46 protein-coding genes (1 of these 46 only partly in view) are annotated in these 57671 nt (G+C 49.4%); 7 read left to right on the forward strand and 39 right to left on the reverse strand.

The window, feature by feature from the left end; all coding sequences use genetic code 11:
• From HFP08_RS29065 to HFP08_RS25550, 17 genes are all read right to left on the reverse strand, one after another.
• Positions 1–991: InlB B-repeat-containing protein (locus HFP08_RS29065; RefSeq protein ID WP_206109319.1), on the reverse strand; the 991-nt coding region annotated here is incomplete at its 3' end.
• 1266 nt (positions 992–2257) lie between these two features.
• On the reverse strand, positions 2258–2785 hold the full coding sequence (locus HFP08_RS25475) for a hypothetical protein (RefSeq protein ID WP_168123454.1): 528 nt from the start codon (positions 2783–2785) through the stop codon (positions 2258–2260).
• 42 nt (positions 2786–2827) lie between these two features.
• Entirely contained in the window at positions 2828–4126 is a 1299-nt protein-coding gene (locus HFP08_RS25480) for an RNA-binding domain-containing protein (RefSeq protein WP_168123455.1), read from the reverse strand.
• Positions 4101–4682: a serine O-acetyltransferase gene (locus tag HFP08_RS25485; RefSeq protein ID WP_168123456.1), complete on the reverse strand. Its 582-nt coding sequence runs from the start codon at positions 4680–4682 to the stop codon at positions 4101–4103. Before HFP08_RS25485 ends, HFP08_RS25480 begins: the two co-directional genes overlap by 26 nt.
• 22 nt (positions 4683–4704) lie before the next feature.
• On the reverse strand, positions 4705–5964 hold the full coding sequence (locus HFP08_RS25490; RefSeq protein WP_168123457.1) for an oligosaccharide flippase family protein: 1260 nt from the start codon (positions 5962–5964) through the stop codon (positions 4705–4707).
• A 1-nt stretch (position 5965) separates the two neighbouring features.
• A complete protein-coding gene (locus tag HFP08_RS25495) occupies positions 5966–7054 on the reverse strand; it encodes an O-antigen ligase family protein (protein WP_168123458.1) in 1089 nt (362 codons plus the stop codon).
• Positions 7055–7196: 142 nt separating this feature from the next.
• Positions 7197–7895: a hypothetical protein gene (locus tag HFP08_RS25500; RefSeq protein WP_168123459.1), complete on the reverse strand. Its 699-nt coding sequence runs from the start codon at positions 7893–7895 to the stop codon at positions 7197–7199.
• Positions 7895–9412 carry a nucleoside/nucleotide kinase family protein gene (locus tag HFP08_RS25505; protein WP_168123460.1) on the reverse strand — a complete coding sequence of 506 codons (1518 nt, stop codon included), beginning with the start codon at positions 9410–9412 and terminating at the stop codon, positions 7895–7897. The genes HFP08_RS25500 and HFP08_RS25505 overlap by 1 nt, the downstream gene beginning before the upstream one ends.
• A 3-nt stretch (positions 9413–9415) precedes the next feature.
• Positions 9416–10516, reverse strand: a complete 1101-nt coding sequence (locus HFP08_RS25510) for a glycosyltransferase family 4 protein (protein WP_168123461.1) — start codon at positions 10514–10516, stop codon at positions 9416–9418.
• Positions 10517–10566: 50 nt separating this feature from the next.
• Positions 10567–11328, reverse strand: a complete 762-nt coding sequence (locus HFP08_RS25515; protein WP_168123462.1) for a glycosyltransferase family 2 protein — start codon at positions 11326–11328, stop codon at positions 10567–10569.
• Positions 11329–11337: 9 nt separating this feature from the next.
• Complete coding sequence (locus tag HFP08_RS25520) at positions 11338–11964, reverse strand: sugar transferase (protein WP_168123463.1); 627 nt, start codon at positions 11962–11964, stop codon at positions 11338–11340.
• 48 nt (positions 11965–12012) lie between these two features.
• Positions 12013–12894, reverse strand: a complete 882-nt coding sequence (galU, locus tag HFP08_RS25525; RefSeq protein WP_168123464.1) for a UTP--glucose-1-phosphate uridylyltransferase GalU — start codon at positions 12892–12894, stop codon at positions 12013–12015.
• 53 nt (positions 12895–12947) lie between these two features.
• Positions 12948–13550 carry a hypothetical protein gene (locus tag HFP08_RS25530; protein WP_168123465.1) on the reverse strand — a complete coding sequence of 201 codons (603 nt, stop codon included), beginning with the start codon at positions 13548–13550 and terminating at the stop codon, positions 12948–12950.
• A 21-nt stretch (positions 13551–13571) separates the two neighbouring features.
• Positions 13572–15395 (reverse strand): polysaccharide biosynthesis protein, encoded by a 1824-nt coding sequence (locus HFP08_RS25535; protein ID WP_168123466.1) that lies wholly within the window; start codon positions 15393–15395, stop codon positions 13572–13574.
• 42 nt (positions 15396–15437) lie between these two features.
• Positions 15438–16127 (reverse strand): CpsD/CapB family tyrosine-protein kinase, encoded by a 690-nt coding sequence (locus HFP08_RS25540; protein WP_168123467.1) that lies wholly within the window; start codon positions 16125–16127, stop codon positions 15438–15440.
• Positions 16108–16875, reverse strand: coding sequence for a YveK family protein (locus tag HFP08_RS25545; protein ID WP_206109320.1), 768 nt, complete (start codon positions 16873–16875; stop codon positions 16108–16110). Before HFP08_RS25545 ends, HFP08_RS25540 begins: the two co-directional genes overlap by 20 nt.
• 159 nt (positions 16876–17034) lie before the next feature.
• On the reverse strand, positions 17035–19215 hold the full coding sequence (locus HFP08_RS25550) for an S-layer homology domain-containing protein (protein WP_168123468.1): 2181 nt from the start codon (positions 19213–19215) through the stop codon (positions 17035–17037).
• A 563-nt stretch (positions 19216–19778) separates the two neighbouring features.
• On the opposite strand from HFP08_RS25550, the gene HFP08_RS25555 reads away from it, so the two are divergent.
• The 6 genes from HFP08_RS25555 (at position 19779) to HFP08_RS25580 (ending at position 31632) form a co-directional block, all read left to right on the forward strand.
• The gene (locus tag HFP08_RS25555) at positions 19779–21632 is read left to right on the forward strand and encodes a sensor histidine kinase (RefSeq protein ID WP_168123469.1); all 1854 of its coding nucleotides are present in this window, start codon (positions 19779–19781) and stop codon (positions 21630–21632) included.
• Positions 21610–23229 (forward strand): response regulator, encoded by a 1620-nt coding sequence (locus HFP08_RS25560; RefSeq protein ID WP_168123470.1) that lies wholly within the window; start codon positions 21610–21612, stop codon positions 23227–23229. Before HFP08_RS25555 ends, HFP08_RS25560 begins: the two co-directional genes overlap by 23 nt.
• Positions 23230–23355: 126 nt before the next feature.
• Positions 23356–24795: an extracellular solute-binding protein gene (locus HFP08_RS25565; RefSeq protein WP_168123471.1), complete on the forward strand. Its 1440-nt coding sequence runs from the start codon at positions 23356–23358 to the stop codon at positions 24793–24795.
• Positions 24796–24868: 73 nt separating this feature from the next.
• A complete protein-coding gene (locus HFP08_RS25570) occupies positions 24869–25795 on the forward strand; it encodes a carbohydrate ABC transporter permease (RefSeq protein ID WP_240941883.1) in 927 nt (308 codons plus the stop codon).
• 3 nt (positions 25796–25798) lie between these two features.
• A complete protein-coding gene (locus tag HFP08_RS25575; protein WP_168123472.1) occupies positions 25799–27127 on the forward strand; it encodes a carbohydrate ABC transporter permease in 1329 nt (442 codons plus the stop codon).
• Between the two features lie 188 nt (positions 27128–27315).
• Positions 27316–31632 carry a sugar-binding protein gene (locus HFP08_RS25580; RefSeq protein WP_168123473.1) on the forward strand — a complete coding sequence of 1439 codons (4317 nt, stop codon included), beginning with the start codon at positions 27316–27318 and terminating at the stop codon, positions 31630–31632.
• A gap of 167 nt (positions 31633–31799) precedes the next feature.
• Here the strand turns inward: HFP08_RS25580 and lysS are convergent, their stop codons facing one another.
• The 22 genes from lysS to HFP08_RS25690 form a co-directional block, all read right to left on the reverse strand.
• Positions 31800–33317, reverse strand: a complete 1518-nt coding sequence (gene lysS / locus HFP08_RS25585) for a lysine--tRNA ligase (RefSeq protein ID WP_481856615.1) — start codon at positions 33315–33317, stop codon at positions 31800–31802.
• A 195-nt stretch (positions 33318–33512) separates the two neighbouring features.
• A complete protein-coding gene (gene greA, locus HFP08_RS25590) occupies positions 33513–33989 on the reverse strand; it encodes a transcription elongation factor GreA (RefSeq protein ID WP_168123475.1) in 477 nt (158 codons plus the stop codon).
• Between the two features lie 258 nt (positions 33990–34247).
• Positions 34248–35285 (reverse strand): tRNA dihydrouridine synthase DusB, encoded by a 1038-nt coding sequence (gene dusB / locus HFP08_RS25595; protein ID WP_168123476.1) that lies wholly within the window; start codon positions 35283–35285, stop codon positions 34248–34250.
• Between the two features lie 8 nt (positions 35286–35293).
• Positions 35294–35506 (reverse strand): helix-turn-helix domain-containing protein, encoded by a 213-nt coding sequence (locus tag HFP08_RS25600; protein WP_168123477.1) that lies wholly within the window; start codon positions 35504–35506, stop codon positions 35294–35296.
• Positions 35458–36105 (reverse strand): 2-amino-4-hydroxy-6-hydroxymethyldihydropteridine diphosphokinase, encoded by a 648-nt coding sequence (gene folK, locus HFP08_RS25605; protein WP_168123478.1) that lies wholly within the window; start codon positions 36103–36105, stop codon positions 35458–35460. Before folK ends, HFP08_RS25600 begins: the two co-directional genes overlap by 49 nt.
• A gap of 73 nt (positions 36106–36178) precedes the next feature.
• Positions 36179–36565 carry a dihydroneopterin aldolase gene (folB, locus tag HFP08_RS25610; protein ID WP_168123479.1) on the reverse strand — a complete coding sequence of 129 codons (387 nt, stop codon included), beginning with the start codon at positions 36563–36565 and terminating at the stop codon, positions 36179–36181.
• A gap of 23 nt (positions 36566–36588) precedes the next feature.
• On the reverse strand, positions 36589–37458 hold the full coding sequence (folP, locus tag HFP08_RS25615; RefSeq protein ID WP_168123480.1) for a dihydropteroate synthase: 870 nt from the start codon (positions 37456–37458) through the stop codon (positions 36589–36591).
• Between the two features lie 259 nt (positions 37459–37717).
• Positions 37718–38836: an aminotransferase class IV gene (locus tag HFP08_RS29630; RefSeq protein WP_346768767.1), complete on the reverse strand. Its 1119-nt coding sequence runs from the start codon at positions 38834–38836 to the stop codon at positions 37718–37720.
• Positions 38836–39417, reverse strand: coding sequence for an aminodeoxychorismate/anthranilate synthase component II (gene pabA / locus HFP08_RS25625; protein ID WP_168123481.1), 582 nt, complete (start codon positions 39415–39417; stop codon positions 38836–38838). The genes HFP08_RS29630 and pabA overlap by 1 nt, the downstream gene beginning before the upstream one ends.
• A 493-nt stretch (positions 39418–39910) precedes the next feature.
• Positions 39911–41491, reverse strand: a complete 1581-nt coding sequence (locus tag HFP08_RS25630; protein WP_168123482.1) for an anthranilate synthase component I family protein — start codon at positions 41489–41491, stop codon at positions 39911–39913.
• A gap of 197 nt (positions 41492–41688) precedes the next feature.
• Complete coding sequence (gene cysK, locus HFP08_RS25635; protein WP_168123483.1) at positions 41689–42627, reverse strand: cysteine synthase A; 939 nt, start codon at positions 42625–42627, stop codon at positions 41689–41691.
• A gap of 135 nt (positions 42628–42762) precedes the next feature.
• Entirely contained in the window at positions 42763–43749 is a 987-nt protein-coding gene (locus tag HFP08_RS25640) for a peptidylprolyl isomerase (RefSeq protein ID WP_168123484.1), read from the reverse strand.
• 16 nt (positions 43750–43765) lie between these two features.
• Positions 43766–44677, reverse strand: a complete 912-nt coding sequence (gene hslO, locus HFP08_RS25645) for an Hsp33 family molecular chaperone HslO (protein ID WP_168123485.1) — start codon at positions 44675–44677, stop codon at positions 43766–43768.
• 5 nt (positions 44678–44682) lie between these two features.
• Positions 44683–45453 (reverse strand): type III pantothenate kinase, encoded by a 771-nt coding sequence (locus HFP08_RS25650; RefSeq protein WP_168123486.1) that lies wholly within the window; start codon positions 45451–45453, stop codon positions 44683–44685.
• On the reverse strand, positions 45450–46337 hold the full coding sequence (nadC, locus tag HFP08_RS25655; RefSeq protein WP_168123487.1) for a carboxylating nicotinate-nucleotide diphosphorylase: 888 nt from the start codon (positions 46335–46337) through the stop codon (positions 45450–45452). The genes HFP08_RS25650 and nadC overlap by 4 nt, the downstream gene beginning before the upstream one ends.
• Entirely contained in the window at positions 46327–47943 is a 1617-nt protein-coding gene (gene nadB, locus HFP08_RS25660; protein WP_168123488.1) for an L-aspartate oxidase, read from the reverse strand. Before nadB ends, nadC begins: the two co-directional genes overlap by 11 nt.
• Before the next feature lie 157 nt (positions 47944–48100).
• On the reverse strand, positions 48101–49039 hold the full coding sequence (nadA, locus tag HFP08_RS25665; protein WP_168123489.1) for a quinolinate synthase NadA: 939 nt from the start codon (positions 49037–49039) through the stop codon (positions 48101–48103).
• A 1061-nt stretch (positions 49040–50100) separates the two neighbouring features.
• The gene (gene ftsH / locus HFP08_RS25670; RefSeq protein ID WP_168123490.1) at positions 50101–52113 is read right to left on the reverse strand and encodes an ATP-dependent zinc metalloprotease FtsH; all 2013 of its coding nucleotides are present in this window, start codon (positions 52111–52113) and stop codon (positions 50101–50103) included.
• Between the two features lie 101 nt (positions 52114–52214).
• The gene (hpt, locus tag HFP08_RS25675; RefSeq protein WP_168123491.1) at positions 52215–52751 is read right to left on the reverse strand and encodes a hypoxanthine phosphoribosyltransferase; all 537 of its coding nucleotides are present in this window, start codon (positions 52749–52751) and stop codon (positions 52215–52217) included.
• A gap of 51 nt (positions 52752–52802) precedes the next feature.
• Positions 52803–54227, reverse strand: coding sequence for a tRNA lysidine(34) synthetase TilS (gene tilS / locus HFP08_RS25680; RefSeq protein WP_168123492.1), 1425 nt, complete (start codon positions 54225–54227; stop codon positions 52803–52805).
• Positions 54228–54283: 56 nt separating this feature from the next.
• Positions 54284–55213: a serine/threonine protein kinase gene (locus tag HFP08_RS25685; RefSeq protein WP_168123493.1), complete on the reverse strand. Its 930-nt coding sequence runs from the start codon at positions 55211–55213 to the stop codon at positions 54284–54286.
• On the reverse strand, positions 55197–55931 hold the full coding sequence (locus HFP08_RS25690) for a vWA domain-containing protein (RefSeq protein WP_168123498.1): 735 nt from the start codon (positions 55929–55931) through the stop codon (positions 55197–55199). The genes HFP08_RS25685 and HFP08_RS25690 overlap by 17 nt, the downstream gene beginning before the upstream one ends.
• Positions 55932–56344: 413 nt before the next feature.
• Between HFP08_RS25690 and HFP08_RS25695 the strand changes: the two genes are divergently transcribed.
• Positions 56345–57671 carry the 5' portion of a polysaccharide deacetylase family protein gene (locus HFP08_RS25695; protein ID WP_240941885.1) on the forward strand. Its footprint extends 143 nt past the window's final position, so only the first 1327 of its 1470 coding nucleotides appear in the window; its start codon is at positions 56345–56347; the stop codon falls past the right edge of the window.

Genomic DNA, 57671 nt, shown 5'->3' on the forward strand with positions numbered 1-57671 from the left:
GCCACTTCGCATACAAGGTTGCGCCGTCTACAGGCACTGTATCCGCTGTGAAGTCCCATGCATTCGTCAATCCAGCTTCCTTGTACCAGCCCTGGAAGGCGTAGCCTTCGCGAGTTGGCGCAGTCGGCTCGCTTATCTTCGTGCCATAATCCGCCTGAACAGCTTCTACCGTGCTGCCTCCGTTGCTGTCAAAGCTCATGGTGTATGCATTCACATCATAGTGCGCTGTGACAACTACATCCCCTGTGACATTGGCATAATCGCCATCCCAGCCCGTGAAGGTATAGCCGGTTCGCGTTGGATCAGCAGGCGCGGTCGCATCGCTGCCATGCTCCACAGTCTCTGCCTTCAACTCCGCTCCATCCCAGTCCTTGAAGGTGACGGTGTATTCGTTTATCGCCCACTTCGCATACAAGGTTGCGCCGTCTACAGGCACTGTATCCGCTGTGAAGTCCCATGCATTCGTCAATCCAGCTTCCTTGTACCAGCCCTGGAAGGCGTAGCCTTCGCGAGTTGGCGCAGTCGGCTCGCTTATCTTCGTGCCATAATCCGCCTGAACAGCTTCTACCGTGCTGCCCCCGTTGCTGTCAAAGCTCATGGTGTATGCATTCACATCATAGTGCGCTGTGACAACTACATCCCCTGTGACATTGGCATAATCGCCATCCCAGCCCGTGAAGGTATAGCCGGTTCGCGTTGGATCAGCAGGCGCGGTCGCATCGCTGCCATGCTCCACAGTCTCTGCCTTCAACTCCGCTCCATCCCAATCCTTGAAGGTGACGGTGTACTCCTCTGCAGCAGAAGGCACTAGCCCAAAGTCAGCGCTTGATCCGAACAAACTGCTAATTTTCTTCAGTTCATCGTGCTCCAGCACAACCAAAAAGTTATCAGATGAATCAACTGTGAAGGTAATCTCATTCGTTCCTCCGACTTGCAGCTCGGAAACCACATTTGCGGTGCCCTTGACCCATCCATCGCCATAGTTGGCCATTGCGAAGAAATATTCGTCCGACCAATCAAATGCCCATGAATCAAAGAGTGCATATATTGTAGAGCCACTCAGATATAGATCGATTACATACGAGTCCCTTGTGTTATCTGTATAGATGGTAGACCTTGTCCAAGCACCTGATGCATTGGTGAACAAATAGTTAGTCGAGGCGATAAGATTATTACCCCCATCATATGTAGGCAAATATGCGGAAAGATTGGCATTACCTGACCCATCAATGATTAAGTTTGTATAATAATAACTATTCTCTTCACCCACTGAATCAATGATCTTAACTGCTGCCGGGAAACTACCAGATCCAGCACTCTTACTCATATAGTAATAGTTTCCGTAATAATCGTTCTGATTATCTTCTTTTATATAGGCAAGATGGATACTATCATCTGGTCCAATAGCCACCTGAGGTTCATGAACTTCATCGGTACCGGAGGTACCAGTAACAATCGTCGAAGTGACCCACGCTCCAGATGAGTTCGTAGCATACTGCATATGGTACTTTCGGTTGTTCGTATCACTGTCATCGTTAAATAAATAAACGATATAGGCATTCCCGTCAGAATCTACGTCAATCGCCGGGTCGTCAAAGTTTTTCGCTCCGGAAGGGTTGCTGTAGGCTTCAATCTCATGAAAACTCCAGACAGTGCCATCGTACATTCCGTATTTCACTCCCCGATAGCTATTTACACCGGATCCGTCACTAAACTTAAACACCAAATGCAAATCTCCATTATCACTGACGGCCAAACCAAGATCATCACCGAAGCTAGTATCTGACGCATCAGCGGTAGTCACACTCGGCAAATCTGTCCAACTGCCGTCATTCCATTTTTTTATGGCAATTTCAGTGCCGCTAATCTTATGTGTAAGATAGATTTCGCCGTTAGGGCCTTTAGCAAGGGTGCTGGATGCCCAAGTATTTGATCCATACGTATGGATCATCGTTTCTTGTATGCCGCTGCCGCCCGAGGTTGCTCCTACTGAACTAATAAATACAAGTTGAACCAACATCGATATAATCATTAGTAATACTAGAGAAGACCTCTTTCTTCTATTCATTCTCCCACACCTCATTGCTCAAATTATATTCATGCTCACCCAGCTATAGCTGCACAATAGCCTGCCGTCATTGGCTTCATAAACTCAAATAAAGAAGTTCTATGATCTATACTAGGGCAACCCTGTTTCAAAGTAAATAAAACAGTTGCAAAATTCGACAAATAAGATCAAATAAAATTTATTTCTAAATTATGTATGCTCCTTTATAAACCACGACGCACTTTGGGCACCCGGTTTAAAAAAACCGCCTGTCAGTTCAACAATTCGTCCACTTGCGTGAATTTTCTGCTCATCTTTTAGCCAAGAAAAATCAATAGGATAATCATATTCAACTTCTTGTACAAATCCTAAGTAGAATTTGCATAAGCCGTCATTCTTTAAGTATTCTAAAACCTTTACAATATCATTATCAAATGGTTTGCTGCCTGTCGAGTTTAAATATTTGAATTCAAATATTGCCAAGGGTACTTCTCGTCCTTTTCTTCTCACAAGTACCGCCATATCCACATATTTGCCTTGATAATAGTATTCAGGATAAATGAAAATACCTAATGATTCCAAGGTAGAATCACCTATTTCTCTACGCAAATGAAAATAAAAACAGTCTTGCAAGGAAGCCTCTCTGTAGAGTCGATTCTTACTATAATCCACAGGAATATGCTTTAACCATATCTTCGTTACTGTTCGGTGAACCAAATTTGAAATTTCAGTCAACATAGGTTTTTCTCCGTTAAGTGTTTGTTTTTGCTATGTCATAAACTAGCTTCTGCTCCCTCGTTCAGTAGGTACATACCTCGTACTCCTGCCACCGCCAACCGAACGGAGAATGTTCTTGTCACAAAGCCCCTTCAAGACTCTGACGGCCATGGCTTGAGATATGGACAGCTGCTGCTCGACTTCTTTTCTAGTTATAGAATCATGATTCGCGAACATCTCCACAATTAATTGCTCGTGGTCAGACAGATGATTACCGAGCCCATCGGAAGTAGCAGCTGCGTTTGTATTAGGCAATGTGATCTTAAAGGCATTATCGCTTATCTCAATCGTAGGCGTCACAGAATAACGGCTATAGCTCTGCATAATCTTTGGCATGCCCGTACCGTATGCTTCAACCAAGGACAGCCGATAAAAAATATTCGCCAGTTTCTCATTACGCGCCACGGAAATACCGAGCATAATATCGTCATAGGTAATCCCTCTCACCAAACCGCCAATCGAAACAAACTCAAGACGATCATCAAATACACTAATCAACAGGCTGCCGCTGAACGAATAGTCTCTATGTACGACAGCATTGAGGAGCGCCTCTCGAACAGCCTTGACGGGATAGTCTCGCTTATCGATTCGATGCAGCCCTTCGAACTCCGCCCTGGTTCGATTATAGCGATCCATGTATACGTAAGCATCGTCCAATTGCGTAAGCAGAGATCCAACAAACTCCCGGCGGTCCTTGAACACGGCCTTTGTCACGCCTTCGAATACGGCCAGCTTTATGGAATGCCTGCATTGATCGGAGAGAAGAAGTCCAAGGTTAGAGTAGATGCCGTCGGCACTCATCAGCTTCAGCGATATTTGTTGACTGGCCCCAAAAGGAACCTTCCTTGCCGCAAACTCCTTCTCCGCTGCATGAAAGGTCAGCTCCTGAATGAGCGATCGAAGGTCCTCATACTGATCTCCATCGGTCTCCTTAATCATCTTGCGAATGGCAGAATCTGTAGCGGGAACCGATGAGGCCCCTTGACGAACATATACACCTTCTTTGCTCGCAAGATAATACGGACTAGAGCTCCCTTTCTGCACATTCACTTTAATGACCGACTTATGTTCAATGACTTCCATTTCGCATGTAACAAACAACGTGACATCAGGTTTGATTGAATCACGGATACCGTTGGTTACTCTTAGCATGACATCGTCAACTTCGTTCACTCCAACAACGCTGCCGCTATCGTCAATTCCTATATAGAGCGATCCGCCGTTTGTATTTGCAAAAGCAATTATTATAAATTTAATGGAAAGACACTTAATTGTTTCATATACTTTCAAGCAAATATTCATTTTTAACTAATTCACCCGATACTATTTCTCTTAATACCTTCGCAGGTATTCCTCCCACAATGACCCTCGGACTAATATCTTTAACAACAACAGAGTTTACTCCAATTACTACACTTTCATTTACTGTTATGTCCCCTATTATTTTTGCTCCAGGTGCAACATAAACTTTATCTTTTATTGTTGGACACGCTAAAGTGTGGCCTATTTCATTGTTACCTATCGTGACACCATGGCAGATCGTAACATTATTACCAATAATAGAATTCGAATTGACAACTATCCCACCAAAATGATTTATTTTCAATCCGTATCCGATTTTTGTTGTATAGGGTATTGAGATTCCGTACTTATACGTATATCTTCGCCACATTATCCATGTTAATGGGAATAGTATGTATCTCATTTTTTTGTTCTTATATAAAGCAGAATTAACTCTCACCCAGAACAAATATTTAAAACCCCCTCTTAATACGTACGTTTTAACAAACGATTTTAAGGTTGTTTTTTTTTCATATCTATATAAATCGGACTTGACATAATCAATCCATGTACTCACAATAATCCTCCTAAAAATTACTCTATGAATAATTTTTCATTTTATCTCTATATACCAAAACATATATAAGTGCAAACATCTTTGTTACTAATTGAATAAAAGCAGTAATAATAACGACATAGGCCGCACCTTCTAATCCATATTTCGGTATTAGAAAAAAAGAACTCAGTGCACTTGCAGAAACCCAAATCCCCCCAATTATTGGCTGAATTTTAAAAGCTCTAGCAGCCGTTACTGAATAACCAACAAATGAACCTGTATATAACATTGCACCTGCTATCATTAATAAAATAAAAACATCAGAATACATTGCATAATCTTCACCATATAATAATGTTAATAGCTGATTTTTAAATAAAAACGAAAAAAATACACCTATTATACCAATCATTACCCCTATCATGACCATTATAAGAGTTAGATTTATAAATTCTTTATTTCTTTTTGTCGAATAGTATTTAGCCAATCTAGGACTAGCAGATTGCCCTAAAGAATTTATAATGGTACTACCAGTTATTACTAAATAAACCAAAGCAGAAAAATAACCTAATGCCTTTTCATCATAATAATGTTCGATAAAATACCTAGGAATATTATTATTTAGTGAGCTCATCATAATCACAATACCTAAAGGCAAAGATAACTTAATCAATTTAATCATATTGTTAATATTTATTTTGGGTCTAATTTTCGCAATACTCCTAGCGTTTGCAAAATCATAAAATACTAATACCATTAGCCAAAGTACTGTAAGAGAAATCACGCCTATCACTAAACTTTTAGTTAGCCACATAATCAATCCTAAAATCATCGGGGACAATATACCTTTAATTATTTTTGATTTTGCAATTCTATCCATACATTCATTTTGTTGCATTAAACCATAAAAAACATCACTAATTGATTCAACTATTTTAGCAATGCACACTATTATAGTAACTAAGGTTACTTCAAAAGAATAATTCATAACAATTAGTATTGTAACTAAAATTGAAAATCCAAATAAAGTCGTAATTAGCCTAAGACTTAAATAATCAGTAAATTTAAATTGTTGCGAAGCATCTGTTGCTTGCACAACTCTTAATTGTAAGTTAGTTAGCAACATTATAGGCGTTACAATTGCCAAGGCTAACGCATATCTCCCAACCATTTCAACTGAACCCAACTTTGATAAAACAACTAAAATCAACCATTGAGCCCCAGAATATATTACATTCCCCACGAAAGTCCAAGACATGTTTTTTTTCAAAGATAACGCAGAAAGCGACTTTGGTTGATGCAATTTATGTATTCTCTTTAAAAGAGGGAACATTCAACTCACATTCCTTTTCATTGTCTCTTATTCTAGCAAAATGAACACCAACCCCAATAATTAACCATTGAATTACAGAGATAGATAAATTGTTTTGTGTAAAAGACACTTCAAATACCTGATATAACAAAATACCTATAAATAATGCACCCACTGTTCTGACTGATTTATTGTTCTTAGCAATATAGAGGTATTTCCATATTGAAAATAAAAGAAGACCGAAAAATACCGTGCCAATAATTCCGACTTGTAGCATCATTTGCAAATAATAATTATGAGCTGATAAAGATCCGCCTAAAAATTCACTTGGTCTAGCAGCTGATCCGTAGCCAATTAGTGGACTTTCTGAAATCACCTTCAATAACCCCCCCCAAAGCACTTGTCGACCCGAGAAAAAGTTTTTTCCTGTATAGCTTCTAGATATATCTTGTAAAGTGTACCCAATATCTGAATATAGCAATTTAGGATACAAAAATGTTATTGCAACTATTATCAATAAAATAATTATAAAATAATTATGGTAAATTATTTTTTTTTTAGTTACTATTGGCCAAAAATAATATGTTACATAGAATGACAAAATCATCAACCACGACGTTCTTGAATCCGATGCATATATTAAACATAGAGCGAGGACTGTCACGAATTGTATTGTAATTTTTCGTGCGTGTATATAATTATTTTTTACTATTAAAAACAATCCTAAAAGAGAAGCCATAAAACCACCAAACGGATTTGGATTATTCAACGCACCTGAAAATGGTATATTAAAACCTTCAATACTCCACCATAAAAAGTGAATCATAATAAATATAATAATTAAATTGTAGCAAAACTTTAAATTAATTATTTCGTATGGGTTAAAGGAAGTCCACAAAAAATAGAAAATTATTAATGCAACTTGAATTGTCATGTAAATTGAATTACGGTTTAAATCAACAAACATCGATATAAAATATGCAGAAATAAAAAGAAATGAAAAAATATAAATCCATATTTCTCTTTTATCAAAATACATATTTTTTGAAATTTTTAGAAAAAAAATAAAAGTTCCTGTCATTATCAAAATCCCAATTGAATAATAACCTATGTGAGAGAAAATTCCACTCGAGTTATTTAGACCGCACAAAATTACAACGAACATGTACAATGCACACATATATGATAATTTTAAATTATTCCCCATATGTTTAAACACACTTTCAACAATTATTATTTTCGACTCTTGTTTTGTTGTGATTGTAAATTTCTAAAATTATTTCATCACAACATCTGTCTATATCAGATTCAATTTCATTTCTTACACTAATAAAATTTAAGTAAAAAGTAGATTTAAAATAATGTGTAAGATCATCCATACAATCACTAACGTCTTTAATATTTGAAATAAAACTCATTTGACGCCTACCCGTTCTATTTCTAAAAGTAAGCCTAGAAGTCACGAGACTGATAGGACATTCAATTTTCACAGTAATTTCAGGGGTTTCGAACAGTTTATCGAACAATGTATAAGCCGATTGATATTGACTGTTAACACAAACTGCCCATACATGATGAATTATTCCTTCATCTAGAATAACAACATTGTCACTATTTCTGTATCGTTCCTTAATAGATAAAAAAAACAAAAAATTAAATAATAGCAGAATATTATTCTTAAACTCTTTTTGATTCGAATTTCTTATAACTAGTATTATCTCACAAAATAAATTGAAATTAGTTATAATATATTTACTTACATAAAAAAACTTAAACAAATTCCTGAAGATCCACTTTTTTTTATACAAATTATACAATGGATAGATTGCACTTTTTTCTCTCTTTTGATTTAATCTTTTGTACAATTGAAAAGCCATTGTTGTTTTCCCTGTACCAGGCAATCCAACAAATTCACAGAACATTATAAGCACCTCCAAATAGTTCGTGTTACCTCTTTAATTACTTTTTCTAATGGTTGATTAGCGTCTATAATTACTTTCTTACTGTTACTCCCAAATTCTAATCTCAAAATCGTTTCCATAAGTGTTTTATGTGTATCTAAATCTACTTCATCCGGTTTTCTTTTATAAGCTTCTTCTGGAGTTACATTTAAGATAATAATTACATCAGGATTAAGTTGATTGGCAATTTCATAACATTTTTGCTCATAACTGGATGCCACCTTATTAGCAACGGTTGCATTTATATTTGAGTTTAGATAATACTTTGGACCATCACAAATACCGACTTCTTGTGATTGAGGCCATCTGTCTGTTATTACAACATAACCAGTATTCTTAAATTTACTTAACCTTACAATTTTCTTAATTCGTTCCCTTGATAAGGAAATTGTCCAAGGAAGTTTACCTATAGATCTAATGATTTTTGCATTGTTTTTTTCATTATTATGATGAACCGTTCCATTCCGACCAACCCTCTTGCTTTTCCTATTTAATATACCAATTTTCAGCAGTAAATTATATAATTTCTTTAGTGGCATTCTTATAAGTGAACTTTCCCCTTCGCCACTGCCTAAGTAAAAAGAATTTGTGTCCATAACCGCACTAAATTTTTTGAAAACCTCTTTAATAACAGAAGATTTCCCAGCACCATCAGGACCCAAAACCGCAATTAGTTTCCCACCAGAAATAGGTGTTCTTCTAAAACTTTTAGGTGTTTTATAGATCATATTATTAATTGCATATCTAATTCTAAATAATTCCCGGGACCACCTTACTACTACCCCTCTAACCTTTGAGTGTGTTCTGAACAATTTTGTTTTCTTGTGCAGACTTGATTTTAGTTTTTTCACATCCTTAAAATTTATCCCATCGCTACTTATTTTAAATATTAAGTTTTTTATCTCGATACCAAACATATCATTAACAATCATTTCAAGTTGATGCACATTAATACGATTTATTAACCAGTTAAATTCTGCTATTGAATGCTTACCAAAAATATCTTTTCTCAAAAGTCTCTTTATTTTGTCTCTATTCCTTAATTTTAGTGCGAGCCTTATAATTAGCAGGCACAATTCATCTTCATGTGAAGTAATATATAAACCATTTTCTGTGTCATAAATTCTTCGATCTAGTATTTGCTTGTTAAAAGGAAGTTGATATCCTTTAAGAAATTTTTCACCTATTGTTAATTGATAATGCAAGTGTAAATGCACAAAAATTCCACATTCATTATCAAAACCTAGATAATCTTCAATTCCAATATAACTTCTTTTGGGGGGCAAATTAAACCTTTTATAACCTATCTCATTGAGAATAATGTTTAATTTAAAAATATCTTGTTGATATATGAGAATGTCCACATCATCCACACCAGTGAATGCCTCATTAACATGTTGATTACTCTTCCAATGGCAATATAATATTCCTTTTTCATTTATTTTTGATATTAAATCTCGAACGATTTTCAGTTCCACTGTTCAATTCCTTTCGTCAATCACAGCTTTGGTGAGTGAATTTATATACGTTTCAATGTTCCTACTAAAATCAAACATTCTTACAGCTCTGTTATATCCATTCTGACCCATTTCATAGAGCTGATTTTTTTCCATTTGGTAACATCTTTCCATAGCATCAACTAACGCTTTTTTATCATTTTTGGGGATAATAATGGCACATGAGCTATCAACAACTTCTGTGAATCCTGATGCATTTGATACAATTAGTGGTTTAGCACAAGCCATTGCTTCAACTGCCGCTACCCCAAAACTTTCACTATCAAGTATACTTGGCAGGCATACTACATTAATTTTATGTAACACTTGCGGTACTTTCTCATTGTTTATATAGCCTCTAAAATGAATATATTCCTGCATATTTAATTTTTTCACAAGTTCTATATACTCATTTTCCTTTGATCCTTTTCCGTATATTATTAATTTGCATTTTTTTTCAGAATCATTTTTTATAAATTCATTAAATGCCTCAATTAACAACCCAACCCCGTACTTGTCTTCTATTTTTTTAACTATTCCAAATACGAAAGCATTCTTTTCTGATTCAGAGCTATCTACAGGTAATGGTTTAAATAAGTTAGTATCTATGCCAAAATGCGTTACATAAATTGGTTTTCTATTTTTGTAATATTCTTGAACTTTATCAACCATAACCTGACTAGTTGAGGTTATAATACGAGCACTATTTAAGTTCTTAATTATTCTAGCCATGTTTTGTTTTGATCTATACGGGTAATCATAGACATCACTGCCAAACACGGATGCTACAATTGGATGTACATTAGCTAGTCTAGTTAAAGTCCCATACCCACTAATATAGTGACAATTAATCAAATCAAACTTTCCGGTAATTAGCTTTTTTCTTAATGTAGGTACATTTAAATAATAACCTATTTTCCCGCCAAATTTTAAAACTATAATTTTTACTTTTTTATTGAATTGATTGATTAAATCAGTATGATTAGGAAGTGTGAATAAAGTTACATCGTGTCCATTATTAACCAGTGCATTCGCTAATTTTTTCACATGTATCGATCTTCCAGATGATACAAATGCTATTTTCATAAAACAAAACACTCCTAATTTTTTTGATTTTAGTTGATCACATCCAGAGTTTATAAGTAATACTTTTTTATATTATTTATTATGTAAAAGAAATAATAATAGATACACTGATACAGTGGTAGCCTTATTATCTTTCTATAATTACTCCACTGTCTCTTTAATGCATGAATTTTATTCCTGGATAACGAACCATTCACAATTCTATATTTTGCTAGATTTTCATTGAGACCATATGCTATATTACCTTCTTTAAGAAGCATTAGCCATGTCAAATTGTCTTGTCCCTTTCTAACAAGTGGCATTCTAAAGTCTCCTACAATATTTTTATCTATTACAACAGTCAAACAGCCTATCACTGTATTCTTAAGTGCTTGGCTGTAGTTTAGGGTATTGGGAACACTAAATACCCTCTCTTTTGAGTTGTTGTCGTCTAATATATACTGATATGATGTGAATGTAAAACCATAGTTATTATTTATCATATACTCAAGTTGTGCCTTTAGTTTTTCTCTTTTCCAAATATCATCCGAGTCTAAAAATGCAATAAATCTTCCTTTTGCACTTGCTAACGCTACATTTCTTGCAACAGCCGCTCCAGAGTTTTCTTCAAGATTAATTAATTTTATCCTATAATCTTTTTTTATATACTTTAATATAATATTCTCAGTACTATCCGTCGATTGATCATTTACAATTATCATTTCCCAGTGTATGTATGTTTGACGTATAACACTCTCTATAGTTTTAGATATATACTTTTCACAGTTATATGCTGGTGTTATGATAGATACCATCGTATTTTCTATTAGCATATATAATCCTCAGTTCTGTAATGAATTATCAGTCCTTTTTTTTGATAGACTACCTGTTCCACCTTCTATTACTCCATCCCGTTTAACGATGCTACTTAATGTTCCAAAAAAACACTTTAAGTCTAGGTAAATACCAAGGTTCTGAACATACTGTCCATCAAGTTTTGCCTTTACATCGATTGGCAACTCGTCTCTGCCATTTATTTGAGCCCATCCAGTTAATCCCGGTAAAACATCATTTGCACCATATCGCTCTCTTTTTTCTACTAAGTCAAATTGATTCCAAAGCGCAGGTCTCGGACCAATAATACTCATTTGGCCTACAAGGATATTAATGATTTGCGGCAGTTCGTCGAGGCTCGTCTTTCTGAGCCACTTACCCACTCTAGTGATACATTGCTCGGGATTCAGCAAAAGATGCGTCGGCGTGTCTTTAGGAGCATCCGTACGCATCGTTCTAAATTTTAAAATGTAGAAATGAGTCTTGTGAATGCCGACTCGCTTTTGTTTGAAAAGCACTGGCCCCCTTGAATCAAGCTTAATTGCCACTATGATTAGTAAGAATAATGGTGATAAGATAATGAGTCCGATTACGGATAATAATATATCTACTAACCTCTTTACTACCAGGTACACGAGCAACCCTCCTTATTCACGATATGTATTCTATTTAGTCGGCTCACTCTATACATTAGCCGCATTCTGTTTCATTAAAGTGCTCAGATAATCAAGCAACTCCCGCCGCAAACCATCATTCTGCAAAGCCATCTCCAATGTTGTCTTAATGAAGCCCAGCTTCTCGCCAACGTCGTAGCGGGTGCCTTCGAACTCGTAGGCGTAGACGGCTTCGGTTTTGTTGAGCTCTGCGATGGCGTCGGTCAACTGGATCTCGCCGCCCGCGCCGGGGCGCTGGTGCTCCAGGATCTCGAAGATCTGAGGCGTGAGGATGTAGCGGCCCATGATGGCGATATTGGAAGGCGCTTCCTCTTGGCTAGGCTTCTCGACCAGATTCTGAACACTGTACAATCGTTCGTTGATCTCCTTGCCGTCGACAATGCCGTATCTGGAAACCTCGGTCTCGCTAACGGTCTGCACGCCGATCATGGATGATTTGTAGCGATCGTATTGCTCAATCATTTGCTTGAGACATGGCTTGTCGGCCTGGACGATGTCGTCGCCGAGCAAGACGGCGAAGGGTTCGTCGCCTATGAATTTGCGGGCGCACCAGATGGCATGGCCGAGTCCGTTCGCTTCCTTCTGCCGAATGTAGTGAATATCCGCCATCTTGGACGACTTCTGCACCTCGTTCAACAGCTCCAGCTTGCCCTTCTCGAGCAAGGTCTGCTCCAGCTCGAAGGAATGGTCGAAGTGATCCTCGATCGCGCGCTTGCCCTTGCCTGTCACGATAATAATATCTTCAATGCCCGAGGCGACCGCTTCTTCGACGATATATTGAATGGTCGGCTTGTCGACGATGGGCAGCATTTCCTTCGGCATCGCTTTGGTCGCCGGCAAGAATCTGGTGCCTAGTCCTGCGGCCGGTATAATGGCTTTGCGTACTCGCATCTCTGCACTTCCTCTCTGCTTGCTTCCTCGCTTGTTGCGTTACTTCTCTTGGATTACTTTTCTTTGGAAACCTCGTCGTATGATTTCCCTTGGCTTAAGCCATATTTCTTCGCGATCTGGATAAGTTCGTCATATTGCTCGGGAGACAGCTTCTCCAGAATCAGATCTCTTGCTTCCTTCTTCTCATCCTTGGACAGCCCCCCGCCAGCCAGCTTCTGAAGATTCTTGATGTCCTCAAGGCTCAGCTCACTAAGCAGCACCTTGGTTACTTTGGCCTTCTCGCCGACGGTAATCTCATCCTCCACTTCCTTGGCCTTGTCCGTCGAGATCTCGGCGGTGTACCCCTCCGTTGCGGATGGTTCGGATGCGGAAGAAGAGGAAGGCTTGGGTGTGGATGACGGCCCCTCGACAACAGGCGACGCGTCAGGCTCTGCCATTCCAGAAGCTGGAGGCTCCTCGCTTGTCGGAGGCGCCGTCGCCTCCGCTATAGTTGCATCCAGGGTCTCAGCTTCGAGACTCTCGGATAAGGAGGAAATGAGCTTATTCACTGCATAATTTGCCGCGAATAGGCCTCCAACGCCAAGAACAACGATGACGGCTGCTGTCCAGATCAGTATTTTCTTCCACTTGCTCTTCTTGCTCTTGGCTCTCCTCATGGGGATTCCTCCGTTTATACCTTAAGATACCTCCGAATAAAATGGCACCAAATGCTCGATAACCGCGCGAATAGAGCTCTGTTCTTCGCCAAGCGCTTTCTCGAATTGCTTGAACTTGAGTTCAAGCTCGGCATGGCTGAGCTCCAGCGGCTTGCCGATGAAGATTCGCTCATGCTTCGTCCTGGTCGTGGCTTCCGACTCCGTGAGCAGCTCTTCGAACAGCTTCTCGCCTTCGCGCATGCCGGTGACTTGTATGTCGATATCTACGCCGGGCTCGTAACCGGATAACCGGATGAGATCCTTCGCCAGATCCATAATGCGGACTGGCTTGCCCATATCGAGGATGAAGACCTCCCCGCCCTTCGCCAGCGCTCCCGCTTGAATAACAAGCTGCACCGCTTCAGGTATGGTCATGAAGTATCGGACCATGTCCGGATGCGTGACCGTGACAGGACCGCCCGCCGCGATCTGTTCCTTGAATCTTGGGATAACGCTGCCCCGGCTTCCCAGCACATTGCCGAAGCGAACGGCGACGAACCGGGTGGAGCTTGCTGCGTTCATGCTCTGTATATACATCTCCGCGATGCGCTTGGTCGCGCCCATGACGCTGGAGGGATTGACGGCTTTGTCAGAGGAGATCATAACGAATCGCTCTGCCTTGTATTGATCAGCGCTGTCGGCGACATTCTTCGTGCCGAATACGTTATTTTTCACAGCTTCAGACGGGTTGCGCTCCATGAGTGGCACATGCTTATGCGCTGCGGCATGGAAGATGACCTGCGGTCTGTATATTCGGAATACTTCATCCATTCGATTGCGATCCTGTATATCCGCGATGACGGTCACGAGCTCGACATTCGGATATTTCTTCCGCAGCTCCATCTCAATGGTGTAGATGCTGTTCTCCCCGTGTCCCAGCAGCAGAAGCTTCTCCGGGTTGAAGGATGCGGTCTGTCTCGACAGCTCCGAGCCGATCGAGCCGCCGGCACCCGTCACGAGAACAACCTTGTTCTCCACATAACCCTTGATTTCATTCAGATCCATATGTATCGCTTCTCTGCCCAGCAAATCTTCGACTTCCACATTGCGTATAGTCTGAACAGCCAATCTTCCGGTTACAAAATCATTAATCGCCGGTATGATCTGCACTTGCGCGCTTGTCAGCTTGCAAATATTAATAATCTCGCTTACCTCCGACTTGCTAACCGAAGGCATGGCGATGATGATATCCTTCACGTTGAGCCGCTGAACGATGTCCGCGATCTGATGACGATCGCCGATAATTGGGAGGCCAATAACCTGCATGCTCTTCTTGAGCGGATCATCGTCGATAAAGCCAATGAGCCGCTTGTCTTTGAAGAGGCTGTTGCTCATGATCTCCTTCGCGATCAGCGCGCCGCAATCTCCCGCGCCTACGACGAGAATGTTGGTGGTATTGCTCCTCCTGCTCGTCCGATTAACCCGTATTAACCGCCATAGGAAGCGCGATCCGCCCATGAAGAGCAGCATGAGCTCCAGCGTTCTCGTAATAATGGGAAGCGGCACCGCCTCCTGATAGATCACCCACGAGATCACATAGGTGAACGCGACACCGAGGAAGATCGCTTTGCAGAGCTCAATGATTTCCCCTACGCTCGCATATTGCCACATGCGCTTATACATGCTGAAGAAGGCCAGGCTGATTCCGCAGACGACAGTTGCAACAAGAGCGAATATCACCATTTGCTTCTCATAATAAGAAGTAATATTGCCGTCGAATCTCAGAAGGTAGGATATCGCTATGGCCGTCCATACGATGGTTATATCAAACAGGAGTATGATTAACGTGCGTAATCGATAGCTCATCTCTTATCCTTACCTCCACTGTCCGTCATGGTATAAAACCTGCTATCCCTGATTGCCATAATAATAGTAATATGCCTCTTCATTCGCCTTGCGCTTGACGTTGTTGAGCACAACGCCTAATATCCGCGCCTTCACGTTCTCCAGGTTGGCTACCGCCTTCTTGCCGATCTCGCGCTTCACTCTGCCTTGGTCCACGACGAGAAGCGTGCCGTCGCACTGCGCCGCAATAATCTGCGCATCGGTGACGGCAAGCAAAGGCGGATTATCAATCAGAATAATGTCGTACACGTCCCGAAGCTGTTCGATCAGGGCCGCCATCCGTTTCGAGCCCAGCATCTCTGCCGGATTCGGCGGTATCGCCCCCGAGGTAATCACATCGAAATTAGGAATATCCGTTGACTGAATCGCATCCATCAACGAGCATCTCTGCGCCAGCACAGTGGATAGCCCATGCTGATTCGAGAGATAGAAGGAATGATGCGCGGTAGGCTTGCGCAAATCCGCGTCGATAAGAATGGTCTTCCGCTCCGATTGCGCGTAGGTGACTGCCAGATTCGTGATCGTCGTTGTTTTGCCTTCGCCCGGTCCCGCTGACGTGACGGAGATAACCTGTACGCGATCATCCACGGAGGAATAATCAATGTTGGTGCGCAATGCGCGATAAGACTCGGATATTGGCGACCGCGGATTGCTCAGGGTTATAATCTGCCTCTTACTTCTCGATCGTGACACGCTCTAATTCACCCGCCCTGTAGTTCGATGTGGTTTTTGCTTGTTTGGTCGTTTCAACTTCCTCTGCGCTTGTTCTTGAGATCATGGCCAAGGTCGGCTGTCCCAGAAATTCTCTTACATCGTCTTCGGTCTTAATGGTGTCGTCCATATACTCGAGCAGGAACACCGCGCCGACAGCCAGCATGAGAGATACCACGAAGGCAATGGCAATATTGAGCGGCACATTCGGCGACACCGGTCCAGGGTCCCCGTCCAGCTTGGCCTGATTCAGAATCGACACATTCTCGACTTGAAAAATATGCTGGATCTCCTCCTGGAAAATAAGGGAGATGGCATTAACCGTCTCCGCCGCTTTGCGATAATCGACATCCTGCACAACCAGCGTCATCACCTGCGTATTGTTAACGGAGCTGACGCTCACCTTGCGGGCGAGTTGAGTAGGCGTGAAGCCGAGGTCGGGATATTGCGCTGCGACTTTATCCAGAATGGCCGGAGTCTTGATAATCTCCTTATAGGTATCAATCATCTTGATATTCGAATTAATCTGATTCAGATCAAGCTGTCCCGTAGCCAGCTGCGCCTGACTCTGATTCACGATGATTTTCGTGCTGGCTTCATACAGCTTGTCCTTGAAATACAGGCTATACACAGCGGCAGCGATTACACATACCGCAACGAATACGACAATAAATACGAGTTTCTTGCGAATGATAGCAAGGTACTGCCTCAATTCCAGTTCGTTAGACACGTGTTAGTCCTCCAATAGATGCAATTCCAGGGATCGTCCGTCCTTCCCGGAATTAAATCTCTGTACATTCATCCTGTGAAATCTGTCAGCCTGCGACTTCTGAAAGTAATTCTTCCTCTCATGATCATGAGAGGAAGAAGGTAAGAGCTATGGGCAAAGTTAATTGAATTTGATCGCGCGGTAGATCATAACTGCCGCTTCCGCGCGAGTCGCGCTGTCGTTCGGGCCGAAGCTGCCGTCTTCGTAGCCGTTCACAAGATCATTGCTTGCGGCAAAAGCCACGCCCGCCTCCAATGTAGCGTTAATAGCTGCTGCATCGGTGAATCCAGCCAGCGCCGCATCCACATCAGCCACTTCTTCCGCGCCTGCGGAAGCCTTCAACGCGCGAGCGATCATTGTCGCCATCTCGGCGCGCGTAATGGTCGCATTCGGATCGAATTCCGTTGCCGTGCGCCCGTTAATGATACCAAGCTCTGCGGCTTGACCTACATAAGCGGCGTACCAATCACTGGCATCCACATCGGCGAAATGCTCAACTGCGTTCTTGTTGTCGAGATCCAGTCCGCGCAAGAGCATCTTCGCGAATTCAGCGCGAGTCACGTTGTCGTTCGGCGCGAATACGCCCTCCGCCTTGCCGTCGATGGCTCCTTTGGCCGCTACGACGCCTATGGAATAGCCCGCCCAAGCTTCAACATCCGCCGTATCCTCGAATGTCACGTTATTCTCTACTACGACATAGGAGGAGAAGCTGTCGCGATGTCCGATGAATACTCCTCCGCCTAAGCCAGACCCTGAGCCAGTTCCTAAGCCTGTTCCTGAAACAAACACGCCTCCCACATTCTCAAGCTTGTTGCCATTGTCATCTACTTTGAACAGCGTGAGATGATCTCCCGTGTTATCGCCGGTACCGCCTGAAGTGCTCGAGACCGGGATGCTTACAGGAACCAAGTTATCGAAATCAGTAACAGGTCTCCCTCCTACTGACAAGTTGAAATTCACAACATTTGAGAAAGCGCTGATACTGCCAAGACCGGGAAAAGCGGATGGGGCAGCTTGTTTCACTGCGAATTCCATCTTGCCGTTCACCGCATCATCAAGCGGCAGTTCCACCGACAGATCGCCCGACTTCACCGTCAAGGAATCCAGATTCGCTCCTTTGGCCGCAGCTACAATCGCATCGGACACCTCTACCGACAGGTTGTCCACGTCCAGTTCACCAAGATCCAGGGTAAGCTTAGGCGCGTCAACCGTGGCGCCGCCTGTCGCGTCTCCGAGCTTGGCAATGACGGACTTGATGCCGTTAATCGCCCCGATTACCGCATCTTCATCCAGATTGGCAACGGCCTCTCCTTCTGATGAAACGACGGTTGGCATCACCTTCGTCAGCTTATCGATCGCTTCCTGAGCGGTCTTCACGGCTTCCTTGATGAGCGCTTCCTTCTCTGCGCCGACAGCCGCGGCGATCTTATCCTTCGCTTCATCGAGCTTTTCTCCTGCCGCGGTTGCATCTTCAGGCAGATCCACATCGTCTGCTGGCGTAGTTACGACTACCGTCCCGCCGCCGTCTCCATCTCCACCCGATCCGGAATCATCCGTTTGAGCTCTAAGGTAAGCATTGTACAAGGCGATAAGAGCAGGATACGCTTTGGCATACATGTCACTGGAGCCATTCAACAATCCGGTGTAAACATCCACCAAATCCTGAGAGGTAATGTCTGCTTGATCCGCGAGTGCCGCTACATTGCTATTGGAAGCTATGGATACATCCGCAGCAGCTTTCAACTCGTCCTTCACAGCGGACAGATCGAACAAATCTTCAATCTCCATGTCCGCTACGATTCCAGCCAATCTTACTTCCATGTCCAGCAAGACATCAGCAAGATCATCAACCGTTAAGCCCGGATAGATTTCATTCAACAATCCGCTGTACTGCGATCGGATGCTTTCATAATCGGATTGCCATTCATCTGTGATATCCAGCGTCAGCAAAGCTTCGAGCAAGTCTGCGATCTGTGGAGTGAGCTCGCCTGGCGACTCTTCTCCGGTAATCTTCGAAACTAGCGGAATAACGATGTCTCCATCACTCGCATCAAGGACACTCCATACTTCCGCTCTAAACGCATTCACAGTCGCTACATCATCCACGCTCAGCTCCGCGTAAATGCTGTTTGCCTCTTCAACAAATGCGGAGTAATTGCTCTCCGACGCAGCCGCATAAGCGATTCCGCTTACGCCCAATTTCTCAGCGAGCCCCTTGCTGCTGAGCGGTATTCCTGCGAATGCGCTCATTGCGACGGTTGCCGCAATGGTACTTACAGTTAGCTTCTTTCTTAATGTCACTGACTCTCACCTCATATATTATGTAATAGTTTCATCCGCCAGATTGGCGAATGTCTAGCAAACCCCTGCCTCTATGTATAGCTGCTTCTGTTCTTCCATTGTTCTCTCAATCGTTCTCTCAATAAACGTCGATAGGCATTTTGGCCTTAACCCGCCTTAAGAAACCATCCCGAGTCATAAAATGACAAGAACTAGAAAAGATGTTGGGTATATTTTACCCTACTATCCTCTGTAATGCTATGTCTAAATACGCAATTCAGTTAACTTTTGTTAACACAGACCTAGTACTAGAGTAGCCTGATATTCCCTAGGAAGCAAAACCATAAGCTGTAAACTGGACGGTTTTTGTATTTTTTGTCGCAAATTTAGCAAATACTTTTCTGCCGACGCTCTTTTTATAAAGTTTGAATTTTCATATTTGAATAGGCGGAAATTTTATGGTTTTCCATACAGCTTCAATTCGCTTCTTGCTATAATGAAAGGACGGAAATAGACGAGAACGCTTCAAGGGATTGGATGAAGCTGGACTTTTTGAACACCCTCTAAAAGGAAGGATAGCCACTGTGATAAAACAATGGTTGCAGCGCATACGGCGGTGGATCCTGCTGACATATTGCTACATCGCGAAGTCCGTGTACCGGAAAATATTGCTTTCCTTCTTTCTCATTATCACCATTACCGTGACGACATTAGGACTGAACTATTACATCCATACCTCATCGGATATTAAACACAGAGCCATCGGCAGCATGGAAACATTAATGGCGCAGTCAGCTTTCACGTTGGAGACGTACATGACCAACACCAGGCAAGCGGCCTGGGATTACTTTGCCGACACTGATTTTCAAAGCTTTGTAATGAATATGGGAACGGAGCCTGAGTTATACAACCGATATTGGGACGATTTCAATCAGTTTATGAAAAGACACCCGTACGTCGATTTCGTTTCGGTCAGGTCTCTCGACGGCGACGGATTGACCAGAGGCGATGTTGAGAAATCCGAGAGCTTCAATTTCTCACAAATGAAAGCGATTGCTATCTCCAACAATGGAAAAGGAGCATGGGTGAGTACGACTAGCTATGATGATAAGAAAGAGCGGATAGAGAACACCCTTGTATTTGTGCAAGCCCTGAAAAAGATCAATTATATTTCAAATTCACCGATTATCGGCATACTGGTCTTTCAGCTCTCATCTGACTACCTGCAAGAATGGCTCGGTACAATTGGCAACAACGAGCAGGGAGAATATCAGTTGGTTGATCCAACGAGCAATCAGATTATGCTTAGCCACGATAACACTCTCATTGGCTCTCGACTAAATCCAATGAAGCAATTATATTCATTCGACCGATATAATCATGTCCGGCACTTGTACGGTAAAGAACAAGAAGTCGATACGTTATTCGTGTCTCATCAGCTTGATCAAACATCGTGGGTGCTGGTTGGAAAGATTCCGTTGAAGGTTTTGTTGCAGCAGGTGAACGCTCTGACTCGGCGCACGATTCTGATCGGCCTGATTTGCTTGCTAGGCGCCATGATGCTCTCCAGCCTGCTTTCATCCCGAATTACCACACCGCTAAGTCAATTGCGAAAGGGAATCCGCTCCATCGAGAAAGGTGATTATCGAATCTCCATTCCCGTTCGATCCATGGACGAAATTGGATACTTTGTCCGCCGCTTCAATCAGATGGCTTCCGAAATCAATTCACTGATTGTCAAGGTGTACGAAACCGATCTGGTCAAGAAAGACGCGGAGATCCGGGCTCTGCAATCACAAATCAACCCTCATTTCTTGTACAACACACTCGGCATAATTGACAGCCTGGCAACCTTGCACGAAGATGAGCGAATCAGCCTCGTCAGCTCGTCGCTGGCCAAAATGTTTCGTTACAGTGTCAGCGCAGGGCATATGTCGCCGCTGCACGCGGAATTTAATCAAATTGAAACCTATCTCGCCATACAGCAAATCCGCTTTATGGATCGACTGAGCTATTCGGTGCATGTGGATAAAGAAATGCGCAACGTTCTTGTCCCCAAGCTGCTGTTCCAGCCTTTGGTGGAAAACAGTATCCTCCATGGCATCGATCAATCAGTCGACGGTGCGGAAATTCGTTTGTGCGCCGGCAGCCTGACGCATACGGACGCGTACATCTCCGTTTGGAACAACGGACCTCCCATTGAACCGGAACAGCTAGAGAAGATACGCCGCATGCTGGAACAGTCCACTGTGCAAAGCTATGTCAACCAATCCTCTAATTCAATCGGGTTGTCCAATGTGCAATACCGAGTCAAATTGGTATTCGGAAGCGATTATGGCCTGACGGTCCACAGCAGTATAGAGAATGGAACCGAATTTCGTATTCGCATTCGGAAAATTCGGAAGGGGGAGCACAATGAGGGTGATGATCGTGGATGACGAACCATTAATGAGGCAAGGAATTGCTAAGAAAATAGAGTTATCCGGTCTGCCGCTGGAGACAGTCGCAGAAGCCGGGGATGGACGGAGCGCGCTAAGTCGGCTGAAAGAAGCGAAGCCGGAAATTGTTATCACAGATATTCGCATGCCCGGCATGGACGGTCTTTCTTTCCTGCAGCAAGCCAAGCAGCTCAACGAGGAAATTGAATTTATTATCATTAGCGGTTACGGCGAATTCGAGTATGCCAAGAAAGCTATTCAATACGGTGTCGAAGACTATCTGCTCAAGCCGGTCAACAAGCAAGAGCTGAAAGACTGTCTGATGCGCATCTTGGCCAAACTTGAGCGCAAAGACCGTCAATCCTCACGCAATCAAAAATTAGAGTATTTGCAACAGGAAGGCAACGAAGCTATACGCCGGAGAGTTCTGACAAAATTCATTCAGCAGGGCGACGAGGCTGAGGCGGCTATGCAGGATATCAAGCTGAAGGCCATGCAGGAGCACTGCCAGCAATTCTTGGCGATCATCTTCACCCCCGACCATCTTGAGCTTCCCTATCGTTCATTCTTCAAGGGCGATGACTCACTCGTCTGGTTCGCCGTGAAGAATATTATCTCCACCGTGATGGAGTCTTCGACTCGAGAAGGAGCCCTATTCAACAATGCCGCTGACGAGAATGAGCTCATCTACATTCTGGGCGAGCACCGGTCCGTCTCATGCAATCAGCTATTCGAGGAACTTCAAAAAATTCTGGAGAGCTTCAAGTTATACCTCAAGCTGGACTTTACTATCGGGTGCGGCGGAGTCGTCGACCGCATGGAATTGATTCAACAATCTTACCGGCAGGCGCGGCAAGCCTGCCGCAACAAGATTATTCACGGCAGCAATCGCGTCTATCAAGCCACTGAGCAGGTCGTCGAGGCGCATCAAGCTTCCATGCTGAGCGAAGGGGATCAACAATTGCTTTCACACTGTCTGAATGAATGCAATCGCGCCGCTCTTCACCGCTGGATTGAACAGCGCGTAACGCAAATTGCGAAAGCGGAAGACTCCGCTTTCTCCCATTTGGAGAGCTTTTGCATCGATTTTCACCTGCTGCTTCGCAAATTCTTTTTTTCTCGCACGAATATTCCGGGGTGGATTATTGGCGAGATGAACGATTTGCTGGCTTGGCTGCAAGGCGTGAGTGACTGGCGGGACGTATGGGGTTATCTCAATACGGTAATCGATAATATGATTGAGCATTTGTCGCAAGAGCGACATGCCTCCGAGTACCGAGTCATCGACGAAGTCAAGTCGTATATCGACTCCTCCCTTCATGAGCAAATTAATCTGCTGGCAATCGCGGAACGCTTCTACTTCCACCCCAACTATCTGGCCCGACGGTTCAAGGAATGCTTCGGAGAGACCTTTATCAATTATCTGACTAATTCGCGCATGCGCAAAGCCGAGCTGCTGCTGCGGGAGCCACATCTGCAAATTCAGCAAGTAGCTGAGCTAGTCGGTTTTCTCGACGCTGCTTATTTCAGCAGTGTATTCCGCAAAAAAACCGGCATGACACCAACCGAATATCGGCATCGCGCGGCTTCCATGTAATCGCCCCCCTCAGGATGGTTAAGATTTTCATGGCGACAGGGTTGGAATTCTCCATTCATAAGTCGTCTGTTCTTATCTATACTTGACGAGCAGCCATATGAATCATTCGAAATCAGGAGGGAAAGTATGAAAACAAAAAAGGGAAAAAAGCAAGCGCTATCACTGTTTGTCATTGCATCCATCATTGCAACTACAGCAGCTTGCGGGTCAAGCGGCAACAACAATTCCGGTTCTCAGACGGGGAACGGCACCGAGAGTAATTCTAATAATGGAAGCGCCGCCAATTCTGCGAACGCCTCGAATTCCAACGAAGAAATTGTAGAAATTACGGTCTGGGATAAATCCGCGCCCGACGATCCGTTGAAATCGTTCCACGAGCAGCAATTTGCTGAATTCGATAAAGCGCATCCCAATATTAAAGTTACTCATGTAGACGCTACCGGCTCCAACGGCAGGCAAAAGTTCATGACCGCAGTAGCAGGCGGAGAGCAACCGGATGTATACACTGCCGCCTTCCCTGATATGCAGTTATACATTCACAAGGGGATTGCGGCGGATATTACCGACTTGTTAAACAACTCGGAAATGAAGGACACCTTCATCGATGGGGCATTCGATCTGGCTACGAAAGGCGATAAAATCTACGGCATTCCTCAAACCATGTATACAACCGGTCTCTTCTACAACAAAAGCATGTATGAGAAGGCCGGCATTCAAGAGCCTCCGGTGGATTGGGACACCTTCGCACAGGCTGCTCAAAAAACGCAAGAAGCCAATCCCGGCACCATCGGCTTTGATATTCTGGGAATGGACTGGGCCGATTGGCATTTCGAATACTATGTTTGGCAGGCTGGCGGAGATTTGACCGAGGAGCAGCCCGATGGCACTGTGAAGCTGACCTTTACCTCCGACGCTGCCGTTGAGGCGCTGCAATATTATCATGACCTGAAGTGGGAATATCAGGTTACTCAGAAGAACGTCGTGCAAGATACGGCCGATAACCAAAAGGATTTCTACACGGGGCATTCTGCCCATATTCTTGGCGCATCGGATACTTACTCCGGATTCGTCAGCAAGGGCATGGATCCGAACGACATCGGCTTCGCTCCATTCCCGAAAGGACCGGCAGGCAATAACCCATCGCAAGCGGGAGGCAGCTTTTATATCTTCAATCCGAAGAATTCTCCCGCCAAGCTGAAAGCTTCATTCGAATATGCTATGTTCTTCATGTCTCAGGACATGCAAGAAGAAGCGCTGCAATATAAGAAGGATAACGGCTTCGGCAATAATCCGCTCAGCGTAGTGAAGAACATTGATATGACCCAATATTTCCTCGGTATGCCGCAGGATGTAGCGGATAATATTCAATTGGCTGCAAGCAACCAGCGTCTGGAATATTTCCTGAAATCCAGTCTGAGCTCCTATCTGGTCAAGGCCATTCAGAAGGTTCTTCTCGACAAGAATGCCGACCCGAAGACGGAATTGGAAGCCGCACAGAAGCTCGCGCAGATAGAAGTCATTGATAAATACAATGAAGACATAAAAGCAGGCAATTCAACAGACTAATACGAATACGAATATGGGAAACATCGAGGCTCCCACAGGGAATTCGATGTTTCCTTTCAGGTGGTGTGCAATCATGATCTCAAACAATAAGAATGCGGATGAAGCCTCATCTATGACGACGACCCTATTCCGGCGTCGGCGATTCAACATTCGCTGGACGCCGATATTATTTCTCCTGCCCTCCATCATTATTTTCTTGGTGTTCAAATATTACCTGATTATAGACGCGCTCTATATCAGCTTTTTCAAGTATGACATCGTGAATCCTCCTGGAGACTTTGCGGGATTCGACAACTATACGGAATTTCTAAGAACCTCAACCTTCTGGCTCGCAATGAAGAACACCTTGATTATATTCCTGTTGTCCGCCGCCTTGGTCTTCTGGGTGCCGATTGCTCAAGGCTTGTTTCTGGTCCAGATTCGCCGCGCCAATGCCATTTATCGCGTGCTGTACCAAATCCCCGGCATGCTTCCGATGGTTGCTGGCGTCCTGTTGTGGAAATGGATGTACAATCCCGATCGCGGTCTGTTAAATTTCCTGCTCGGCCATATCGGGCTTGGACCTTTCGGCTGGCTGAACGATTTGGCAATGACTAAATTCTCGATTGTAATGCCCGGTTTTTTCACCAGCAACGGCATTGCCATATTGTTGTATTATGCGGCCATCCGCTCCATTCCGGCAGAACAATTTGAAGCGGCCAAGATCGATGGCTGCGGTCCTTGGCGCCGCCTGTATCATCTGGTTCTGCCCAACATCAGATTTGTCGTCTTCATCCAGTTCATAGGCTTTATCTCTACGGCTTTGTTGCAGTTTGACAACATTTACGTGATGACACAGGGAGGGCCGGCGAACGCTTCGCTCGTTGTCTCCTTGATGATTATGCGCACAGCCTTCGTGCAGTCCCGATTCGGCATTTCGGCAGCGTTGTCCTTCTTCATGTTTGTCATCATTGCCGTTCTCACGGTCATTCAGTTCCGTCTGCAACGAGAGGAGGATTAGATAATGAAACAAAACCGCATTATCGAAAAGAACGAAAGATCGCTGAAATGGGTTTCGTACAGCGTCACCATCGGTTTCATTATCATTGGCATTCTGCCCCTGGTCTGGCTGTTCATTACTTCTATTATGGATAACCAATCCATCGAATCGACCACCCCGCAGTTCATTCCGAGAATTCCCCATACCATTACGTTAACCTTGGATTATTCGGGGATGGAGGAACAAGATCAAGCCTATTATGAGAAGGATGCCATGAAGGCAACGTGGTATCCCTGGATGAAGTTCATGCGCGAGAATATTGGTGAAATTAAGATTACCGGTATCCGCGACGGTCGGAGGTTGTATACCTCGAAGACGACCTCCGCAGAATTTTATGTCGGTCAACCCTCCATTGTACCGACACTGGTTTTCAATGATACCATTATGAGCAATAAAATGAGCAGCATTCATGATCGAAACCTGTCCGATTTCCATTGGTATGATGGCTTCGATAACGAAGCTTGGGTTCATTCAGAGGGAGCCGACGCCATCTCCGACATGACGTTGAGCCAGGATTTGGCGAAATTTTATAGCGAGCGTGACGACGTAATTGAAGGCAAGGTTGTTCAATTGCAGCAATCCAAAAATTGGTTAAGGTTGTTTGATACCTATAAAAGTCTTAATTATTTGGCTGGCGAGTATACAGGTAAATTAGGGTTTTATCTTTATTTCATCAGCAGCGGCTTTATTTGCGCGATGGTCATTTGCTGGCAGTTGATTTTTGGCGGTATGGGCAGCTATGCGCTGTCGCACCTTGTTCGCAACCGCAAATTAAAATTTCCGCTCCTGATGTTCTTCCTGGCGACCATGATGATTCCGGGAGTTACGGTACTTATTCCCCAGTATCTGCTCATGCAGAAACTTCATTTGGTTGATTCGCTATGGGCGATTATTTTGCCTCATTGCGCTTGGGGCTTTGTCATTCTGCTGTTTAAAGGTTTCTTTGATCAATTGCCGAAGGAGCTGCTTCAGGCCGCTCGCATTGATGGCGCGTCAGAATTTCGCACGTTCATGCAGGTTGTTATTCCAATGTCAGTGCCCGTATTCACAATCGTTGCGGTACTGACCTTCATGCCGGTATGGAATGATTTCATGTGGCCCTATATTGTTATTAATTCTCCTGCCAAATGGACCTTTACAGTTGCTATGAACAATTTGCAGAACGGCGCCAATTCGCGCCCCAACTGGATCAGCGCAAGCGGAATTATTTCAATGATTCCCATGCTGATTGTCTTCATTGGAACACAGAAATATATTGAACGGGGTATCAATTTCAGCGGCGTTAAAGGTTGAATGCACAGAGAGCGTGCCCGCGCGGCGTCGCTCTCTTCTTTCACCCGCTACAGAGAAGCAACCTATAAACCTTTGAATACTCATGGCTCGGAAGTTAAGATTTTTATGATACGAAAGCAACAGGATGCGTTATATTGAAAGCGGATACATTATGGATCCAAATCTAATTGGCAAAAGGAGATGGAATAATGATTCGAAAGCGCATGGCAGTCTGTTTATTAATGGTCCTATTTCTCAGCGTTTCCCGCTGGGGCGGCACAGCTGCGCTCGCGGCGGAAGGGGAGACAACCATTGATTTTCAGCAATTGAAGGCGGAATTGGGAGGAGGACGCTACGCCCCGGTGCTTTATTCCTCGAGTCTTTCACTAGACGGCGACTTTTCGGACTGGGCCAACCTCACTGGCATACAATTGCCAACGAATTCAGAACAAGTGATGATGGATAATTGGGCGGGATCAGAGGATTTATCGGCGGATGTTCGTTTCGCGTATGACGATAATCGATTATACATCGGCATTAAGGTCATCGACGATGTTCACAACGCCGTCTCGGGCAGCGGATTGTGGCACGGCGACAGTGTACAGATGGCATTCGGCCAAGACGGATCGTACGGACCAGAGTACGGCTTCTCCGATGCAGGGGGGACGCCTGCAGTATGGCGTTATTCAGATGGAACAGCCGTACTCGGCCCGGATGAGGTTGAACTTGCCACCTCTCGGAACGGGAATGAGACCGTGTATGAGGCCGCAATTCCGTGGCAAGCGATATTCGCTTCCAAGCCCGTTGACTCCCTGCGCTTCAGCCTATTAGTGAATGATAACGATGGCAGCGGACGCAAGGGATGGATTGAGTGGACATCCGCTATCGGAAGCTCCAAGAGCGGCAGCAATCTGGCTACTCTTGGGTTGGAGCCTCAGAACAGCGCTTGGAGTGCATGGCTGGCCGGCGCGAACACGGTTCAGAGTGGCGACGAGGGAGCGTTAACCTTGTTCATCCCGAACTACAGTGACTCCGCGCTGGAGCTGCAGTTGAATATTCCGGGACTGGAGCTAAGTAACGAGTCCGTCAGCATCCCCGCGAACCAGGTGTGGAGAAAGTCGTTCTCGCTAGCCTTCGATGAGCCGGGTGAGCAAACGGTGATAGCGAGTATTAGTGAGCCGGAAAGCGGCGCGTCTCGTACGGAGACATTCACGGTGCAGGTGCTGGAGGATGCGGACGGCTTGATACAGCGTCTGGATCAACTCGAAGCCAAGATGCCGGCACTTCAGCAATTATTGGACGAATGTACGAATCAGGGGATCTCTACTGATTACGAAACCGTAAACTATACCGTGTTGTCGAACTTTATCGGCTATGGGCGCGACGATGTTGCACACAGCGAGTTGTCGAGAGCCGCATATGTAGTTGATGAACTGGAAAACTTGTACGATCAAGCCAAAACCGATTTGCAGGCCTATCTCGATGGAGACAAGCAGCCGCAATTTGTACCACGTTATGAAACACAGCACACTACGATCCAGGGGTCTTCATTTATTGGCGATCAGTCTCAGCGCCCTATCTTCTTCACAGGATACGGACACTTTAATCAGGTACGAGAGGATGTGCCGAAATTCACCGGTTACGGGACGAATGCCATTCAAATCGAGATTGGACCTAACAGCGTCCTTAAGCCGGTTGATTCATTGCCCGGCTGGTCAGCTTCACCCGGCACGGCGAACGCTCAATTCAATATCGTATCGGATATGTCTCACAGCGGAACCAACTCCATAGAAATTATTAATCCGTCCGCATATGCATCCAACATCTTCGGCACCATGGTTCAGGAGGTTGCGGTGCAGCCGGACACAACCTATACCTTCAGTGCCTGGGTGAAAGGAGATCAAGCCGGCAAAGCTTACTTTACAACAATTCCCGACTGGAGCGAGCGGCATTCGCTGCCTCAAGGCACCTATGACTGGCAGAAGGTAGCCTTCGCCGTCACAACCGGAGCCAATCAGACCACGTTGCCGCTGCGACTGGTAAGTGAGGACCTTACAGCCCATCTCTGGATTGATGATATCCATTTATCGCAAAACAAAGCTTGGGAGATGTCTTCAGGAAGCGCCAATGCGGAATTTCAGGTGGATACCACGGTTTCACACAGCGGCAGCCAATCCCTGCGGATTAGCAATCCTTCCGCTTACGCCCCTAATATATTCGGTACGATGTCGCAAGCCGTAGCTGTTGATCCAAACAGCGATTATCATATAAGCGCGTGGATAAAGGGAGATGCGACCAGTCATACCTACTTTACAGCAATGGACAATTGGGGAGAGCGTCAGCATATTCCGAATGGCACATACGACTGGCAACAGTTTGAATTTGACACGACTACTGCGGCCAATCAAACCAAGCTGACATTGCGTCTGGTGAGTGAAGGAATCAGCAATCAGCTCTGGGTAGATGATGTTAGTGTCATGAAGCAGGGGGATGCGGCAAACTTGCTTAAGAATGAAGGGTTCGAGACAGATTTCTCTAATCAAGTGGACAATTTCGGCTTTGAGGAGACATCCAATGCGCCGGACGGTGAGGATTATGTCATATCCACCACTAAAATTCATAATGATATCCAACAGGTGCTCGACAATGCAGCCAACCATAACATCGCGGTCAACCTGCTGCTCTCGCCGCATTATTTCCCCAGCTGGGCGCTCGAGAAATGGCCTGAACTAAAAAGCAAAAATTCTAATTTCTTAAAGTATAACATCGATGCACCGAAAGCAAAGGAGTTGATTGAAGCCTATCTGCGAGCAATAATTCCCCTTATTAAGGATTACCCGGCGCTTAACAGTGTAACGCTGTCCAACGAGCCAACGTATATTGATTCGCGAGGCGACGTGAATACTGAAAATCTCTGGCATCAATATCTACAGACGGTATACAACGATATCGACGCATTAAATGAGGTCTATTCGACGAATTATGCCAGCATCGATGAGGTGCCTGTTCCGGATCCGGATCAGCTTGACCCATCGCCCAATACCTATGACTGGACAACCTTTAATAATCAGCGGTTTGCCGACTGGCATCAATGGATGGCCGACATCATCCACAGTATGGCGCCGAATCTGCCCGTGCAAGCGAAGATTATGTCTGGTGCGCTGCGTGAGCGCGACCCTCTCGTTTCGTGGGGTGTCGACCCTGAACAATTCGCCGATCTGAGCGAGATTAACGGAGATGACAATTACAATTATCTGGATCAGGGTCCAGACGGATTTATGCAATATTTAAAATTTTATGATTTGCAGCATTCCATGAAGGACGCCCCCATCTTCAATTCGGAAGATCATGTGATTCGAGATCGAGATACAAATTACGATCCCTTTCAGGCTTTGCTGGTGCGCTCGGATTTGTGGCAAGGAGCGATTCACGGCCGCAGCGGTTCTACTATCTGGGTTTGGGAGAGAACCTACAACGAGACAAGCGATACGTATGGCAGTATCATGACGCGTCCCGATGCTGTAACTGAGGTTGGTCGTACTAATCTGGATTTGAATCGTCTCTCGGAACAAGTGACGGCGTTTCAGGAAGCGCCGGCGCATGTCGCAATCCTGTATTCTACTCCGTCTGGAATCTATTCCGCGAATTATGCCGATGCTGTGGATCGCGCCTATAAGGCGTTGAGCTACCAAGGTCAGAAGGTGGCCTTCATATCGGAGAAGCAAATACAAGACGGAGCGCTGGACGCCTACGAGCTTCTAGTGGTGCCGGAAGCGACGAACGTACTGGCATCTACACTGGAAGGCATTCGGCAGTATGCGACAACCCCGGCTCATGACGGCCATGTCGTCATAATAGGCAACGATTCGCTGCAACGCGACGAGCATAATCAACCGCTGGATGCAAGCGCCCGTTCCGCTGCAATAGATCATTCCGAAGTCGTTGCAGGCGATGTATCGGAATCCGCGCTGAATGCGGTTATGGCGAATCAGCTTGATGAACTCGATCTGAATCGGGTGATGCTACTAGACGCCGTTAGCGGTCAGCCGGTGCAGCATGTGGAATGGCGCAGCGCATCTTATAACGGTCGGCTGTTAATTAATGTGACAAATTATACGCAAGAAGAGAAGCAAGTAGACATACAAGTAGATGGACAAACGGTCGGCTCAATGGAAGAACTGATCAGCGATCGACAGACATCCGCCGGTACGGTGGTGCTGGAAGGCTTGACGCCGAAACTATTCTCTGTAATACCCAGCGTGGCAATGATGCAGAACATAGTGAATCATTGCCTTGCGGCGGGAGAATTGAATGCTGTACTAGCGAATCAGTTGAGCTACCGTCTGCAAATTATTCACATCATGGAGCAACAAGGGGATCAAGCGGAAGCAGCAGCTTATGTGCAGGATTTGTTGAATACAATTAATGATGCGTCTGTACAGCAGCAACAGCTCCTCTCCAAGGCGGCTGCGGATGCATTAAACCAAGCCGGTGAGGCGTTGACTGCTTATTGGGATTCGTTATAAGAAGGCGGAGACGATATATATACCGGAGACTCAGGCAAGTTGCCTGAATGGACAGGAACGTGAATAACAAAGAATAAAAAACCCTTTTCCCGGAATTCTGATTCCAGGAAAAGGGTTTTTGCAGGAAAGCGCCATAGAGCCCGGCCAGAGAGCCTGACGGCCATCGCCTACGCGTTGCCCCTCATATGCGGGAACAGCAGCACGTCGCGGATCGACGGCGAGTTGGTGAGCAGCATGACCAGTCGGTCGATACCGATGCCCAGACCGCCTGTCGGAGGCATGCCGTATTCCAGGGCGCGGATGAAATCATCGTCCATCTCATGCGCCTCGTCGTTGCCTTGCTCCTTCTCTTCCAGCTGCGCTTCGAAACGCTCGCGCTGGTCGATCGGGTCATTCAGCTCGGTGAACGCATTGGCATGCTCCCGCGCCACGATGAACAGCTCGAAGCGGTCGGTGAAGCGAGGGTCCGCGTCGCTCTTCTTCGCCAGCGGCGAGATCGCGACGGGATGCCCGGTGACGAAGGTCGGCTGGATGAGCGTATGCTCGCATTTCTCCTCGAAGAAGGCGTTCAAAATATGACCGAAGGTCATATGCGGCTCGACCGGCACTTTATGCTGCTTCGCAAGCTCATGCGCTTCCTCGTCGCTCATCTGTACGCTGAAGTCGACGCCGGTTACTTCCATGACGAGATCGACCATGCTGACTCGGCGCCACTGCGGCGTCAGATCGATCTCATGCTCGCCGTAGGCAATCTTCGTCGTGCCGAGCACTTCCTGAGCGATATGGGCAATCAGATTCTCGGTGAGCGCCATAATATCCTTGTAATCGGCGTACGCCTCATACAGCTCAATCATGGTGAACTCCGGATTATGGCGAGTTGAGACACCTTCGTTCCGATAGACGCGGCCGATTTCGTATACCTTCTCGAGCCCGCCCACGATTAATCTTTTGAGATGAAGCTCGATTGCAATTCGCATGTACTGCTGGATATCCAGCGCGTTGTGATGGGTAATGAACGGCTTGGCTGCCGCGCCGCCCGCAATATTGTGCAGAGTCGGCGTCTCCACCTCCAGATAGCCCAGAGAATCGAGATAGCGGCGCATGGATTGAATGATGCGAGAGCGCGCGATGAAGGTCTGCTGCACATCCGGATTAACGATCAGATCCACGTAGCGCTGACGATAACGAAGCTCGACATCCTTCAGCCCGTGATGCTTGTCCGGCAGGGGAAGCAGCGACTTGGTCAGCACCTCCACCTCTTTCGCCTTGACCGACACCTCGCCCGTGTTCGTCTTGAATACGACGCCCGCCACGCCCACGATATCGCCGATATCCAGCAAATTAAACGCCGCGAACAGCTTCTCGTCCACGGTGTCCTTGCGAACATAGATTTGAATTCTGCCCGTCAGATCCTGAATATGGGCGAATGCCGCCTTGCCCATGCCGCGCTTCTGCATGATGCGTCCCGCGATGCGCACGGCAACCCCCTGCTCCTCCAGTTGCTCCTTGGAGAAAGCCTCGTATGCCTCCAGAATCTCTTTCGCGTTATGCGTGCGCTCGAATCTTCTGCCGAATGGATCTACGCCCAGTCCCCGAAGCTCATCCAGCTTGTCTCTGCGAATCTGCAGAAGCTCGCTCAGCTCTTGCTCCGCGCTTGCCACCTCAACCTCAGTTTCTTGCCCCACTCTCTTCATCTCCTTCATAGCCTGCCGCAACGATGAGAAAACCTCTATCGAAGCCGCTCGAAGAGGAGCGACCACGCTTAGAGGTAAGTTTTCGCCAAATGAATTTACAGTTCAAGCTTCTTGGAAACTTATAAATTCCATTGTGGACAAAAAGCTTCCTCCAAGGAAGCTTTCCGAAATCGTTAAGAGCATAACTTATTTTTTGATATCCAAAATTTTGTATTTGATATTGCCGGCCGGTACGTTGACCTCAACGACAGTTCCTGTCTTCTTGCCCAGAATCGCCTTGCCTACCGGGCTTTCATTGGAGATCTTGTTCTGAAGCGGATCGGATTCCGCCGTGCCGACAATCGTATATTCCATCTTATCCCCGTATTCCAAATCCTCTACGGTTACAATCGACCCGATGCTGACGGTGTCGATATCGATCTCGTCATTGTTAATAATCCGCGCGTTCCGAAGCATCTTCTCCAGAGTGATAACGCGGCCTTCGATGAACGCTTGCTCGTTCTTCGCGTCTTCGTATTCCGAGTTCTCGCTGATATCGCCGTAGCCGATCGCCACTTTGATTCTCTCCGCAATTTCACGACGTTTGACTGACTTGAGGTTCTCAAGCTCTTCTTCAAGCTTCTTCAATCCGTCTTGAGTCAGAATGATTGGTTTATCGATCATCTATCCGATTCTCCTGTCGTGTGACTAATTTTCATACGATGTATGAATTCACTGTTACTTAATATATTACGCATGATGGCCATCATACCTGCCGCGGCGGGAAAGGGCGCTGATCCCGCAAGCAGGAAGGAATAGCTCCGCTCTGTGTCCTGATGTGTAATGATTATATTGCACGATTATATGGCATGGTACCCCGATTGTCAATGTAAGCCAGAAGAAGCGGATATTAACCTGTCGGGGCGCGGAGGAAAAGGCGTCTTAATGGACGACTTCCTTGTCTGGATCGCTCTGCGAGGCCGAGTTCTGCATCTCTGGTTCGCCGTCCGCCTCCAGAGAGTTGACGTAGTTCTCAAGAATGCCGACCAGCCGGTCGCGATCCGTCTCTTCCATAATAACATCCTTCACTCTCGCGCCGCCGGGCAGCCCCTTAAGGTACCAGGCCAGATGCTTGCGCATCTCCCGAACCGCCACGGCTTCGTTGCGAAGCGCGATGAGCCGGTCCAAATGCAGGATCGCTACCTGAAGCTTCTCCCGCGGAGCAGGGTCGCCAAGCAATTCGCCGTTCGTCAGATATTGGATCGTGCGGTACAGCATCCACGGATTGCCGAGAGCGCCTCTGCCGATCATGACGCCGTCGCAGCCGGTGTGGTCGAGCAGCCTGCGGGCGTCCTCGGGCGAGAATACGTCGCCGTTGCCGATGACGGGAATGGATACGGCTTCCTTAACGTCTCTTATAATATCCCAATTGGCCTTGCCGGTATACAACTGCTCTCGCGTGCGCCCGTGAACGCTGACGGCCTGGCCGCCCGCGCGTTCCACGGCCTGCGCGTTCTCCACGGCGAAGACATGCTCGTCATCCCAGCCGATGCGCATCTTCACAGTAACGGGCTTGTCGACGGCGTCCACGACGGCGGACACCATCTCGTATATTTTATTGGGATCCAGCAGCCACCGCGCTCCCGCGTCGCACTTCGTTACCTTCGGAACCGGGCATCCCATGTTGATGTCAATAATATCGGCGTTGGTCTGCTTGTCGACCACCTTCGCCGCTTCGACAAGCGATTCGCGATCGCCCCCGAAGATTTGCAAGCTGAGCGGCTTCTCTCGCTCGTCGACGAACAGCATCTCCATCGTGCGTTTGTTGCCGTGAAGGATCGCTTTGTCGCTCACCATCTCCGCGCATACCAGTCCTGTTCCGAATTCCTTCGCAATCAATCGAAAAGCCGGATTGCACACGCCTGCCATCGGCGCCAGCACCACTCTGTTCTTCATCTCGATGTCTCCGATTTTCAGCATGTCGCTCCTTACTCCTCCTTGAATGTCATAAGTTCTTCGTAACTGATTCCGAGTGTCTTCGCTATATGATTAAGCAGCTTGGGATCGTTCCTCCGCGTGCCTCGCTCGAGAGACCCTAGTACCGCAACGGATACGCCAAGCTCCTTGGCCAGCTCTTGCTGCGTATAGCCCTTCAGCTTTCGAAAGGCTCGGACGCGCTGCGCCAATTGATGATTTTCCATAGGGTAATGCCATCCTTTCCTGCCTGTGTCGTCGCACGGCGCTCCTCGGCAACTTGCCCATGAAGCGGATGCGAATCCGGAATCACATCATGCAGGGGAACAAGCACGAACGACCGCTCCATCATGCGCGGATGCGGCAGCGTCAGTTCCTCCAGATCCATTCTGACATTATCGTACAGGAGCAGATCGAGGTCAATGGTTCTTGGTCCCCAACGTTCATGTCGAATTCTCCCGAGCCGATGCTCCAGGCGGAGAAGCGTCCGGAGAAGCTCGATGGGCTCGAGGCTCGTGCGCGCGGCGAGAACCATGTTCAGAAAAGCCGGCTGATCCGTATAGCCGACCGGATCGGTCTCGTAGATGCCGGACACGCGCTCCACCTCTATGCCAGGTTCGCCGTCGATCAGCCCGATCGCCTGCAGCAGCAGCTCCTCGCGATCGCCCATGTTGGAGCCGAGCGCGATGTAGGCGGTCGAAGGGACGCCTGAAGGCCGGCTCGCCGCCGCGCCTTGCGGCCGGCTTTGCGCCTCTTCGGCGCTTCGCGGCGGATTCGCAGGCGCTTCGGCGACCCCGCGGCCAGTTGGGGCAAATCCGTGGTCCATTTCGGCGACACCACGGTCCGCTGGGGCGGAGCCAGGAGGCTGGTCCGAGGCGGATACGCGGCTTGCATTCGATCTATGCTCGTATGATTCGGCCATCGCTGTCCCGCTTTCTCCGCAGCTGTACGGTAACGCCGTCGAATTGAATATCGAACGGCGGATTCGGCTTGGTCACTCTCACCGTGATTTCGTTTATCCTAGTATAAGCCGTCAGCACCTGGGATGCAATGTGTCCCGCAAGCGCTTCAATCAGCTTGAACGGCGGGCCTTCCACGATCGATTTCGTCAAAGCGTGGAGCTCGGCGTAATTCACGGTATAGTTCAGATCGTCCGTCATCGCCGACCGCTCAAGATCGATGGACAACTCCAGATCGACGATATATTTCTGACCCAGCTTGTTCTCTTCGGGGAATACGCCGTGATACCCGTAGAATCGCATTCCTTTGACGCTCATTGTATCCATATTTGGTAGCCTCCTTGGGATGATTACTTCGCGCCCGCGGCGCGGTAGCAGATGGCGTCCGCCATCAGCGCGACGCGCTTCATGGCGCGCACGTCATGCACGCGCATGATCTGGCAGCCATGCGCGATGCCCAGGGCCACGGTGGCCGCCGTGCCCTCAATCACATCATTCGAGGACGAGTTCAGCGTCTTCTGAATGAAGCCCTTGCGCGAGGTGCCGAGCAGCACCGGATAGCCGAGCGCCGTCAGTTCCCGCAAACGGCCGAGCGCCTCGAGGTTGTTCTCGTAGGTCTTGGCGAAGCCGATGCCCGGATCGAGCCAGATCCGGCTGCCCGCGACGCCCGCCGCTTCGGCGATGCCGATGCTGCGCCGCAGATCGGCGAGCATGTCCGGGACGAGATCGTCGTAGTCCCGGGAATGTCTGTTATGGCTGATGATGACCGGACAGCCATATTCCGCCGCCGCGGCGGCCATGTCGGGGTCGAAGGCCAGCCCCCAGATGTCGTTGATGATATGCGCGCCCGCTTCGAGCGATTGACGCGCGGTGACCGCTTTGTACGTGTCGATCGAGAGCGGCACCTGCGGCAGCTCCCTGCGCAAAGCGGTGATGACCGGAATGACGCGGCTGAGCTCTTCGTCCACGCTGACCGATTCATAGCCCGGCCTCGTAGACTCCCCGCCGATATCCAGAATGTCGGCGCCCTCCTCGAACATTTGCCTGGCTCGCGCAACGACAGCTTCGACATTCGCATACCGCCCGCCATCCGAGAACGAATCCGGCGTGGCATTAAGAATGCCCATAATGAGCGTCCGTTCGCCGAGCTCAAGCTTTACACCATCATCGAATGTATAGGACCTGTTATAGTAGACTGCCGTCGATTCGCTTGTCCGCATTGCTGCCCAACCCCTTTATGTGTAAGGTGATTGTTGCATATATGCATCAATTAAACGCTATTCCTTCCGTTTGAACACACAATGTTGCAAAAATACATCCTTTATTCACCTTTCGGCTCCATTTTGGGCTTAAAGATGAAATTTGATGCGTTTTTGCAACAATTTCAATATAGCGAGGCGTCTGCGGATGAAATTGATGTACTTTTGCAACTTTTTTAACCACAATAAAATTTGAAAGTTTGATTACAGGACTATCTGATTATATGGATGATTGAACCGTATCCGTGCGATAACGCGCCAGCAGCTTCCTTGTTATCGGGCCCGCCACCCGCTGCTCCCTGCTGACAGCATGGAGCGACGCCTCCGTCATTTCCTCCCCGAACGCATCCGTCAGCGAAGTGATCGGGATCAGCTCCTGTATGGAATTGGTCATCCAAATCTCGTCCGCGCCCTGCAAATCCCCGAGCGCGTAGAAGCCTTCCTCCACCTGATAGCCTGCCTCGACAGCCAGCTCCAGCACGCGCTGCCTCGTAATGCCCGGCAGAATGCCGGTGCCGACAGCCGGAGTGAAGACGATGCCGCCGCGCGCGAAGAACAAATTGCTTACGATGCCCTCCGTCAGAAAGCCTTGCTCGCTGAGCATCAGCCCTTCCGTCCCTGGAGCGGGAGGCACTGGTTTGCCGAAGGGGCCTTGCGAGCCCTTACCCGCTTCTTTACTTGCGACTTCCTCGCTCGCCACTCCATCGCCTCTGCCCTGCAGCTTCGCGGATGCTGCGTTCACTCTATCTTCAACCCTGACGCCTTTCTCTTCCACGACGTCCTCACTCGCCATGCCTTCGCCTACGTTCACGTTCTGCCTCGCGTCCATGTCCGCACTTAACCCGAGCAGCTCTCTTCTCGCCAAAATATTGTTCATATAATGAAGCGATTTGTTTCGCACCGCTCCTTCCGGCGAATTGCGCCTCGTCCGCAGCAAGCGCAGCTCCCTCCCTCGCAGAAGCTGCTCGTCATTCGGCTGCGGCAGCTCCTTCGCCATCAGAACGACTGTGGGGGCGCTGTAATCCCCCGACGGCAATCCAAGCGCCTCTTCGCCCGCGCTCACTGTCAGCCGTATATACCCCTCCTCAAGTCCGTTCGCGGCGAGCAGCTCGCGTATCCATCCTCGCACTTCCTCATCCGTCATTACGAAGGGAATCCCCAGCTCCGCGCAGCCTCTTCGCAGCCGATCCAGATGACGCTCTAGCAAGAAGGGCCTTCCTCCGCCATACGTGCGGAATGTCTCGAACAGACCCAGTCCGTACAAAAAGCCGTGATCATAAACCGAGATCACAGCTTCGCCAGCATCTGTTATAAGGCCGTTCAGGCCTACCTTCTTCATCACTTCAGCATGCCTTCGCGATGCTTCAGGAAATTGCGCAGCATCGTCAGGCCATTCTCCGTAATAATCGACTCCGGATGGAATTGCACGCCTTCAATCGCATATTCCTTGTGCCGCAGCGCCATAATCTCGCCCTCGGCTGTCTCCGCGCTGATCTCCAGGCAGGACGGCAGCGTCTCTCTTCGCACGATCAGGGAATGATAACGCGTCGCCGTGAACGGGGATTCGAGGCCTTCGAAGATCGATTTGCCGTCATGAAGGATTTGCGACGTCTTGCCATGCATCAGCTTCTCCGCCCGCACCACTTCTCCGCCGAACGCTTGTCCGATCGATTGATGCCCGAGACAGACGCCGAAGATTGGAATGCGGCCCTTGAAATGCTCAATCAGCGACAAGCTGATGCCCGCTTCATTCGGCGAGCAGGGTCCCGGCGAGATCAGAATATGGTCTGGCGCGAGAGCCTCGATGCCGCTCAGGTCAATCTCATCATTGCGCTTCACTACGATTTCTTCGCCAAGCTCGCCCAGATACTGTACAAGATTGTACGTGAACGAATCATAATTATCGATTACGAGTATCATCCGTAACGCCCCCTTTTATTTTGAACAAACCCGCCTCTCGGCGGCCTTCGGCAAGCAGCGACCTGCTCTAACGGACATTTCTTTCTCTTACACACCTTTTTGGGGCGCCTGATTTCTCTAACGGACATATTGGCTCCTTAGCGAGCGAATGAAGTGCATGATTCGTCTATTTCACCTTCTAAAGCGATCAAATGTCCGTTAAAAATTTGAGACCACGAATATTGGCTTCTAAGAGCCGAAAATGTCCGTTACAGCCTGCTGCAAGTTCGATCTTCTCCAGCGCCAGCAGCAATTGCTGCTCTAGAAGCGCAAACCGGCGGCTCCTAAAAGCACACCGCCTCGCCACTCAAGTTTGTCACTCCTAGTAGCACAACCGGCACACCACCTCGCACTCATGCCTGTCACTTTCTAGATGCACACCACCTCGCCACTCAAGCTTGTCGCTCTGTCGACCCTAGCAGCACACCGACACGCCCCACGCAAGTCCGCGGCTTCACTCGCCGCTCTCGCTCGCGGACAGCTCGCTGTATTCGATCGCCTTCCACAGCGCCTTCGCCTTACTGAGCGATTCCGCGTATTCGCGCTGGGGCACGGAATCGATTACAATGCCCGCTCCGGCTTGAATATGCACATCGCCGCCGGCGACCGTCATCGTTCTAATAATTATATTAAATTCCATATCGCCGCTGTAGTCAATCCAACCGAGCGATCCGGTATAGGGTCCTCTGCGAACAGGCTCCAGCTCTTCGATGATCTCCATGGTGCGGATTTTGGGCGCGCCGGTAATCGTGCCTCCGGGGAAGGTCGCGGCTATGACATCGTAAGCATCCTTGCCCGCCGCAAGCACGCCCTCCACCTGAGAGACAAGATGCATGACATGGGAATAATGCTCGATTGCCATCAGCTCTTTCACTTGTACCGAGCCGTACTCGGAGATTCGTCCGAGATCGTTCCGTTCCAGATCGACGAGCATAATGTGCTCGGCCCGCTCCTTCTCGTTCGTTCGCAGCTCCTCAATGAAGCGAAGCTCCTCCTCTTCCGTGCGCCCCTTTCGCCTTGTGCCTGCAATCGGCCTTGTAATCAGCCTGCGCCCGGACAGCTCGACCAGCAGCTCTGGCGAGGCGGATACCAGCTGGAAATCCGGGCTTCGCAGAAATCCCATATAAGGGGAGGGGTTCAGCAGTCTCAACCACTCGTACAGCTCCTCGGGAGAGGCCGAAGCCTTCCTGCTCTGTCGCTGCGACAGATTCACCTGGAACACGTCGCCTTGAGCGATATAGCGCTTGATCGCCTCAACAGCCGCTTCATAGTCTTCCCGGCCGAAAGGAGATTCGAGATCGGTCAAGCTCTGACTGCCGGCAGTGGCGGCATGCTTCGCGAGCAAGCTCTTCCGACTTTCCTTCTGCTTCTCCGCCTTCCTACGGGCCCCTTCCTCTTCGAACCAGGTAAGCCAATAATCGGCCATGCCTTCAGCTCGCGATTTCGCCCGATCGTAGACCGCTTGCAGCGATAACAAGGATTCTCCGATTTCGACCGGACTGTGCACGACGCAATAGACCAGCGACCTCCGATGATCGATAATCCACAGCTCGTTCATCCGCAGGAACAGATAATCCGGCAAGCCGAGATCATCCGCCGCAAGCTCCGGCAGCCGTTCGATCGTGCGAATAATATCATAGCCCCAGAAGCCCGCGCAGCCGCCGAGCCACTTCGGCCCGTCCTCGATCCGCGGTCCCTTCGCATCGCCCATCCATTCCCTGACGACTTCAAGCGGCTTCCCTTCCCAGCTTCTGCGCTCTTGCCGCTCGTCACCCAGAGCATGGAAAGCGCGAGATTCCGCCTTCATTCCCTTGCCCTGGATCATTCCAGCGGGATGAAGACCCAGATAGGTGTATCTCCCTTCCTTGCCGCTCTCCAGCACGAAGGCGTAAGGAGAAGCGTCCTGCCACATTTCCTCCCAGGAAGCGATCGTCCGCTCTTCGCCGAATTGGAACCCCAGCTCCATCAGGAACGGCAATGTCGTATACGTCCCTTCCCCATGCCATCCCTGCCATTGTTCCCACATGGTGCTCATTATCCCGCCCCCGTCAAACGCTCTTATTTCGCCTAGTATACAGAATCGGCAGGCAAAAGAAAAGCGCCCCGCGTTCCGAAGAATGCGATGGCGCTTGCTCATATCCTAATGGCCTTGGGGTCACTGCCGTCAATTCTCCGCATGCCAATTCAGGTCCAGACTTCAATCGCTGCGGTCCGGCCTGCTCTCATACGGAATTAGTTCTCGAAGTTGAATAACGGGGTGCTCAGATAGCGCTCGCCGTTGCTTGGCACAACCGCGACAACGCGCTTGCCCTTGCCGAGCTCCTTCGCAACCTTCAGAGCCGCGCTAATCGCCGCCCCGGAAGAGATGCCGCAGAGAATGCCTTCTTCCTTCGCCGCGCGGCGCGCGTATTCGAAGGCTTCTTCATTCTCAATGGTAATAACCTCGTCGTAGACCTCGCGATTCAGAATGTCGGGAACGAAGTTCGCCCCGATGCCTTGAATCTTATGCGGTCCAGGGTTTCCGCCGGACAGAATCGGGGATGCCGCAGGCTCTACCGCGTAGATCTTAATGCCGTCGAAGCTATTCTTGAGCACTTCTCCCGCGCCTGTGATCGTTCCGCCTGTACCGATGCCCGCAATGAAAGCATCCAGCTTGCCGTCCAGGGAATTGATCGCTTCCACGATTTCCGGACCTGTGGTCTCGCGGTGAATCTTCACGTTCGCCTGGTTCTTGAACTGCTGCGGCATGAAGTAGGAAGGATTCTCCTTCGCAAGCTCCTCCGCTTTGCGAACGGCTCCGTTCATTCCTTCGGATCCTGGCGTAAGCACAAGATCCGCGCCGTATGCGCGAAGCAGATTGCGACGCTCTACGCTCATCGTCTCAGGCATAACCAATACCGCTTTGTAGCCCTTCGCGGCGGCCACCATTGCCAGACCGATTCCCGTATTGCCGCTTGTCGGTTCAACAATCGTATCGCCAGGCTTCAGCTTGCCCTCTTGCTCGGCAACCTCGACCATGGAGATCGCGATGCGATCCTTCACGCTTGCGCCCGGATTCTGGTACTCCAGCTTCACATAAACCTCTGCGCTGTCCTCCGGCACAAGACGGTTCAATCGAACCAATGGTGTGTCTCCGATCAAATCTGTTACGCTTTGCACAATTCTCGCCATGATAGGGAAGGCCTCCTTATTCCGACTAAATTAGTTGGTTTTGACTCCTTCTATCTTATCAATGTCCTGCTTCCCTTGTCAATAGGAGGCTCCCTTCGGCACCTTCCGAGAGGTCAGCCCCGCTTGTTTCCCGCGCTACTTGGAGACGACCGCATGATATTTCGCAAGCAGCTCGTCCTCCGCCGTCTTCTGCGGCTTGGCCAACTCCAGAGCCAGCTTCTTCCTGACCTTCTCCGTCAACGCCGCTCCCGTCTCTTGCGCTTCTTCTTCTTTGTCCGCCAGCAGAATCACCGCATAACCCTCGTCGATTGCGATAGGGCCGGCGGTTTCTCCGATGGTCATGGCAGAGGCCGTTTGCAGCATGCCCTGATCGTAGAAGGGATCCTTCGCATCAATAACTCCCAAGTCGCCGCCGCTGTCTTTCGTGAATTCATCCTGCGAATATTGGCCGGCCAGTTCACCGAATGGCTCTCCCATCTCAAGCTTTTCCAAGACGCTTTGCGCCTGCACCTCGGTAGTCGTCACAATCCATTGCAGATGATAGCTCACCTTGGGCTCGAACAGTTGGGCATTCTCAATAATATATTGCTCTACCTCATCATCCGTCACCTGGATGTCCTCCATTCGGATTTTATCCATCAAGAGGCGATAGCGCAGTCCCTCCTTCACCTGCGACTCCGACAGACCGAGCTGCTCCTTCATCACGGTCAAATAATGAGCCACGCTGTCGTAGCCCTCCGCCTCGGCGGCGAACGCCTCGTCCAGCTCCTCTTGCGGGACATCCAGCTCCTTTGCTTCCCCTTCCATGTCCATGGCCATGCGAAGCATCATCTCTCTCAGCACCGCATCGCCATACTGCCGATACAGCTCCGCGTCGAGATCGCTTCTTGCGATGGGCTTGCCCCCGACAGAAGCGACCGTCTCCTTGTCCTCATTTTCAGAGCCTTGATCGGCCGCATTCCCGTCTTGACCGTTGTCATGCGTCGTATTCAGCTCATTCGTCTGCGTATTTCCTCTAGGCTGCAGCAAAGGCCATACCTTCATCACCACGATGCCCGTCAACACGATCATGCATACGGCTTGAAGGATGACGACCGACTTCAGCACATTGCTTCTATTCATTCCCCGATGCCTCCGATTAGGATTCGCTCGGCTCAGGTTTCGCTTGCTCCAGAAGCTGCTCCAGCTGCTGCTTGTCGAAGGCGTAGGCTTCATTGCAGAAATGGCAGACAACCTCCGCCTTGCCGTCCTCTTCGATCATCGCGGCAAGCTCCTGCTCGCCAAGGCTGAGCAGCGTGGTCTCCACCCGCTCCCGCGAGCACTGACACTTGAATTGCAAAGGCATCGTATCGTGAATGAGAAGGTCCTCGTCCCCTACAATCCAGCGCAGAATGCCCTCCGGCGTCTCGCCTTGATCCAGCAGCGACGTGACCGGCGGCAAAGCCGCGATCGCCTGCTCCAATCTTCCGATCTCTTCATCCGAGAGTCCCGGCAGCAGCTGCACGATGAAGCCGCCGGCATGAATGACCGCCTTGTCCGGGCCAACCAGCACGCCTGCTCCTACCGCTGACGGCGTCTGTTCCGACACGGCGAAGTAGTAAGTGAAATCCTCGCCAAGCTCCCCGGAAATGATCGGCACGCTGCCGCGATAAGGCTCCTTCAGTCCCAGATCCTTCGTCACATGCAGATAGCCCTCGGTGCCTACCGCGCCCGCCACATCCAGCTTGCCGAGCGCGTTGCTCCCATGATGCGCCTGCGGATGCTCGACGTAGCCTCGCACCTCTCCGGCAGCATTAGCATCCACGACGACTTGACCGATCGGTCCGTCGCCCTTCACCTGTATCGTAAGCTTCTCCGCGCCCTTCAGCATCGCCCCCATCATGGCGCCAACGCTAAGCGTTCTGCCAAGAGCCGCCGTAGCGGTCGGGAAGCTGTCATGCCGACGTCTCAGCTCCTCCACCAGCTTAGTCGTTCTGGCCGCGAACACCCGAATCTTGCCCTTCCAGGCCGTCCCTCTGACGAGTATATCCTCCTGATGATTCTCTTCCATATCCCTTAACCCTCCTGGTTCCTCTCGTATAGAATGCGCAGACCCTCGAGCGTCAAGAGCGAATCAACCTCCTGAATCGTGTCTGATTCGGCGGCAATCAGCTCGGCCAGGCCGCCCGTCGCCACCACCTTCGGATCTACGCCGAATTCCGCTTTGATGCGATTCACAATACCGTCAACCTGACCCGCATAGCCGAAAATAATGCCCGCCTGCATCGACGTTACCGGATTGCGGCCAATCACGCTCTTCGGCCGTTGCAGCTCGATGCGCGGCAGCTTCGCGGCGCGCTGATACAGCGCCTCCGTGGATATGCCGATGCCCGGCACGATCGCACCGCCGAGATAGCTTCCGCTCGGATCAATATAGTCAAAGGTCGTCGCCGTTCCGAAATCAACCACAATAAGCGGGGCGCCGTATTTCTCGATGCCTCCTACCGCGTTGACGATTCGGTCCGCGCCGACTTCCTTCGGATTTTCATAACGAATGTTAAGACCCGTCTTGACGCCCGGCCCGACGACGAGCGGGGCCTTGCGGACGTACTTCAGACATAGCTGCTCGAGCGTGCGCATCAATGGGGGCACGACAGACGAGATAATAACACCTTCGATGGCGTCCAGCCGGACTCCTGCAAATTGGAATAAATTATAAATGGTAATGCCGTATTCATCCGCCGTTGCGGAGCGATTCGTGCTGAGCCGCCAATGATGCAGCAGCCTCTTGCCCTTATAGATGCCAAGCACGATATTCGTATTGCCTACATCGATAACCAGAATCATGCGTTCATACCGCCCTTCTTCTCCCCGAGATCAAGGCTGATATCGAGCGCTTGAAAAGAGTACGTAAGGCCTCCTACCGAAATTACGTCTACGCCGCATTCCGCAATTCCGTGAATCGTATCGAGCGTAACGCCGCCGGACGCTTCCACGATAACATGCGGCGATCGGCCCTTGATCAGGGCGACCGCTTCCTTCATCAGCTCCGTATCCATATTGTCGAGCATAATAATATCGGCGCCGCTCCTCAACGCTTCTTCGACCTCGGCCAGCGACTCCGTCTCCACCTCGATCTTCATCGTATGCGGAATCTGCCTGCGGGCCGCCGCTACGGCTGCCGTAATGCCGCCCGAGCCTTTGATATGATTATCCTTGATCATGACCGCATCATAGAGGCCGAAGCGATGATTCGCTCCCCCGCCGACGCGAACCGCGTATTTCTCCAGCATGCGATGACCCGGCGTCGTCTTCCTCGTATCGACTAGACGCACAGGCAAGCCCTGCAGCGCCTCCACGTAGCTTGCCGTCTTCGTTGCGATGCCAGACAATCGCTGCATCAGATTCAGCGCAAGGCGCTCGCCCGTAAGTAGGCTATGCGTGCTGCCCTCCACCTCCGCTATTATGGTGCCCTTCTTCACGGCATCGCCATCCTGCGCGTATGCCTGGAAGCGAAGCGAGCTGTCCACGATCTCGAAGACAAGCTTCGCGACAGGAAGTCCCGCGATAATGCCGTCATCCTTCATATGAATAATCGCCTTCGATTGCGAGGTTCTTGGGATTGTCGTCTCCGTCGTAATGTCTCCGCTTCCGATATCCTCGGCCAGCCAGTCGCGAATTTGCTCGCGAAGCCTGGCGTCATAACCGCCTGCCGTCCATTCAAACATCATCTATCCGCTCCTCGGTTAAGCCTTGTGTCCTGTGCAAGACCGTATGCTTTCTCCAGATGTCATCATCCCGCTCCGGGAAATCCTCCCGATAATGCGCGCCTCTGCTCTCCTCGCGGTTAAGCGCCGCTTCTGTCGTAAGCAAGGCGCAGGTCAACATATTCGCGAATTCGTATTCCTCGCGCTGCGTGAGCGCGTAATGGAAGATCGGCAGCTGACGCTTCAGCTCCTCAAGCCCCTTCCTCAGCCCTGCGCCGTCTCGCTTGAGACCCGCATAGCGCAGCATCACCTTCTGCAGCTTCAAGCGCCGCTCTACCACCGCCTGCATCGACGCCGCGCAGCGATCGGCATCCTTCGCGATATGCGGCGTAACCGTTAGCGGCGGCAGCTCGTCGATTCGCTTCACGATGCGCCTGCCGAATACAATCGCTTCCGACAACGAGTTGCTCGCGAGCCGATTGGCGCCATGAACGCCTGTCGACGACACCTCGCCGCAGGCGAACAGCCGCTTCACATTCGTCTCGCCGAACAGATCGGTCTTCACGCCGCCCATCATATAATGCATCGCGGGCGCGACCGGTATCCAATCGCTTGTGAGGTCCAAGCCGTATTTCAAGCAATAGTCGTAAATCGTCGGGAAGCGATGTCTCACCATCTCCGGCGATTCATGCGTAACGTCGATGTAGACAAAGGTCGATTTCGTAAGCTCCATCTCCGCTACGATCGCCCTTGCCACAACATCGCGGGGCGCCAGCTCCAGCTGCTCATGGTAACGCTCCATGAAGCGCTCTCCCTTGATGTTGCGAAGCACCGCACCCTCGCCTCGGACCGCCTCCGAGATAAGGAACCTCGGCGCTCCCGGATAGCAGAGCGCGGTCGGATGGAACTGGATGAACTCCATATCCTGAATGTACGCTCCCGCCCGATAAGCCATCGCAATGCCGTCGGCGGTCGCAACCTCCGGATTGGTTGTGTAGCGGTACAGCTGCCCCGCTCCGCCGGAGCAGAGAATAACCGCCTTGCCCCGCACGTACAACCGTTCTCCGCTTGATTTCTGAACAAGCGCGCCGCAGCATTCGCCATCCTGCGTGACGAGATCAATGACGAAGTGGTCGTCCCACACCTCGATCTTCTCATTGGCGATCGCCGTTTCGGACAGCGCGCGGACGATCTCGAAGCCGGTTGCATCGCCGTTGGCATGCAGGATGCGGCGCTGGCTGTGAGCGCCCTCCTTCGTGAGAGCGTATTCGCCGTTCTCCACGTCGAATTGCGTGCCCATCTTGATGAGGCTCCTTACGCCATGCGGGCCTTCATGCACCAGCACATCGACCGCAGCCTGGGAGCAAAGTCCCGCGCCGGCGATCAACGTATCCTGCAGATGATAGTCCGGTGAATCCTCATCGGAGATAACGGCGGCAATGCCGCCTTGCGCGTAGCGCGTGTTACTGTCCATCAGCGACTTCTTCGTAATCATCAAAACTTCGTTATTATGCTCGCTAGACCGTATAGCGGTAAAAAGACCGGCAATGCCGGCCCCGATTACGATGACATCTTTGTCCACTACAGGGAGCTTGTCCAGCTCCACATCGACCAAATATCTAGGTATCATGATTATGGCTCCTCCAGCTTCACGGGGCTCCTTTGTCTTCGGACAAAGGAGCAGCGCATGCCGCGATCAGCCTTCCTTCAGCTTGTATCGCGGCATGCGCTCTATCTTTTGCGCGCCAAGCGTAAGCAAGCGCGTCTTTCGAATAACCTTCGTACTATTATTTCACTTGCAGCATACGCTCGAGCGATTTGCGGGCTTGATCCGCTACAGCAGGCGGCACATAAATTTGCGGCTGCATGTTTTCGAGACATTTGACAAGCTTCTTCAGATTGTTCACCTTCATATTCGGGCAAACGAGATATTTCGAAGCGAAGTGGAAGCTCTTATTCGGGCTGTCGAGACGCAGCTGATACCCCGTTCCGTCCTCCGTGCCGACGATAAACTCCTGACAATCCGACTCCTTGCAATATTTGATAATGGCCGTCGTGCTTCCTACGAAATCGCCAAGCTCCACAACCTCAGGCCGGCATTCGGGATGAACGACGAATTGGGCGCTTGGATACTTCGCCTTCATCTCCTCGACATCCTTGACGGTCAGCATATCATGAGTGTTGCAGTAGCCTTCCCAAATAATCATCTTCTTGTCGGTATGCTGCTGCACGTAATGGCCCAGATTTTTGTCCGGCACCCAGATCACTTCATCGCCCTCGACCGAATTGACCACCTTCAGCGCATTCGCCGAGGTGCAGCAAATATCCGTCTCCGCCTTGATCTCGGCCGACGAGTTAATATAGGTAACAACGGTTGCGTTCGGATGCTGCGCCTTCAATTTGCGAAGCCCGTCGACATTGACCATATCCGCCATCGGGCAGCCTGCGCGCTCGTCGGGAATAATGACGGTCTTGTTCGGCGCAAGAATCTTCGCGCTCTCTCCCATGAAATGAACGCCGCAGAATACGATGACATCCGCGTCGGTCTGGGCGGCCTTCTGCGCCAGCAAGAAGGAATCTCCCCGGAAATCCGCAACCTCCTGTATTTCATCACGCTGATAATAATGAGCAAGAATAATAGCATTCCGTTCCTTCTTCAATTGCAAGAGCCGTTCACGCAGCTCGCGGTTCTGCTCCGCTTTGCGTTCCAGCGCCAATGCTTCCACGATAGATCCTCTCCTCTTATGAGGGAAGGGACAGCCTGTCCCGTTCCAAGTAACGGCAATCTTCCAGCTTACCACCCCTTCACGACTTTGTGAATTGATGCACAAGCCATGGAAGTCGATTGCCTATAGTGTAAACCAAACCCCATAATTTCATTTGTTTAAGCTTTAATTTACACTTGGCAGGAGGGTCTGTCAATGGATGCAACACCAATTTTTATAAGAGATTTTAGGCGCGGGAAGGTATCTCAAAGCGCCGCATGATCTGGATTCGCTCATCGGTCCTTCCTTCTTGCATCCGACTTGCTCGATCCATCAAGGATGGCGGAGCACCGGGGATGAAACATAGGCTTAACTGCCTTATTCGGCTCTTAGAAGTCAGATTCGACTGATTTCAGAAGCTATCGGACATTTCCGAGGCTCGCGATTCATTGTAGGATCGGAACGAAGCTGTCAACTTGCACGATTCTCCGCCCAATGCTTGCTTGCGTAATAACGAAACAGGAATAATCAATAATGGAACCATAAGCTGGATTTTCTCCTGTATATCTCTCCTAATTGAGTGGAATTTGCAGTTATGCTGGAATTTCTCCAGTACATTTCGTGGATTCAACGCTTTTTCTCGGAACTGCGACTAATATACTGGAGCTTTTCCAGTTTAATTGGCGCTAGCAGATAAAACAGTCAGATATATGGGAGTTATTCCAGTATATCCGGCTAGACATATGCCTCTCCCATACTCAGCTACACATATGCATCTCCCATACCCAGCTACACATGTGCATCTCCCATATCCGGCCACACATATGCATCTCCCATATCCTCTTGTCATAGAGCAAAGCAAGTGACACCCGTTCCTTTCCCGACGCGCGCTGGACGCTGAGCGCAAATATCAGATCAGCAAGAGTCGTCTTCAAACGCTTCGATCGGCGGTTGGACACTCTCCCGTTAGGAGCGGAAATCTGCCAAGCACAAAAAACGAACATCCCGCACATGCTTGTGCGGGATGCTCGTTAGACTGTTCGAAACAATCGGCTGAAAAGCCTGTTCCGTTCACAATCCATTTATGACTTGTTCTCTCCATCATCCGAGGAGTCGCCGCCGTTGCCCGATGCCGGATCGGTCGGCTTCACTTCCGATTCGTCGCGAGGAGCTATGCGAACCTTCACGTCGCCGATTTCATCGATAATCGGTTCAGTCGTCGGCTCAGCATCCACGTCCACGATCGAGCTGCTTCCATCCTTATGAAGCATAACGCCCTTCTCGATAAGCGATTTGATCTGATCCATCTCCAGCGTCTCTTCCGACAGAAGCGTCTTCGCAATGAGATGCATCTCTTTGCTCTTCTCCGTGAGCAGCTTCTTCGCTCTGTCGTAGCAGCTGTTGATGATGGACTGCATCTCTTGGTCAATCTCATAGGCAATCGCATCGGAATAATTCTGCTCATGGCCGATATCGCGTCCGAGGAACACTTGACCTTGCGAGCTGCCGAATTGCAGCGGTCCGAGCTTCTCGCTCATACCGTACTCCATAATCATGCTGCGAACAATGCCGGTTGCTTGCTTGAAGTCGCTGTAAGCCCCGGTGCCGATTTCCCCAATGTAGATCTCCTCGGCGACACGGCCCGCGAGCAAACCGGTAATCTTGTCGAGCAATTCCTGCTTCGTCACCAGCATCCGGTCTTCCTTCGGAAGCATAATGACATATCCGCCCGCGCGTCCGCGCGGAATGATCGTAACCTTATGCACCAGGTCGGCATGCTCCAGGAAGAAGCCGGCAATGGTATGCCCCGATTCATGATACGCGACAATGCGCTTCTCGCGCTCGCTGATGACGCGGCTCTTCTTCTCGGTTCCGACAATAACGCGGTCGATGGCATCGTCGATATCCACCATGGCGATATCCTTCTTGTTGCGGCGAGCCGCAAGCAGCGCCGCTTCGTTCAGAAGATTCTCCAGATCCGCGCCGCTGAAGCCCGTCGTGCGCTTCGCGATAACGTCCAGCTTCACGTCTTTGGTAAGCGGCTTGTTGCGCGCATGCACCTTAAGTACCGCTTCGCGGCCTTTCACATCCGGACGGTCAACCGTAATCTGACGGTCGAAACGGCCTGGACGCAGAAGCGCCGGATCCAGTATGTCCGCGCGGTTGGTCGCCGCGATAATGATAATGCCTTCATTCGCTCCGAAACCATCCATCTCGACGAGCAATTGGTTGAGCGTCTGCTCGCGCTCGTCATGGCCGCCGCCAAGACCGGCGCCGCGCTGACGGCCTACCGCATCAATCTCATCGATGAAGATAATACATGGCGCGTTCTTCTTCGCGTTCTCGAACAGATCGCGGACGCGGGATGCGCCGACGCCGACGAACATCTCAACGAAGTCCGAACCGGAGATGCTGAAGAACGGAACGCCCGCTTCGCCCGCAACGGCTCTTGCCAGCAAGGTTTTACCTGTACCCGGAGGACCTACGAGCAATACGCCCTTCGGAATGCGGGCGCCAACCATGTTGAACTTGCGCGGATCCTTCAGGAAGTCGACCACCTCGACAAGCTCTTGCTTCTCTTCGTCGGCTCCGGCAACGTCCTCGAACGTCACCTTCTTCTTCTCTTCGTTATACAATCTCGCCCGGCTCTTGCCGAAGTTCATCACCTTGCCGCCGCCGCCCTGAGCTTGATTCATCAGGAAGAAGAACAGTACGAACAACAGCAGGAACGGGATAATCGAAGTCAGGAAGGTTACCCAGAAGCTAGGCTTATCCATCGGCAAGCTTTTCAACTCGAAGCCGTACTTAGCCTCCCACTCATAGATAGTATCCTCTTGCCCTTCGCTTATTCTAGAGGAAAACTTGTCGCTATCCGTACCTTCGGGCGGGTTCTTGTATCGCCCTGCCAAATAATACGACGCATCATCATATTTGATACTAAGCTCGCTAATGTTGCCGGCTTCGGCAACCTGTTTCAGCTCATCATATCTTAATGGCGTGGTGGAATCACCCTGACCGCTAATATATTGAAAAATGCCTACGGTAACCAAAAAGATGATTAAATAAAAACCAGTATTCCGGATGATCCGATTCATCCCCTACCTCCTCTCAGACGCTTTAGATATTTTACCATAGCATGACTTTCCATCACAATAGAGGCTGCTGGAGAAGGGCATGCCTGGCGATAGCGCGCTCATTATTCGTAAATTTCCGGCTTCAAAATGCCAATATAAGGCAGATTCCGGTATTTCTCCGCAAAATCGAGACCGTAGCCTACCACGAATTCATCCGGCAGCGTGAAGCCCTTGTAATCCGGCGAGAGCTCTGCCGTCCTTCGAGCTGGCTTGTCGAACAGCGTGACGATCGTAACCGATTTCGCATTGCGCCGCTCAAGCACGTCAATCAAATAACTAAGCGTAAGACCGCTGTCGATAATATCTTCGACAATGAGGACCTCCCGCCCTTCGACGGACACATCGAGATCCTTGATGATCTTGACGACGCCGGAGGACTTCGTTGACTGTCCGTAACTGGATACCGCCATAAAATCGATTTCAAGCGGTACCGTAATGCTTTTCACCAAATCGGACATGAAAATAAATGCGCCCTTCAAAACGCAAATGACGAGCGGATTCCGCCCCTCGAAATCAGCGCTTAGCTGCGCGCCCAGCTCTCTTACCTTGTTCATAATCTGTTCTTCACTGTACAATACGTCTTTTATATCGCTCTGCAAATTCGTTAATCCTCCTGCGCTTACCTATGTTTATGAGCATAGCCTTGCATCTTATTCGCCTTGCGCCATGATGAAGAGCAGCTTGCGAGAATGCTTCTCTGCCGGCGCGTGACTGGAACGCCGCAAACCGGGAATCCAGATCAATCTGTCCTCCGCGTCAAACACAAGCGGGTAGAATTCGCGCTTGGACGGCGCAATCTTCTCGTCAACGAACATATCTTGCACTTTTTTCGACCCATTTAATCCTAAAACGTGAATTCTGTCTCCCCGTCTCCGATTCCGCACCATGAGCGGATATGTAAGCTCGTCGGCATCGAAGCAAGCCTCAAAGCGCGTGCCGGGCTTGCAAGGGAGCTGCTGCTCCGACCAGATGAACTGGAGCCTCCAGCCTCCGGGCAGTTCCCGAAGCTGTGAATCGCCCTTCTGGATCTCGTAAGCGTATGACCCCGATACTGCCAATTCCGCCTTCCCGTCTTCTGGATTCGAAGCTTTCTTAAGCCAATGCATAGTCTCGTATTCCCGAACGCAGCGTACGCCTGATCCAACATCCAGCCTCCAGGTGGAGACTGCGTCGTCCGATGCGGCAAGACGCATCGTCTCAATGCCTTCAAAGGATAATATTTCCGTATCGGGCGAAAGATAACTTAATATTAATTTAATCAATCTCCTTTGTAAAGCGACATGAAGGCGATGCAGCTCTGCACAGCGGATTGTGTATTGCCTGCCGCTGACGAGAACCAAATGCTCGAATTTCTCCCTGACTTGCCGGTTCAGCCAATCATCCTCCGCACCCGCCACCTCCGCCAAACGCTGCAGAGAAAGAGAAAACTGAGGATTATACTGTTCAAGATACGGCAGAACCTCCATGCGAATCGTATTGCGGAAGTAATGGCGCTTCAGATTGCTGCTGTCTACGCAGTAGGGAACGCCGTGCTCTTCGCAATAATCGATAAGGTCCGTCTTGTTCATACGCAGCAAGGGTCGAAGGAGTTCCATGTTTTTCTCGCGGCGGCGGCCGGTCATCCCGGATAAGCCGGACAAGCCCGCGCCCCTGATCAGATGCATGAGCACAGTCTCCGCCTGATCATCCGCATGATGCGCGAGCGCAATGCGGGATGCGCCATGGCGGGCGGCCGTCTCATGCAGGAACGCATACCGCTTCTCCCTCGCTGCCGCCTGAGCGTTCAACCGATTTTCTTCTATGTAGGTTACCAGATCAAGCTCTGCAATCTCACAATGAATCCCCAGCCGGTCCGTATACCGGCGAACAACCGCTTGCTCGGCGGCGGATTCCTCGGGACGGAATCCATGGTTCACATGAGCGGCAACCAAGGTTAACCGCTGCGGCCGGGCAAGAATGCTCAGCATATGAAGCAAGGCCATGGAATCCGGGCCTCCGGACACCGCGATCACAATCGTGTCTCCGGCGTCCCACAGCTTCTCGCGCGCCGCTTCCTCCGCTATCTGCTCCAACATCGATCTCTTCCCGCTTCTCAGGGGCCTTCGCCTCCGTTCCTTCTCTGCTGCCGCTGTCACAGCATGATGCTGACGAGCCAAACAATCGATACCGCAAGCAGCGCTCCGGTCGCTGCGACCAGGCCCTTCAGCCAGGACGGCGTTGCCGAGGCATGCGGCACGCTGCGACGATGCATAAGCGAGCGCCATGACTCCGCTCCTTCCGCCGCATCCGGGAAGCTCCCGGCGAAGGCTTGCTTCAACCATGGCAGCGACGCCTTCAGGCTCTGGCAGCCCTCCGCGATGCGCAGCAGCTCCTCCGCCGATCGATTCTGCGGTATAAGATCTTTCGTGAGCTGATACAGCTTCTTCCCTTCGTGAATCTGGATGCAAAGCACGCCGAACGAGAACAGATCATACCTCGGATCGGCCGAGCGGGAGCCTGAGTTCCAGTAGCCTCTGTCGTAGATCTCGGTGAATTGGCGGATGCTCTTGCCAATGGATGTCGCCCCGCCGAAGTCGACCAGCTCCACATGCCCGTAATCGGCGACAAGAACATTCTCCATCTTCAGATCTCCGAACACCCAACCGGCCTTATGCAGCCCCGCCAGCTTGTTCAGCAAATTCAAGCCGACGAGCGGAAACCATTCAAGGCCATGCTCCTGCAGATAGCCCGCGAGAGTCGTTCCGCGAATATAGCGCATTGTGTAGAAGGATAGCTCCTTGCCGTCTTCTACGACCAAATCGTCCACATCGTGGAGGAAGCATTCCCTTCCTCCGCTCTGCCGCTGCTGCCTGGCCATCGCTTTCAGCACATTAATCTCCGATTGCAGATCGACCGCATCGATGCCTATCTTCATCGCTAACCATTCCCGGTCATTCTGAACCAGATAGACCTTGCCGTTAGCGCCTTCGCCGAGCAACCGCTCTACGCGGTATCTGCCCTGCCTCCACTTACCTGTTACCACACTGCCGGGACGAAGCTCGAATTTAAACGACGTAGTCACCCATCATCCCATCCGTTCCTTGTCTGCTCTTCCTGGCGGCACCTGCCGCAGAGCCATGACGATAATAGTCAATCACCCGCATTATCGCAGGTCCCGTCGGCGTTGTACCCCCGATCTGAAGGCTCGGGAAGATCGCATGCACGCCGCCGAGATGATCCGTCCAGGGAAGATCAAGCGCGCTGTCATCCCCGTACCTGGAGCCGGGAAAGTGAAAGACGGCAATCTCGCTTTTCCCTTGTCTTGCCTGCAGGCTGAGCATAAGATCGCGAATCGTCTCCTCCACCGCGGCAAGCTTCGGCTTCATGCTTGCGCTGGCGTCGATCAGGAGCGCGACCTGCAAGCCCTGCGATTCGCTCAGCTCGTCGATTACCTGCACCACCTCGCCCCGCTTGTCCGGAGGCAGCGCTTCGATCGAGCCGTTGCCGAGCACCTGCTTCAATTCCTTCTGCACCGCCGTCTGAATCGTCTGTACAACCGTCTTGCGCGTCATCATCTGCACCGTCTGCGACAGCTGCCTCATCGACACCAGTCTGGATATGCCGCCTCCCGCTCGCGCAATCTCTTCAATCTCCGCCGCGCCAAGCTCGCCGACATCCCCATGATCGAGAATGCCCGCCACATTCACCGCAATGCCTTCGGCCTGCGCGTGCGCCGCCGCCACAACCGGACTCATGCCGACATTCGAGCAGCCGTCCGTAATTAATAGAATCTGCTTCATCATTGTTATCCCTCCGCTTGTCTCAAAGCCTTTCTATCAGCTTTGCCCTTTTCCGGAGAGATAAACTAGCATCTTGCAAAAACACATGACATTCAACTGAAGCGTCATCGTTACTCATTGCACGCTCTAAGCTTGAACAAACTTACGATCTAAACGATGCTATTATACCATAGTATATTCGACTCCATGCGAGCATTTCCCATACTAATGAAGAAAGAGACCTTTAACTCTGAATAGTTGACTGGAAATGAAATCAACCCTTGGAATAATTTTTAGTACGCTTTGTTTATTTTTAATGTGTACTTTGACTTGACTGTTGTAAAACTAATTGTAGTTCGTGATTATCGTTTTACAAATATTGATTCAATAGAGAGTGCTTGCAATTTTGAACCATGAAGGTGAGATGCGGTTATATGAAGCTTCGCAATTGGTCAGCGTTACTCACAGCAGCAGCGCTTCTGCTGCTAGTATCGGCGTTGCTGGCGGGCTGCAGCATAGAAGCTCTTCTCGGAAACTCCTCGCAGGAGCTCCAGCCTGACCGCACGTCGACGAATTCCCCGGAAGTGCGGCGGGGCGATGAGAAAAGCCTTGCCATACCGTTGGTCTACACAACGAGAAGAGCCTTGTCATTAACCTTCAACGGAATGGCGGAAAAAGAGACAATGACAATGCTGCTCGATGAGCTCGATCGAGAACAGATCAAGGCAACCTTCTTCCTGCCCGGCATGAGAGTCGCGGAAGAACCGGATATCGCCCAAGCCATCTCTGAGCGTGGCCATGAAATCGAGAGCAATACGTTAAACGGTGGAGATGTGGACGGTCTCCCATACAGCGAGATTGACAAGGAAGTGCGACTCGGCAATGAGGTCATCAAGAAGCAAACGGGCATTGAGCCGAAATACGTCAGAACAAAATCGGCGATGATGGTTGACGATCTGCGCTATGCCGCCGCAAGCCAAGGCATGGAAGCGGTCGTCGGCTCCAGCCTGTTCCTGCATAATTGGCAAGGGGAATCCGAACTGGAGAAGCAGCATTATGTGCGCAAATATATAAATCGCGGCGGAATTATTGCGATCGATTTGGCGGAAAATAATACTCTGATGGAGGATATCGACCTGCTTGCAGCGGCCGCGGATTCGACCGGTTATACTTTCGTCCATCTCCAGGATCTAATTCAAAACGGCGGCATACGAAAGCCGCTGGAGGAAATCGACGGCTATGACGCAGCCCGGTACAACCCGGATATCTCGGGGGATAGCTTCCGTCTCATTACGAAGGAAGAAACTGACAAGAAGGAAGTCGCGCTGACATTCGATGATTGGGGCTCCGATGAAACGATTACGAAAATCCTGGACTTACTGGAACGCTATAGCATTAAAGCCTCCTTCTTCCTGAGGGCCGACGGTGTGGAGAAAAACCCGAATTTGGCCAGAGCAATTGCCGAAGAGGAACATGATGTCGGCAATCATACCTACTCCCATCCCGTCATTACGAATCTGACGACCGAACAGCTGCAGGAGGAAATCGTGAAGGCCCATCGCGTCATAACCGAGGCGATTCAGCAAGGGCCTTCGATGATGTTCCGGCCTCCCACCGGGGAATTCGATGATCATACGCTGCATGTCATTAGCGCGACAGGCTACAAGAAGATCGTCATCTTCGATGTCATTCCTTCGGATTATGAACGGGATCGCAGCGCACAGAATATTGTCGCTTCGACGTTGGAGCAAACGAGGAGCG

The organism is Paenibacillus sp. HB172176 (assembly GCF_011947265.1).
Classification (GTDB): Bacteria; Bacillota; Bacilli; order Paenibacillales; family Paenibacillaceae; genus Pristimantibacillus.

Coding starts and splice junctions, on each gene's coding strand:
- folK (WP_168123478.1), bottom strand. CDS start 36,105: ATGGACCACGGATTTGCCCCAACTGGCCGCGGGGTCGCCGAAGCGCCT.
- HFP08_RS25495 (WP_168123458.1), bottom strand. CDS start 7,054: ATGACAGGAACTTTTATTTTTTTTCTAAAAATTTCAAAAAATATGTAT.
- HFP08_RS25640 (WP_168123484.1), bottom strand. CDS start 43,749: ATGAATAGAAGCAATGTGCTGAAGTCGGTCGTCATCCTTCAAGCCGTA.
- dusB (WP_168123476.1), bottom strand. CDS start 35,285: ATGCTGAAAATCGGAGACATCGAGATGAAGAACAGAGTGGTGCTGGCG.
- HFP08_RS25500 (WP_168123459.1), bottom strand. CDS start 7,895: ATGTTCTGTGAATTTGTTGGATTGCCTGGTACAGGGAAAACAACAATG.
- HFP08_RS25530 (WP_168123465.1), bottom strand. CDS start 13,550: ATGAGGAGAGCCAAGAGCAAGAAGAGCAAGTGGAAGAAAATACTGATC.
- galU (WP_168123464.1), bottom strand. CDS start 12,894: ATGCGAGTACGCAAAGCCATTATACCGGCCGCAGGACTAGGCACCAGA.
- HFP08_RS25580 (WP_168123473.1), top strand. CDS start 27,316: ATGATTCGAAAGCGCATGGCAGTCTGTTTATTAATGGTCCTATTTCTC.
- HFP08_RS25475 (WP_168123454.1), bottom strand. CDS start 2,785: ATGTTGACTGAAATTTCAAATTTGGTTCACCGAACAGTAACGAAGATA.
- HFP08_RS25650 (WP_168123486.1), bottom strand. CDS start 45,453: ATGATTCTGGTTATCGATGTAGGCAATACGAATATCGTGCTTGGCATC.
- hslO (WP_168123485.1), bottom strand. CDS start 44,677: ATGGAAGAGAATCATCAGGAGGATATACTCGTCAGAGGGACGGCCTGG.
- folP (WP_168123480.1), bottom strand. CDS start 37,458: ATGCGGACAAGCGAATCGACGGCAGTCTACTATAACAGGTCCTATACA.
- HFP08_RS25565 (WP_168123471.1), top strand. CDS start 23,356: ATGAAAACAAAAAAGGGAAAAAAGCAAGCGCTATCACTGTTTGTCATT.
- HFP08_RS25630 (WP_168123482.1), bottom strand. CDS start 41,491: ATGAGCACCATGTGGGAACAATGGCAGGGATGGCATGGGGAAGGGACG.
- HFP08_RS25510 (WP_168123461.1), bottom strand. CDS start 10,516: ATGAAAATAGCATTTGTATCATCTGGAAGATCGATACATGTGAAAAAA.
- HFP08_RS25515 (WP_168123462.1), bottom strand. CDS start 11,328: ATGCTAATAGAAAATACGATGGTATCTATCATAACACCAGCATATAAC.
- HFP08_RS25600 (WP_168123477.1), bottom strand. CDS start 35,506: ATGGAAAATCATCAATTGGCGCAGCGCGTCCGAGCCTTTCGAAAGCTG.
- nadB (WP_168123488.1), bottom strand. CDS start 47,943: ATGATACCTAGATATTTGGTCGATGTGGAGCTGGACAAGCTCCCTGTA.
- HFP08_RS25575 (WP_168123472.1), top strand. CDS start 25,799: ATGAAACAAAACCGCATTATCGAAAAGAACGAAAGATCGCTGAAATGG.
- pabA (WP_168123481.1), bottom strand. CDS start 39,417: ATGATACTCGTAATCGATAATTATGATTCGTTCACGTACAATCTTGTA.
- HFP08_RS25535 (WP_168123466.1), bottom strand. CDS start 15,395: ATGAGCTATCGATTACGCACGTTAATCATACTCCTGTTTGATATAACC.
- cysK (WP_168123483.1), bottom strand. CDS start 42,627: ATGGCGAGAATTGTGCAAAGCGTAACAGATTTGATCGGAGACACACCA.
- HFP08_RS25480 (WP_168123455.1), bottom strand. CDS start 4,126: ATGAATATTTGCTTGAAAGTATATGAAACAATTAAGTGTCTTTCCATT.
- tilS (WP_168123492.1), bottom strand. CDS start 54,227: ATGTTGGAGCAGATAGCGGAGGAAGCGGCGCGCGAGAAGCTGTGGGAC.
- ftsH (WP_168123490.1), bottom strand. CDS start 52,113: ATGAATCGGATCATCCGGAATACTGGTTTTTATTTAATCATCTTTTTG.
- HFP08_RS29630 (WP_346768767.1), bottom strand. CDS start 38,836: ATGAAGAAGGTAGGCCTGAACGGCCTTATAACAGATGCTGGCGAAGCT.
- HFP08_RS25570 (WP_240941883.1), top strand. CDS start 24,869: ATGATCTCAAACAATAAGAATGCGGATGAAGCCTCATCTATGACGACG.
- greA (WP_168123475.1), bottom strand. CDS start 33,989: ATGATCGATAAACCAATCATTCTGACTCAAGACGGATTGAAGAAGCTT.
- nadC (WP_168123487.1), bottom strand. CDS start 46,337: ATGATGTTTGAATGGACGGCAGGCGGTTATGACGCCAGGCTTCGCGAG.
- HFP08_RS25560 (WP_168123470.1), top strand. CDS start 21,610: ATGAGGGTGATGATCGTGGATGACGAACCATTAATGAGGCAAGGAATT.
- HFP08_RS25690 (WP_168123498.1), bottom strand. CDS start 55,931: ATGAAGCAGATTCTATTAATTACGGACGGCTGCTCGAATGTCGGCATG.
- folB (WP_168123479.1), bottom strand. CDS start 36,565: ATGGATACAATGAGCGTCAAAGGAATGCGATTCTACGGGTATCACGGC.